This is a genomic window from Mycobacterium sp. NGS67, assembly GCF_059812185.1.
On record NZ_JCALCF010000008.1, the window covers coordinates 169,648 to 223,782 of the forward strand.

Annotated in this window: 61 protein-coding genes (2 of these 61 cut by a window edge); 28 read left to right on the forward strand and 33 right to left on the reverse strand. The window is 65.1% G+C overall.

Features of this window, described 5'->3' with window-relative positions:
* The 3 genes in view from AC5Y4D_RS09995 to AC5Y4D_RS10005 are tightly spaced (at most 12 nt apart) and all read left to right on the forward strand, a layout consistent with a single transcriptional unit that may run on beyond the window.
* A protein-coding gene (locus tag AC5Y4D_RS09995; protein ID WP_499946441.1) for a cytochrome P450 crosses the window boundary here: on the forward strand, nucleotides 1-992 show its 3' portion. 286 nt of this gene lie to the left of the window's left edge; only the last 992 of its 1,278 coding nucleotides appear in the window; the start codon falls outside the window, past its left edge; it ends in the stop codon at nucleotides 990-992.
* Nucleotides 989-1,177 carry a ferredoxin gene (locus AC5Y4D_RS10000; RefSeq protein WP_499946440.1) on the forward strand — a complete coding sequence of 63 codons (189 nt, stop codon included), beginning with the start codon at nucleotides 989-991 and terminating at the stop codon, nucleotides 1,175-1,177. The genes AC5Y4D_RS09995 and AC5Y4D_RS10000 overlap by 4 nt, the downstream gene beginning before the upstream one ends.
* Nucleotides 1,178-1,189: 12 nt before the next feature.
* Entirely contained in the window at nucleotides 1,190-1,483 is a 294-nt protein-coding gene (locus AC5Y4D_RS10005) for a DUF1330 domain-containing protein (protein WP_499946439.1), read from the forward strand.
* Between the two features lie 23 nt (nucleotides 1,484-1,506).
* Here AC5Y4D_RS10005 and AC5Y4D_RS10010 read toward each other — a convergent pair whose 3' ends face one another.
* From AC5Y4D_RS10010 to AC5Y4D_RS10030, 5 genes are all read right to left on the reverse strand, one after another.
* On the reverse strand, nucleotides 1,507-1,698 hold the full coding sequence (locus tag AC5Y4D_RS10010; protein ID WP_500037074.1) for a ferredoxin: 192 nt from the start codon (nucleotides 1,696-1,698) through the stop codon (nucleotides 1,507-1,509).
* Complete coding sequence (locus tag AC5Y4D_RS10015) at nucleotides 1,695-2,900, reverse strand: cytochrome P450 (protein WP_500037075.1); 1,206 nt, start codon at nucleotides 2,898-2,900, stop codon at nucleotides 1,695-1,697. The genes AC5Y4D_RS10010 and AC5Y4D_RS10015 overlap by 4 nt, the downstream gene beginning before the upstream one ends.
* Before the next feature lie 106 nt (nucleotides 2,901-3,006).
* Nucleotides 3,007-3,822: an NAD(P)-dependent oxidoreductase gene (locus AC5Y4D_RS10020; RefSeq protein ID WP_499946436.1), complete on the reverse strand. Its 816-nt coding sequence runs from the start codon at nucleotides 3,820-3,822 to the stop codon at nucleotides 3,007-3,009.
* Entirely contained in the window at nucleotides 3,822-4,691 is an 870-nt protein-coding gene (locus AC5Y4D_RS10025; protein ID WP_499946435.1) for an alpha/beta hydrolase, read from the reverse strand. Before AC5Y4D_RS10025 ends, AC5Y4D_RS10020 begins: the two co-directional genes overlap by 1 nt.
* A 7-nt stretch (nucleotides 4,692-4,698) precedes the next feature.
* Nucleotides 4,699-6,354, reverse strand: a complete 1,656-nt coding sequence (locus tag AC5Y4D_RS10030) for a thiolase C-terminal domain-containing protein (RefSeq protein WP_499946434.1) — start codon at nucleotides 6,352-6,354, stop codon at nucleotides 4,699-4,701.
* A gap of 83 nt (nucleotides 6,355-6,437) precedes the next feature.
* On the opposite strand from AC5Y4D_RS10030, the gene AC5Y4D_RS10035 reads away from it, so the two are divergent.
* Both AC5Y4D_RS10035 and AC5Y4D_RS10040 read left to right on the forward strand, forming a co-directional pair.
* Nucleotides 6,438-7,214, forward strand: a complete 777-nt coding sequence (locus AC5Y4D_RS10035; protein ID WP_500037076.1) for an enoyl-CoA hydratase/isomerase family protein — start codon at nucleotides 6,438-6,440, stop codon at nucleotides 7,212-7,214.
* Nucleotides 7,215-7,306: 92 nt separating this feature from the next.
* Nucleotides 7,307-8,611 (forward strand): acyl-CoA dehydrogenase family protein, encoded by a 1,305-nt coding sequence (locus AC5Y4D_RS10040; RefSeq protein ID WP_500037077.1) that lies wholly within the window; start codon nucleotides 7,307-7,309, stop codon nucleotides 8,609-8,611.
* A gap of 50 nt (nucleotides 8,612-8,661) precedes the next feature.
* Here the strand turns inward: AC5Y4D_RS10040 and AC5Y4D_RS10045 are convergent, their stop codons facing one another.
* Genes AC5Y4D_RS10045 through AC5Y4D_RS10060 form a run of 4 tightly spaced genes read right to left on the reverse strand, consistent with a single transcriptional unit; the run spans nucleotide 8,662 to nucleotide 11,959 of the window.
* Nucleotides 8,662-9,609: a phosphotransferase family protein gene (locus AC5Y4D_RS10045; RefSeq protein WP_500037078.1), complete on the reverse strand. Its 948-nt coding sequence runs from the start codon at nucleotides 9,607-9,609 to the stop codon at nucleotides 8,662-8,664.
* Nucleotides 9,597-10,379 (reverse strand): SDR family NAD(P)-dependent oxidoreductase, encoded by a 783-nt coding sequence (locus tag AC5Y4D_RS10050; protein ID WP_500037116.1) that lies wholly within the window; start codon nucleotides 10,377-10,379, stop codon nucleotides 9,597-9,599. Before AC5Y4D_RS10050 ends, AC5Y4D_RS10045 begins: the two co-directional genes overlap by 13 nt.
* Nucleotides 10,376-10,672: a ferredoxin gene (locus AC5Y4D_RS10055; RefSeq protein ID WP_499946429.1), complete on the reverse strand. Its 297-nt coding sequence runs from the start codon at nucleotides 10,670-10,672 to the stop codon at nucleotides 10,376-10,378. Before AC5Y4D_RS10055 ends, AC5Y4D_RS10050 begins: the two co-directional genes overlap by 4 nt.
* A 3-nt stretch (nucleotides 10,673-10,675) precedes the next feature.
* Entirely contained in the window at nucleotides 10,676-11,959 is a 1,284-nt protein-coding gene (locus AC5Y4D_RS10060; protein ID WP_500037079.1) for an NADH-ubiquinone oxidoreductase-F iron-sulfur binding region domain-containing protein, read from the reverse strand.
* 37 nt (nucleotides 11,960-11,996) lie between these two features.
* Between AC5Y4D_RS10060 and AC5Y4D_RS10065 the strand changes: the two genes are divergently transcribed.
* Nucleotides 11,997-12,470 carry a hypothetical protein gene (locus AC5Y4D_RS10065; protein WP_500037080.1) on the forward strand — a complete coding sequence of 158 codons (474 nt, stop codon included), beginning with the start codon at nucleotides 11,997-11,999 and terminating at the stop codon, nucleotides 12,468-12,470.
* A 2-nt stretch (nucleotides 12,471-12,472) separates the two neighbouring features.
* Here the strand turns inward: AC5Y4D_RS10065 and AC5Y4D_RS10070 are convergent, their stop codons facing one another.
* The 8 genes from AC5Y4D_RS10070 to AC5Y4D_RS10105 form a co-directional block, all read right to left on the reverse strand.
* Entirely contained in the window at nucleotides 12,473-13,360 is an 888-nt protein-coding gene (locus tag AC5Y4D_RS10070) for an alpha/beta fold hydrolase (RefSeq protein ID WP_500037081.1), read from the reverse strand.
* Nucleotides 13,360-13,770: a Rieske (2Fe-2S) protein gene (locus tag AC5Y4D_RS10075; protein WP_500037082.1), complete on the reverse strand. Its 411-nt coding sequence runs from the start codon at nucleotides 13,768-13,770 to the stop codon at nucleotides 13,360-13,362. Before AC5Y4D_RS10075 ends, AC5Y4D_RS10070 begins: the two co-directional genes overlap by 1 nt.
* A gap of 1 nt (nucleotide 13,771) precedes the next feature.
* On the reverse strand, nucleotides 13,772-14,926 hold the full coding sequence (locus AC5Y4D_RS10080; RefSeq protein ID WP_500037083.1) for an amidohydrolase family protein: 1,155 nt from the start codon (nucleotides 14,924-14,926) through the stop codon (nucleotides 13,772-13,774).
* 29 nt (nucleotides 14,927-14,955) lie between these two features.
* On the reverse strand, nucleotides 14,956-16,053 hold the full coding sequence (locus AC5Y4D_RS10085) for an amidohydrolase family protein (RefSeq protein WP_500037084.1): 1,098 nt from the start codon (nucleotides 16,051-16,053) through the stop codon (nucleotides 14,956-14,958).
* A gap of 202 nt (nucleotides 16,054-16,255) precedes the next feature.
* Nucleotides 16,256-17,155, reverse strand: a complete 900-nt coding sequence (locus AC5Y4D_RS10090) for an NAD(P)-dependent oxidoreductase (protein WP_500037085.1) — start codon at nucleotides 17,153-17,155, stop codon at nucleotides 16,256-16,258.
* Nucleotides 17,156-17,159: 4 nt separating this feature from the next.
* The gene (locus AC5Y4D_RS10095) at nucleotides 17,160-17,540 is read right to left on the reverse strand and encodes a carboxymuconolactone decarboxylase family protein (RefSeq protein ID WP_500037086.1); all 381 of its coding nucleotides are present in this window, start codon (nucleotides 17,538-17,540) and stop codon (nucleotides 17,160-17,162) included.
* A gap of 110 nt (nucleotides 17,541-17,650) precedes the next feature.
* On the reverse strand, nucleotides 17,651-18,058 hold the full coding sequence (locus AC5Y4D_RS10100; RefSeq protein ID WP_500037087.1) for a DUF4189 domain-containing protein: 408 nt from the start codon (nucleotides 18,056-18,058) through the stop codon (nucleotides 17,651-17,653).
* A 139-nt stretch (nucleotides 18,059-18,197) separates the two neighbouring features.
* Nucleotides 18,198-19,334, reverse strand: a complete 1,137-nt coding sequence (locus tag AC5Y4D_RS10105) for a phosphotransferase (protein ID WP_500037088.1) — start codon at nucleotides 19,332-19,334, stop codon at nucleotides 18,198-18,200.
* A 135-nt stretch (nucleotides 19,335-19,469) separates the two neighbouring features.
* On the opposite strand from AC5Y4D_RS10105, the gene AC5Y4D_RS10110 reads away from it, so the two are divergent.
* Genes AC5Y4D_RS10110 through AC5Y4D_RS10120 form a run of 3 tightly spaced genes read left to right on the forward strand, consistent with a single transcriptional unit; the run spans nucleotide 19,470 to nucleotide 22,250 of the window.
* On the forward strand, nucleotides 19,470-20,315 hold the full coding sequence (locus tag AC5Y4D_RS10110) for an SDR family oxidoreductase (RefSeq protein WP_500037089.1): 846 nt from the start codon (nucleotides 19,470-19,472) through the stop codon (nucleotides 20,313-20,315).
* Nucleotides 20,316-20,352: 37 nt separating this feature from the next.
* Complete coding sequence (locus AC5Y4D_RS10115; RefSeq protein WP_500037117.1) at nucleotides 20,353-20,964, forward strand: nitroreductase family protein; 612 nt, start codon at nucleotides 20,353-20,355, stop codon at nucleotides 20,962-20,964.
* Nucleotides 20,965-20,981: 17 nt separating this feature from the next.
* On the forward strand, nucleotides 20,982-22,250 hold the full coding sequence (locus tag AC5Y4D_RS10120; protein ID WP_500037090.1) for an amidohydrolase family protein: 1,269 nt from the start codon (nucleotides 20,982-20,984) through the stop codon (nucleotides 22,248-22,250).
* Here AC5Y4D_RS10120 and AC5Y4D_RS10125 read toward each other — a convergent pair.
* The 3 genes from AC5Y4D_RS10125 to AC5Y4D_RS10135 are packed head-to-tail and all read right to left on the reverse strand — an operon-like array spanning nucleotide 22,214 to nucleotide 24,818.
* Nucleotides 22,214-23,233 (reverse strand): NAD-dependent epimerase/dehydratase family protein, encoded by a 1,020-nt coding sequence (locus tag AC5Y4D_RS10125; protein WP_500037091.1) that lies wholly within the window; start codon nucleotides 23,231-23,233, stop codon nucleotides 22,214-22,216. The two genes, AC5Y4D_RS10120 and AC5Y4D_RS10125, sit on opposite strands and share 37 nt — an antisense overlap.
* Complete coding sequence (locus tag AC5Y4D_RS10130) at nucleotides 23,230-24,327, reverse strand: NAD-dependent epimerase/dehydratase family protein (RefSeq protein ID WP_500037092.1); 1,098 nt, start codon at nucleotides 24,325-24,327, stop codon at nucleotides 23,230-23,232. Before AC5Y4D_RS10130 ends, AC5Y4D_RS10125 begins: the two co-directional genes overlap by 4 nt.
* Nucleotides 24,324-24,818: a nuclear transport factor 2 family protein gene (locus tag AC5Y4D_RS10135; RefSeq protein ID WP_500037093.1), complete on the reverse strand. Its 495-nt coding sequence runs from the start codon at nucleotides 24,816-24,818 to the stop codon at nucleotides 24,324-24,326. The genes AC5Y4D_RS10130 and AC5Y4D_RS10135 overlap by 4 nt, the downstream gene beginning before the upstream one ends.
* 99 nt (nucleotides 24,819-24,917) lie before the next feature.
* Here AC5Y4D_RS10135 and AC5Y4D_RS10140 point away from each other — a divergent pair, with 99 nt between their 5' ends.
* Complete coding sequence (locus tag AC5Y4D_RS10140; protein ID WP_500037094.1) at nucleotides 24,918-25,928, forward strand: acyl-CoA dehydrogenase family protein; 1,011 nt, start codon at nucleotides 24,918-24,920, stop codon at nucleotides 25,926-25,928.
* Nucleotides 25,912-27,087, forward strand: coding sequence for an acyl-CoA dehydrogenase family protein (locus AC5Y4D_RS10145; protein ID WP_500037095.1), 1,176 nt, complete (start codon nucleotides 25,912-25,914; stop codon nucleotides 27,085-27,087). Before AC5Y4D_RS10140 ends, AC5Y4D_RS10145 begins: the two co-directional genes overlap by 17 nt.
* Before the next feature lie 120 nt (nucleotides 27,088-27,207).
* Here the strand turns inward: AC5Y4D_RS10145 and AC5Y4D_RS10150 are convergent, their stop codons facing one another.
* From AC5Y4D_RS10150 to AC5Y4D_RS10175, 6 genes are all read right to left on the reverse strand, one after another.
* Complete coding sequence (locus tag AC5Y4D_RS10150) at nucleotides 27,208-27,810, reverse strand: hypothetical protein (RefSeq protein ID WP_500037118.1); 603 nt, start codon at nucleotides 27,808-27,810, stop codon at nucleotides 27,208-27,210.
* Between the two features lie 23 nt (nucleotides 27,811-27,833).
* The gene (locus tag AC5Y4D_RS10155; protein WP_500037119.1) at nucleotides 27,834-28,553 is read right to left on the reverse strand and encodes an Rv1363c family protein; all 720 of its coding nucleotides are present in this window, start codon (nucleotides 28,551-28,553) and stop codon (nucleotides 27,834-27,836) included.
* A 323-nt stretch (nucleotides 28,554-28,876) separates the two neighbouring features.
* On the reverse strand, nucleotides 28,877-29,275 hold the full coding sequence (locus tag AC5Y4D_RS10160; protein ID WP_499946445.1) for a hypothetical protein: 399 nt from the start codon (nucleotides 29,273-29,275) through the stop codon (nucleotides 28,877-28,879).
* Between the two features lie 185 nt (nucleotides 29,276-29,460).
* Complete coding sequence (locus AC5Y4D_RS10165; RefSeq protein WP_499946409.1) at nucleotides 29,461-30,840, reverse strand: cytochrome P450; 1,380 nt, start codon at nucleotides 30,838-30,840, stop codon at nucleotides 29,461-29,463.
* Nucleotides 30,841-30,860: 20 nt separating this feature from the next.
* Nucleotides 30,861-31,055, reverse strand: coding sequence for a ferredoxin (locus tag AC5Y4D_RS10170; RefSeq protein WP_499946408.1), 195 nt, complete (start codon nucleotides 31,053-31,055; stop codon nucleotides 30,861-30,863).
* Nucleotides 31,056-31,071: 16 nt separating this feature from the next.
* Entirely contained in the window at nucleotides 31,072-31,773 is a 702-nt protein-coding gene (locus AC5Y4D_RS10175) for an SDR family NAD(P)-dependent oxidoreductase (protein WP_499946407.1), read from the reverse strand.
* Nucleotides 31,774-32,230: 457 nt separating this feature from the next.
* On the opposite strand from AC5Y4D_RS10175, the gene AC5Y4D_RS10180 reads away from it, so the two are divergent.
* The 9 genes from AC5Y4D_RS10180 to AC5Y4D_RS10220 all read left to right on the forward strand — a co-directional run bounded on the left by AC5Y4D_RS10180 (nucleotide 32,231) and on the right by AC5Y4D_RS10220 (nucleotide 43,373).
* Entirely contained in the window at nucleotides 32,231-33,436 is a 1,206-nt protein-coding gene (locus tag AC5Y4D_RS10180; RefSeq protein ID WP_500037096.1) for a CaiB/BaiF CoA transferase family protein, read from the forward strand.
* Nucleotides 33,437-33,767: 331 nt separating this feature from the next.
* Nucleotides 33,768-34,577, forward strand: a complete 810-nt coding sequence (locus tag AC5Y4D_RS10185; protein ID WP_499946405.1) for an MlaE family ABC transporter permease — start codon at nucleotides 33,768-33,770, stop codon at nucleotides 34,575-34,577.
* A 12-nt stretch (nucleotides 34,578-34,589) separates the two neighbouring features.
* A complete protein-coding gene (locus AC5Y4D_RS10190) occupies nucleotides 34,590-35,435 on the forward strand; it encodes an ABC transporter permease (RefSeq protein WP_499946404.1) in 846 nt (281 codons plus the stop codon).
* A 22-nt stretch (nucleotides 35,436-35,457) separates the two neighbouring features.
* Complete coding sequence (locus AC5Y4D_RS10195; RefSeq protein WP_499946403.1) at nucleotides 35,458-36,717, forward strand: MCE family protein; 1,260 nt, start codon at nucleotides 35,458-35,460, stop codon at nucleotides 36,715-36,717.
* Complete coding sequence (locus tag AC5Y4D_RS10200; protein WP_500037097.1) at nucleotides 36,714-37,736, forward strand: MCE family protein; 1,023 nt, start codon at nucleotides 36,714-36,716, stop codon at nucleotides 37,734-37,736. The genes AC5Y4D_RS10195 and AC5Y4D_RS10200 overlap by 4 nt, the downstream gene beginning before the upstream one ends.
* Nucleotides 37,736-38,854 carry an MCE family protein gene (locus AC5Y4D_RS10205; protein WP_500037098.1) on the forward strand — a complete coding sequence of 373 codons (1,119 nt, stop codon included), beginning with the start codon at nucleotides 37,736-37,738 and terminating at the stop codon, nucleotides 38,852-38,854. The genes AC5Y4D_RS10200 and AC5Y4D_RS10205 overlap by 1 nt, the downstream gene beginning before the upstream one ends.
* An 8-nt stretch (nucleotides 38,855-38,862) precedes the next feature.
* Nucleotides 38,863-40,278, forward strand: a complete 1,416-nt coding sequence (locus tag AC5Y4D_RS10210; protein ID WP_500037120.1) for an MCE family protein — start codon at nucleotides 38,863-38,865, stop codon at nucleotides 40,276-40,278.
* Complete coding sequence (locus AC5Y4D_RS10215) at nucleotides 40,275-41,588, forward strand: MCE family protein (RefSeq protein ID WP_500037099.1); 1,314 nt, start codon at nucleotides 40,275-40,277, stop codon at nucleotides 41,586-41,588. Before AC5Y4D_RS10210 ends, AC5Y4D_RS10215 begins: the two co-directional genes overlap by 4 nt.
* Nucleotides 41,589-43,373: an MCE family protein gene (locus AC5Y4D_RS10220; RefSeq protein WP_500037100.1), complete on the forward strand. Its 1,785-nt coding sequence runs from the start codon at nucleotides 41,589-41,591 to the stop codon at nucleotides 43,371-43,373.
* Nucleotides 43,374-43,478: 105 nt separating this feature from the next.
* On the opposite strand, the gene AC5Y4D_RS10225 is transcribed toward AC5Y4D_RS10220, so the two are convergent.
* The 3 genes from AC5Y4D_RS10225 to AC5Y4D_RS10235 form a co-directional block, all read right to left on the reverse strand.
* Nucleotides 43,479-44,000: an Rv2253/PknI dimerization domain-containing protein gene (locus tag AC5Y4D_RS10225; RefSeq protein WP_500037101.1), complete on the reverse strand. Its 522-nt coding sequence runs from the start codon at nucleotides 43,998-44,000 to the stop codon at nucleotides 43,479-43,481.
* Nucleotides 44,001-44,122: 122 nt separating this feature from the next.
* A complete protein-coding gene (locus AC5Y4D_RS10230; protein ID WP_499946900.1) occupies nucleotides 44,123-44,761 on the reverse strand; it encodes an Rv1363c family protein in 639 nt (212 codons plus the stop codon).
* Entirely contained in the window at nucleotides 44,761-45,558 is a 798-nt protein-coding gene (locus tag AC5Y4D_RS10235; RefSeq protein ID WP_499946898.1) for an Rv1363c family protein, read from the reverse strand. The genes AC5Y4D_RS10230 and AC5Y4D_RS10235 overlap by 1 nt, the downstream gene beginning before the upstream one ends.
* Before the next feature lie 164 nt (nucleotides 45,559-45,722).
* On the opposite strand from AC5Y4D_RS10235, the gene AC5Y4D_RS10240 reads away from it, so the two are divergent.
* Nucleotides 45,723-46,118, forward strand: a complete 396-nt coding sequence (locus AC5Y4D_RS10240; RefSeq protein ID WP_499946897.1) for a hypothetical protein — start codon at nucleotides 45,723-45,725, stop codon at nucleotides 46,116-46,118.
* Nucleotides 46,119-46,122: 4 nt separating this feature from the next.
* Here AC5Y4D_RS10240 and AC5Y4D_RS10245 read toward each other — a convergent pair whose 3' ends face one another.
* Complete coding sequence (locus tag AC5Y4D_RS10245) at nucleotides 46,123-46,656, reverse strand: TetR/AcrR family transcriptional regulator (RefSeq protein WP_499946903.1); 534 nt, start codon at nucleotides 46,654-46,656, stop codon at nucleotides 46,123-46,125.
* A 175-nt stretch (nucleotides 46,657-46,831) separates the two neighbouring features.
* Here AC5Y4D_RS10245 and AC5Y4D_RS10250 point away from each other — a divergent pair, with 175 nt between their 5' ends.
* Genes AC5Y4D_RS10250 through AC5Y4D_RS10265 form a run of 4 tightly spaced genes read left to right on the forward strand, consistent with a single transcriptional unit; the run spans nucleotide 46,832 to nucleotide 49,289 of the window.
* Entirely contained in the window at nucleotides 46,832-47,593 is a 762-nt protein-coding gene (locus AC5Y4D_RS10250) for a hypothetical protein (protein WP_500037102.1), read from the forward strand.
* Between the two features lie 2 nt (nucleotides 47,594-47,595).
* Nucleotides 47,596-48,429 carry a hypothetical protein gene (locus AC5Y4D_RS10255; RefSeq protein WP_500037121.1) on the forward strand — a complete coding sequence of 278 codons (834 nt, stop codon included), beginning with the start codon at nucleotides 47,596-47,598 and terminating at the stop codon, nucleotides 48,427-48,429.
* Nucleotides 48,426-49,013 (forward strand): cytochrome c oxidase subunit 3 family protein, encoded by a 588-nt coding sequence (locus tag AC5Y4D_RS10260; RefSeq protein WP_499946895.1) that lies wholly within the window; start codon nucleotides 48,426-48,428, stop codon nucleotides 49,011-49,013. The genes AC5Y4D_RS10255 and AC5Y4D_RS10260 overlap by 4 nt, the downstream gene beginning before the upstream one ends.
* Before the next feature lie 3 nt (nucleotides 49,014-49,016).
* Entirely contained in the window at nucleotides 49,017-49,289 is a 273-nt protein-coding gene (locus AC5Y4D_RS10265; RefSeq protein ID WP_500037103.1) for a cytochrome C oxidase subunit IV family protein, read from the forward strand.
* On the opposite strand, the gene AC5Y4D_RS10270 is transcribed toward AC5Y4D_RS10265, so the two are convergent.
* Complete coding sequence (locus tag AC5Y4D_RS10270) at nucleotides 49,282-50,583, reverse strand: cytochrome P450 (protein ID WP_500037104.1); 1,302 nt, start codon at nucleotides 50,581-50,583, stop codon at nucleotides 49,282-49,284. The two genes, AC5Y4D_RS10265 and AC5Y4D_RS10270, sit on opposite strands and share 8 nt — an antisense overlap.
* Nucleotides 50,584-50,779: 196 nt before the next feature.
* Between AC5Y4D_RS10270 and AC5Y4D_RS10275 the strand changes: the two genes are divergently transcribed.
* On the forward strand, nucleotides 50,780-51,481 hold the full coding sequence (locus AC5Y4D_RS10275) for a TetR/AcrR family transcriptional regulator (protein WP_499946892.1): 702 nt from the start codon (nucleotides 50,780-50,782) through the stop codon (nucleotides 51,479-51,481).
* On the opposite strand, the gene AC5Y4D_RS10280 is transcribed toward AC5Y4D_RS10275, so the two are convergent.
* Both AC5Y4D_RS10280 and AC5Y4D_RS10285 read right to left on the reverse strand, forming a co-directional pair.
* Nucleotides 51,397-51,813 (reverse strand): Rv2576c family protein, encoded by a 417-nt coding sequence (locus AC5Y4D_RS10280; RefSeq protein ID WP_500037105.1) that lies wholly within the window; start codon nucleotides 51,811-51,813, stop codon nucleotides 51,397-51,399. The two genes, AC5Y4D_RS10275 and AC5Y4D_RS10280, sit on opposite strands and share 85 nt — an antisense overlap.
* Nucleotides 51,813-52,568: an enoyl-CoA hydratase/isomerase family protein gene (locus tag AC5Y4D_RS10285; RefSeq protein ID WP_499946889.1), complete on the reverse strand. Its 756-nt coding sequence runs from the start codon at nucleotides 52,566-52,568 to the stop codon at nucleotides 51,813-51,815. The genes AC5Y4D_RS10280 and AC5Y4D_RS10285 overlap by 1 nt, the downstream gene beginning before the upstream one ends.
* Nucleotides 52,569-52,679: 111 nt before the next feature.
* On the opposite strand from AC5Y4D_RS10285, the gene AC5Y4D_RS10290 reads away from it, so the two are divergent.
* Nucleotides 52,680-53,102 carry a lipoprotein LpqH gene (locus AC5Y4D_RS10290; protein WP_499990204.1) on the forward strand — a complete coding sequence of 141 codons (423 nt, stop codon included), beginning with the start codon at nucleotides 52,680-52,682 and terminating at the stop codon, nucleotides 53,100-53,102.
* Between the two features lie 87 nt (nucleotides 53,103-53,189).
* On the forward strand, nucleotides 53,190-54,135 hold the 5' portion of the coding sequence (locus tag AC5Y4D_RS10295; RefSeq protein WP_499946887.1) for an amidohydrolase family protein. 245 nt of this gene lie beyond the right edge of the window; the window shows 946 of its 1,191 coding nt (coding positions 1-946); it begins with the start codon at nucleotides 53,190-53,192; its stop codon lies off the right edge, out of view.

The following is a 54,135-nucleotide window of genomic DNA, read 5'->3' on the forward strand; positions in this document are numbered from 1 at the left end:
TCAGTGACCAGTTGCCGACCCTGGACCCGCCCACGCACACCAACCACCGCTCGTTGCTGATGCGGCTGATCACGCCCAAGCGCCTCAAGGAGAACGAGGACGCGATGTGGTTACTCGCCGACCAGGTGCTCGACGACTTCCTGGCCCCCGGCGAAGGGGAGTGGATCAAGGGTTTCGCCGGGCCGTTCACCCTGCTGGTCATCGCCGACCTGCTGGGCGTGCCCATGGAGGACCGCGACAAGTTCATCAAGGGCATCCGGCAGCATTCGGGCGGCGGCATCGGCGGCACCGGCAAGGAAGCGCTGGCGCACAGTCCGCTGGAATTCCTCTACGGCCTGTTCTCCGACTATGTACGCGACCGCCGCCGCGAGCCCCGCGACGACGTGCTGACCGGCCTGGCCACCGCCACCTACCCCGACGGCTCGACTCCCGACGTCGAAGACGTGGCTCGCGTCGCCAGCAACGTGTTCTCGGCGGGCCAGGAGACCACCGTGCGGCTGCTGGGCGCGTCGTTGCAGACGTTGGCCGAGCGTCCCGACATCCAGGCGCAACTGCGCAAGGACCGCAGCCTGATCCCCAATTTCATCGAGGAGTCGCTGCGCCACGAGAGCCCGGTCAAGGGTGACTTCCGGATGAACCGGGTGCCGGTCAACGTCGGTGGCGTCGACCTGCCGGCCGGCACCACGGTGATGGTGGTGCAGGCCGCCGCCAACCGCGATCCGCGTCGCTTCGACGAACCGGCGACGTTCGATCCGGCCCGCAAGAACGCCCGCCAGCACATCTCGTTCGGCCGCGGGATCCACAGCTGCCCCGGCGCTCCGCTGGCGCGCGCCGAGACCCGGGTGGCCATCGAACGGCTGCTCGACCGCACGTCGGACATCAGGATCGACGAGCGGGTGCACGGCCCGGCCGGCGACCGTCGCTACCAGTACGTGCCGACCTACATCCTGCGCGGTCTGACCGAGCTGCACCTGGAGTTCACGCCGGCATGAAGGTCTGGGTCGACGACGGGTCCTGCCGCGGGCACGGCATGTGTCTGACGCTGTGCCCGGAGGTCTTCACCTTGACCGACGACGGGTACGCCGAAGCGATAACCTCCGACGTACCAGCGGAATTCGAGGCGGCGACGCGCGAGGCCATCGAATGTTGTCCCGAGCAGGCGATCAAAGAGCGCTGAGGAGATTCACCAATGTCCAACGGACCCAAAGGGTATGTGATCCTCACCGAGGCCATCAAAGACCCGGAAGGCATGAAGGCCTACGGCAAGGCCGCGGGCGCGGCGATGGGTGGCGTCAAAGTCCTCGCCGTGGACACCGCACCCACGGTCCTCGAAGGGGACTGGCACGGGCACCAGACCGTGGTGCTGGAGTTCGAATCCGTGGATGCCGCCCGCGCCTGGTATGACTCCGAGGCTTATCAGAACGCCGCGAAGCTGCGCCAGGCGGCGGCCGACTGCAACGCCGTCATCCTCGCCGGTTTGTAGGTTTCAGCGAGAAGCCGAGCCCGCTACTCCTCGAGGGAAATCGCCTGCCGAGGGCAGTGCCGCACGGCTTCGCGCACCTGCTCCTCGATGTCCGGGGTGACCTCCGTCCGGTGCACCGTGAGCATGTCGTCGTCCCCGAGTTCGAACACCTCGGGGATGATGCCCATGCACACGCCGTTGCTCTCGCACAGATCCCAGTCGACTTCGATTCTCATGACACGACTTTCACGGGTACGTTCTTCCAGCCCGCGACGTTCTGCATGTGTACGCGGTTGCAGTTCTGCCAATCCACCTCGTAGCGGGGCATGAAGTCGAGCAACTTCTCCAGTGCGATCACGCTCTCCATCCGGGCCAGCGCCGCACCCAAACAGCTGTGGATCCCGTAGCCGAAACTCAGGTTCAGTGCCTCGTGCCGATCGCGGTCGATGTTGAAAGTGTCGGGATCGGTCCACGCGTCGGGATCGCGGTTGGCGGCACCGTTGATCAGGAACACCGGTTTCATGGCCGGGATCGTGACGCCGTGCAGCTCAACGTCTTTCGTCGAGCAACGCACCTGATACTGCGACGGCGCCTCGTAGCGCAACAGCTCCTCCACCGCGGCGGGGATCTTGCTGCGGTCGTCGAGCAGCTTCTGCCACTCGCCGGGGAACCGGGCGAAGACCACCGGCGCGTTGCCGATCAGCTTGGTCACCGTCTCAGCCCCCGCACCACCCAATAGCGTTGCGAATCCAGCTATTTCGATGTCATCCAGACTGGTGGTCTGACCGTCTTCACGCGCGATCTCGGCGTTGATCAGCTTGGTGAACAGGTCCTCCTGCGGCTCGATGCGACGTTGCTGCAAGATCTCGTAGTACAGCATCCCGGTTTCGATGTTGGCCTGCATGCCGCGCTCGCCGACCTCAACCTGCCCCGGTTCGCGGTGCAGTCCCTCGTCGATCAGATGGCGGATCCGCTGGGCATGTTCTTCGGGCACCCCGAGCATGGTGGTGATCACCTCGACCGGGAACGGCCCGGAGAAGTCTTGGACCACATCGAAGTGTTCGCCATCAACCCTGCTCAGATACTTGTCGATCTTCTCGCGGACCATCGGCTGCTGGGCCTGGATGGCCCGTGGCGTGAAAACCTTGTTGAGCAGGCTGCGCATGTGCCGGTGGTCGGGCGGGTCCATGAAGATGATCGACTTCTGCGCCGGTGGCTTGCCGGTGCGCACCATCGACAGGTCGATGCCGAACGCCGAGGAGTACGTCTCGAAATTCTTCAAACCGGCGGCCACGTCCTCGTGGCGGGTCAGCGCGTAGAAGTCGTACTCCTCGCTGTAATAGACGGGCGCCTCTTCCTGCATTCGTCGGTAGGTGTCCCAGGCGCCGTTGAAGAAGTCTTCCGAGAACGGATCGAAGACGACCTTCGAAGTGGTCATAGAACGCTCCTCGATGCTGAGCAGGGGACTGGCATCATTACAGCTGAAAGCTCGACTGTAACGTCAACGGTAGCGGTTTGCCCGCGTGGCGAAAAGGACTTGACGCTCATCGGGAGTGGCCCATCAAGGCCAGCGCGGCGTCGGCGGCGTCGAGCACCGCGCCGGTAGAAGCCGACGCCCGCTCGGCGAGGTCCACCAGCAGTCGTACGTCCTTCTGCAACAGGGCGCCGGCCAGACCGGACAGGCGGTCCAAGCTTCCGACGCTGCCAATGGAATTGAGCGCGAAGCTGTTCCCGCTGCTGCGGGAGACAACCTCGGACAGGCGGGCGGGCGCGACCCCCAGATCCTGGGCCAGCGCGAGGGCGGCGGCCGCCGTGCCCAGGTTGGCGGTGTAGAGCAGGTTGTTGAGCAGTTTGGTGGTCTGACCCGATCCCAAGTCGCCCAGATGCACGATGGCGTCGGAGTAGGTTTCGAAGACCGGACGGCAGCGCTCGACCACGTCGGCATCACCCCCGACCATGACCAGCAGCCGCCCGCTGGCCGCGGCGGGTTCGCCGCCGCTGACGGGGGCATCGACAACCGAAATGCCCTGCAGCTCAGCTCTTTCCGCCAGCGCCCGGCAGGTCTGCGGGTGCACGGTGCTGTGCACGACGATCACGCCGCCGGGCGCCAGCCCGGTCAGTATCCCGTCGTCCCCCGAGGTGAGTTCCTCGACGTCGGCGTCCCCGACCACGCACAGGCAGACCAGATCGCTTCCGGCGGCGAGCTCGGCCGGCGACCCGGCCACCTTCGCCGGGGTGTCCGCGAACGGTTCCAGGCTGGCCGCCCGGCGCGCCCACAATGTCGTCGGGAAGCCGCCGTCGACGATGCGGCGTGCCATGGGCGCACCCTGGTTGCCCAACCCGATGAACCCGACGCGCATCAACCGGTCTCCGAGCCCGAGCGCGCGGCTACGCAGTCGTCGACGAACGCGAACACCTTGCGGTGGTAGTCGGCGGCGTTGTGCCCCAGGCTGAGGTTGTGCCCGGCATCGCCTTGCGTGTTGCTGACGAAAAGTGGTGCTCGCGTGAACATCTCGCGGATCTCGGCAAGGCTGCTGTCGTCACCCCGGTACACCCGGTCATGCTCGCCGAGGGTGAAGCGCACCGGCACCCGCACCGAGGGCGCCAGTTCCGGGAAGTAGCGGTGCGGCCAGTTCAGCGCCACATCCCGCTCGTAGGCCGGCGATGTCGACGAGTTCGTGACGCCGCGCAGGATGTCCTCGGGATACAGCCGCGTCGGCTCCCATAGCAATTCGCGGGTGCCGGGCGGACGTTCCTTGACCTCGGCGGCCTTCATGATCTGCTTGGCCGCGTCGTGATAGCGCCTGCCGGTGCCGCCGAGTTCGAGTCCCAGCAGTGCGGCGCCGCGCCCGTCGGCGGCCATCCGCGTGGCGAGTTCGCAGCCCCCCGAATGGCCCAGCACGAACAGGCCCGCACCACGCGGGCGCTCTCCCAGGATGCGTTCCACCGCGCCGTAGGCGAGGTCGACGCGCTGCTGCGGAGTCTGCACCGCCTCGGGGTAGGCCGCCGAACTGCCGTGGCCGGGCCTGTCCAGCGCGATCACGGTGAACCCCAGCGTCGGACCCAGTCGCAGCAGTGACAACTCGGGATGCCCGGGGCAGTCGAAGTAGACCGCGGTGGTGCCGCCGCCGTGGATGGCCAGGATCACCGCCTGGGGATTGTCCGCCTCGGCGATGACCCCGGACATGGGTACGCCGTCGACGATGACCACCCGCGGGCGGGGAGTCATGCGCTGCTCATTCGCCGGCCCGCAGCAGGATCGCGCCGCTGGGCGTCAGCCCGCCGCTGCTGACCACACCGACCCGGGCGCCGGCGACCTGGCGCGCCCCGGCCTCGCCGCGCAACTGGGTGACGGCCTCGTGCAGCAGGCCCATGCCGTGGGTGCGGCCGTGTGAGAGTTGCCCGCCGTGGGTGTTGAGCGGGATCAGGCCGTCGCGGGCGATGTTCTTGCCGCCGTCCAGGAATTCGCGCGCCTCGCCGATACCGCAGAAGCCGAGCGCCTCGATCCACGACAGGCAGTTCATGGTGAAGCCGTCGTAGAGTTCGGCGACGTCGACGTCGGAGGGCTTCAGCGACGTCCGGGTCCACATGTGCGCGGCTTGACCGAGCACCTGCGGTTCATGGGTCAGGGTGCTCTGGTCCCAGTCGATGCGCTCGACGATCTGCGTCCCGACCGCCTCCACCAGTACGGGCGGCTTGGCCAGGTTCCGGGCGGCGTCGACGGCGGAGACGATGACCGCGACGGCGCCATCGCACGGCACGTCGCAGTCGTACAGACCGAACGGGGTGGTGATGGGCCGGGCGTCCAGGTAGTCGTCCATGGTCATCGGGGAGCGGTAGACGGCGGTCGGGTTGAGTTCGGCGTTGGCGCGCTGGTTCAGCGCGATCCAGCCCAGCGTCTCCTTCGTGGTGCCGTACCGGTGGAAGTGCCGCTGGGCGGTCATCGCCAGGGTGTGCGCGGCGGAGGTGGCGCCGAACGGCCACTGCCAGCTTGCGGTCCGGCCGCCGGAGGGGACGATCTTGCCCTGCTTCATGTGCTCGTTGAAGGTGGCTTCCCACAGCGTCCGGAAACACAGCACGTGCCGGGCCAGTCCGCCGGCGACCGCCAGCATGGCCGCGATCACCGACCCGCCCGGACCGAACGTCTCGATGCCGCCGTTGTGCCAGGTCGGCCGGATGCCCAGGGCCGCTTCCAGCGCCGTCACCCCGCCCTCGCCGAAGCCGCCCACGTTGCCGCCGCCGGGATAGGTCGAGAGCCCGTCGATGTCGTCGAAAGTCAGTCCGGCGTCGGCGACGGCGGCTTCACACGCCTGCACCGTGAGCGACAGCGCCGGCACCATCAGCCGCCGCCCGATCGGCGACATGCCGATTCCGGTGAGCGCGACCTTGTCCTCGAACTTCTCGGCGCTCAGCATCGGCCGGACATATTCGCCGAAGCGTTCCGGTGCGATCTCGTCCTCCGGCAGCGCGCCGGGTTCGGCTTCGGCGACCGGACGGAACAACGGCAGCCACACGTCGTCGATCTGCTCGAACACGACTTCCACCGGTTGTCCGAGCTCGAGCTGCCCGGGATCTGCGTCCACGATGTTGGTGGTGAGGCGGACCCGCGGGTCCTCGGCGATCGCCACCTCCGCGACGACGTACGGCGCCGGCATGCCGGGCAGGCTGAAGCGGTGGTTGACGGTGAAGCCGGCCAGTGTCGCCCGACCCGAAACGTCACGCACGCCCATGTCGCGGGAGCGACAGTAACGGCAGACCGGTGCGGGCGGATGGATCAGCGCCGCGCAGGCCCGGCACTCCTGGATCCGCAACGTTCCGTCGGCACCGGCGGTCCAGAAGAATTCGTTCTGATCGGTGAGTTGGGGGAGCGGGCGTCCCGGGGCTGTTGACACGTCACCTCCGCAATTCGAATTGCCAACGCACACTACGGTAGGCGCGTTATGCGAATCGGAGAATTACGTTATCATCTCCGGGTGTGACGGAGACGCTGGTTCGGGAGACGCCGCGCTCCGGTGTGGTGGTACTCCGGCTGAACCGCCCGTCCCGGTTGAACGCGATCAACTCAGAGATGTTGGCGGAGTTCACCGCGGCGTTGGGCCGGTTGGCTGCCGAGGGTGCCGTGCGCTCCGTCGTCATCACCGGCGCCGGCCGCGGGTTCTGCTCGGGCATCGACGTGCGCGGCTTCGGAGCGGGGATCCCCGAAGCCGACGATCCGGCCATCGACCGGCTCCGATTCCAGGAGTCGATGGCCGCGATACCGCAGGCGATCCGCGACCTTCCGCAGCCGGTGATCGCGGCGGTCAACGGTCCGTGTGTGGGTGCCGGGCTGGCCATCAGCCTGGCCGCCGACATCCGGATCTGTTCGACGACAGCGACATTCGGCAACGCGGCGATTCTGCTGGGGCTGTCGGGAGCCGAGATGGGCATGAGCTACCACCTGCCGCGCATCGTCGGTTCCAGTGTCGCCGCGGACTGGATGTTGACCGGGCGCACGGTCTCCGCGCAGGAGGCGGATCGTCGGGGTCTGGTGAGCCAAATGGTCGAGCCCGAGCGGCTGTTCGACCATGCGGTGGCGTTGGCGGGTGACATCGCGGAACTCCCGGCTCTGGCCACGCAGCTGACCAAGCGCACACTGCACGTGAATGCGGACGCCTCGGGTCTGGGTCCGGCGCTCGAGCTGGAGAATCGCAACCAGGTGATGACGCACGCCACCAGCGAGGCGGCCGCGCTTCGCCAGAAGTGGTCGCGATGATAAAGCCCGCATTGATTCTGCGCTCAGAGCGCGATTTTGGCTGATATCGCGTCCTAGGCGCAGACTCAACGTCGATAGAAGGGAATCAGCCCATGGCGTGGGACTTTTCGACTGACCCGCAATGGGCGGCCCAGCTGGCCTGGGTGGAGGACTTCGTGCGCTCCGAGTGCGAACCGGTGGACCTGCTGGTCAAGGAATCTCACGACCTGAACGACCCGGTTCGCCAGGCCCTGATCCCGCCGCTGCAGAACATCGTCAAGGAGCGCGGCCTGTGGGCGACCCATCTGGGTCCGCATCTCGGTGGACCGGGGTACGGTCAGTTGAAATTGGCTCTGCTCAACGAGATTCTCGGCCGCTCCGAATGCGCGCCGATCGTATTCGGTTCTCAGGCACCCGATTCCGGCAACAGTGAGATCCTGGCCCACTACGGCACCCCGGAGCTCAAGCAGCGTTATCTGGAGCCGTTGCTGGACAACCGGATTGTCTCGTGCTTCTCGATGACCGAGCCGCACGGCGGCGCCGACCCGAAGGTGTTCACCACGTCGGCGGTCCAGGACGGCGACCACTGGATCATCAACGGCGAGAAGTGGTTCTCCTCCTTCGCGTCGATGGCGTCCTTCCTGATCGTCATGGCGGTGACGGACCCCGAAGCGCCGCCCTACCAACGGCATTCGATGTTTGTGGTACCGGGCGAGACGCCGGGTATCAACGTCCTACGCGACGTGGGACTGGGTTATCAGCCCCTCGGCGGCGGGGGCCGTGAAGGCTACGTGCGCTACGAGAACGTGCGGGTGCCCGCCGATCACATGCTCGGTCCGCGCGGCGGAGCGTTCGTGGTGGCGCAGACCCGGCTGGGCGGCGGGCGTATCCACCACGCCATGCGCACCGTCGGCCTGGTCCGCCGCATCTTCGACATGCTCTGCGAGCGGGCGGTTTCCCGGTACACCCAAGGGGACATGCTGGGCAACAAGCAGCTGGTGCAGGAGATGATCGCGGACTCGTGGATGGAGATCGAGGCGTTCCGGCTGTTGACATTGCAGACCGCGTGGAAGATCGACCAGCACAACGACTACAAGGCGGTCCGTGCCGACATCTCGGCCGTCAAGGCGATGATGCAGAAGGTCCTGCACGACGTGTCGGCCCGGGCGCTGCAGGTGCACGGTTCGCTGGGCACCACGCACGAAATGCCGTTCGTGCAGCATCTGGTGGAGTCGTTCGTGCTCGGATTGGCCGACGGGCCAACCGAAGTGCACAAGACCGTGCTGGCGCGACAGCTGCTCAAGGACTACCAGCCGGCACCGGACCTGTTTCCCTCCGAACACCTGCTGCGGCTGCGTGAGGCCGCCGAGCGCAAGTTCGCCACGCAACTGGCAGGTATCCGACCCACCCGAGCGTGACTTTCACGACGGCCCGTCGGCGCGTCGCGTCGTGAGATTCCCACTCGGCGTCATAGGTGGGCCAGGACGCGGGACAGCAAGTGCGGCAACGCGTCTGACATTGCTTCCAGGCCGGCATCCGGTCGCTCCCGCCGCCGGTTGTGTTTGACGATCAACGACCAGGTGGCCACGGACTTGAAACAGGCCAAGGCCTGGAACCAGCCCAGGTCGGGTACCGGATATCCCAGCTCGGCTTGGTAGATCGCGGCCAACTCGGTAACCGGGGGGGTGCGGCCTACGTACGGCGTGGTGCGCCGGTACGTTGCCGGGTCGCTGTTGATCAGGAACCATCCGGCGTCGATGCGCGGGTCGCCTACCGACCAGATCTCCCAATCGATCACAGCGGTGACGCGGCCTTCGACGGCCAGCAGGTTGCCGAGCCGGAAATCACCGTGCACCACAGCGGGAGGTATCGGCGAGGGCGCCGAATCCCGCACTGCGGCAACCACGTCCCGCCAGCCGGGTGCCAACGCGGGATCCACGGTCTCCAATGCCGCGCACCAGCGCGCGATTTCGGCCTCAATCCCCACGATCGGTTCGTCTTGCAAGCCGATGGTCGCCGGTTGGATCCGGTGCAACGCGGCCATGGTTGCCGCCGCGTCTCGGTACCGCGCGGCCACCACGGTTTCGTTCTCGGGGGCGTCGCCGAGATCGTAGAGGGGTTCCAGTGAACTGCCCTCCGCCCACGACATGACGAACAGCGGGGGCTCGCCGGGGTCCTCCCACAGCACCTCGGGGACGGGTACCGGCGTCGGCTCCAGCGCCCTGATGATGCGGCACTGGCGGAGCACATCGCGATGCCCGACGGGTGCCATGCCGGTCGGAGCCACCTTGATCACCACGCGACGGCCGGCCCGGCTTCCGGAGTACGTCAGGCTGGAGGCCCCGCCGGTCAGCGGGCGCAGATCCGCGACGTCGGGCAGCCGCCCGCGCAGCGCATCGAGAGTCAGTCCAGCCATCCGATTTCGCGCAGGAAGGTCTGGGTGTGAGCGATTCGTCCGGTCGTCGACGCGGGGTCGCACGTGACCAACTCGAGCGCGGTCTGGGTGATCAGGCCGATGTCTTCGGTGTCGGTCTTGGCCAGATCCAGGGTGCCGGCACCCGGCGTCGCGACCGGTTTGGACGGCGCGGCCGCGTTGACCGCTATGCCGTCGTCATACAGTTCTGCGGCGAGGCTTTTGGTGAGCCTGTTCAGCGCGGCCTTGACCGTGCCGTAGATCCCGAATCCGGCGCCGCGGTCGAATTCGTCGAAGGGCGGACCCGACGGCAGGTCGCCACCGACCGAGGTCACGTTGAGCACCCAGCCGCGGCGGCGCTCCCGCATCGCCGGGATGGCCAGCTGGGTGAGGTGCAACGGCGCGAGGACGTGCATCTCCATCATCAGGCGCACCCGCTTCTCCGGGAACGTGTCCAGCGGCCGCAGGAACGTCACCGCCGCGTTGTTGACCAGGATGTCGGGCGCGCCGATGCGGTCGACGACTTCGGCGAACAGCCGCTCGCGTTCCTCGGTTTTGGACAGGTCCGCCTGGACCGCGATCGCCGAGCCGCCCTCGGCGGTGATCTCGGCGAGCGTCTCTCGCAGCGACCCTTGATATTTCGGATCCGGCTCGTAGGTCCGTCCGGTGATGGTTACGGTGGCACCCTCGGCCGCCAGCCGCGCCGCGATCGCCTTGCCCAGGCCCCGGCTGCTGCCGGTCACCAAGGCAGTCAGTCCGGCGCACCTGTTCAACGGATGAATCCCCACTCGGCCTCGTTGGCTTCGGTTTTGACGCGCGAGGCGGGATCGTCCTCGTCATGCAACTCCGGGCGCGGGGTGCTCGGCCGGGGCTCGCCGACCTCGGTGATGGCGTGCACCGGGCAGTCCAGCAGCGCCCGCAGCACCGCGTCGCGGTCCTGCTGCGGTACGTCGCCGTCGCCCACCAGGCACGCATATCCCCAGTCGTCGAGCGAAAAGTAGTCAGGGGCGTGCTTGGCGCACAATCCGAAGCCGTCGCAGATGGTGCGGTCCAGACGGATCTTCATAATTCAACCATCCGTTTCCATTGCCAGGTACGGACGTTCGGCGCGATACGCGTCGTCCCGGCAGTCCGGGCAGGCGCCCTCGAGGTGACGGGCCACTTCGTCGGGGAACTCCTCGAGCAGGGATGCCGCGGCGTTGCAGGCGGCATCCAGGGTCCCGCAAGCGCCGCGCCCGCGTAACACCACCGACCAGCGACGCAACCGGTCCACGTCCTCGGCGGTCGCCACCCCGTCGCGCAGCGCACCGGCGGCGGCCGCCATCGCCGCGGTGCCGTTGAAGCAGGAACCGCACTGGCCGGCGTTCTCCCGGTCGAAATACGCCAGCACCGCGGCGGCGACCGCGACCGGGCACTCGCCGACGATGAGCGAGATTGCGCCACTGCCCAATCCGCTGTTGAGCTCTCTGATCGCCTCGTGGTCCAGCGTGGTCTGCAGTACGCGGCGATTGAGCAGCCCGGCAAAGTAACCGCCCATCAGGACACCGCGTAGCTCGTCGGGTGAAACACCGTGGAGCGCAAGGAGATCGGCGAACGGGAGACCGTGGGGCAGTTCGTAGAGCACGGTCGGACGGCCGGCTCCGGTGACGGTGGCCAGGAACGTGCCGGGTGACTGGGCCGTGCCCTGGGCACGGAACTCCGCGGCACCGTGGGCCTGCAGGTAAACCAGATTGGCCAGTGTCTCGACATTGCTCACCAGGGTGGGTCGGCCGCCGACGCCGACTTCGAACGGCCGCGGTGGCTTGTCCGTGGGCTTGGTAGGGCCGCCGTTGATCGCGTTGACCGCGGCGGTCTCCTCGCCGGCGACGTAGCCGGGCTGCACCGAGCGCACCTCGATGCTCAACGTGGCCGAGTCGAGTTCGCTGATGGCGGTTTCGACGCTGCGTGCCGACTCCGGGTCCGACACGTAGACGTAGGCGCCTTCGGCGGCCACGACGGCCGCGGCCAACCGCAGACCGTCCAGAATAAGGTGTGGCCGGTGGCGAAGGAGCCACCGGTCCTTGACCGAAGCCGGTTCTCCCTCTTCACCATTGGCGATTACGATCGCGCCTCCGCTGATGCGGCCGTTGTTGCGCACCGTGTGCAACTTGACCGCGAGTGGGAAACCCGCGCCGCCGCGGCCCCGCAGTCCGCTGCTCTCGACTTCGGCCAGCAACTCCTCGACGTCGACGAGTGGCCGGTAGCCGCCGCGTTCGCGATATGCCGTCAGGTCCTCGACGGCGGACTCTGTGGTCAGCAGCCGCGGCGGGCAACCGGGCCAGGCTGCGGTCACGACGGTGGACTTGGTCTGCATCGGCTAACCCGTCTTGGTTGCGGTTAGGCTTGCCCGCATGCGGACTGCGGTGGTGCGCGTCAACGTCGACCCGACCGGTGTCCTGACACCGTCGCAGCTAGCTGAGGGCATGGCAACGCTCCTCGATCTGACCCGTCAGCGCGGTGCCGACGTGGTGGAAATCGATCTGCCCAGCAGACCACCGGCCCGGCGTGAGGTCGAGATGCTGATTGCCGGCGAGGACGTCGATGCCACTATGAATCTGGCAATCGACTTGTGCCGCAAAGCTTTCGACACCGATCCGGCGGCCGGCGTGGTCACCTTCGTCAGTCGTGGTACCGACGACGACGCCCACGGCGTGTTGTCTGGGTTCGGCCTGCGCGGCGAAGTCGTGCGCGAGCCCGGCGGGGACGGCTACGACATCGTCTACGTCACGTTGCGCGAAGAAGACCTCGACCGGATTCCCGAGAGCCGCATCCACACCGCACTCGAGGCATCGCTGAACTGCGAGGTCCACATCCGCACCCGCTGACCTCATGTGCTGCCCAGGAATTCGAGGATCGGCGGCGCGGCCAGCACCCAGGTGTCGAACATGTTGAAGTGCGTGACCCGGCCGGCCGCGCGATCTTCCGATGCCCGCTCCCAGGCGTCCTCGGGCCACGGTGGATCGATCAGCGTGGATCCCTTGATCAAACAGCTGACTTCCAGCGACGTGCGCTTCGGGTGGTCGAGGTCGTTCTCGCCGCCGCGGATGATCAGCGTGGGAACCTTGATGCGGTCGAACATCTCGTCTTCGACGCCCGGGATGGTCTGTCCCGGCTTGGACACGAACGCGTTGAGCCAGCGCATCATCACCTTGAGGAACTCGGCGTTGTCGAAGTCGAGGAACCGCTGTTTGTTGGCCGGGTTCTCCTCGATTCGCTCACGCCACTCGGCCACCTTCGTCACGCCGTCCATGCCGGTGCCGCGGACCGCGAGGATGCTGGGAACCACGTAGTAGGAACCCAGCACGAAGGTGCCGTAGACGCCGCCGACGATGTTCCACACCACCAGCTTCTTGACCAGTTCGGGGTAGAGCATGGTGGTGAGCATCGAATCTCGTGCTCCGCCAGAGCCTCCCGCCAGAATGCACTGTTCGACGCCCAGCGCCCGCAGCAGACCGTGCAGCGTCTCGGCGCGCATGTGCGACTCGCTCTGCCCGTAGAACTGCACGTCGGAGGCGCCGCAATTGGGACGGTCCCACAGCAGCGCGCGGTACCCTCCGGCGACCAGCGCCTCGGCCAACGGGCGCAGTCCCGGCACGTCCTTGCTGAATCGGCCGCCCGGCGTCATTACGATGAGATCGCCTGAGTCGCCGAGGATTTCGTAGACTACGTTGCCGCCGTTGACCTCGACCGTGGACACCCGATTCTCCTGCGCCATCACGCCATCACCAACACTTCATTACCGATCACGCGGACCGGATAGGTGCGGATGCTCCACTCCGGCTTTACCGCGGTGGTACCCGTCGCCAGCTCGAAACCCCACTGGTGCCAGGGGCAGTAGATGAACTCCAGATCGCGCACCATCACGGCGTCGCCGGGAGCCGACTCGTCGACCACGGTGCGACCGCGGGCCCGCCCCGAGCACAGCGGGCCGCCTTGATGGGGACAGTAATTCGCGATCGCGTAGAAGGTGCCGTTGACGTTGTAGACGCCGACGCCGTGACGTCCGATCGGCACGAGTTTGTGTGTGCCGGGCGGGATTTCGTCGACGGTTGCCACCACATGCTCGCGGCCCTGGGCGAGGCGGGGCTGGGGGCTTCGCACCGCCCCGTTGTCTTCAGCTGTCAACTCAGAGCACCCGAACTTGTCCCTCGAGCACCGGCACGGTCTCGGGGAGGTGGTATGTCGCGATGCCGTTCTTGTACATCACCGCGTCGCGGGCCGCTTTGGGCAGGTGCTTGACCAGCCAGCGCGGGTCGTCGAACGTCCAGTGCGGGTAGTCCGAGGAGAACAGCAGGATCTTCTCGCACTCCATCCACTCCAGCGCACGGGTCAGCTCGGTCTTGTCTTCGGGGTAATCGAGCGGCTGGGTGGTGAATTTGATGTGGTCCTTGACGTATTCGGACGGTTTGCGCTTGATGTCGACCCACGACTTGCGTGCCTCGTAGATGGCGTCCATCCGCCACATCAGCGGCAGGATCCAGGTGAACGCGTGCTCGACGAAAACGATCCGCAGGGTGGGGAACCGGTCGAACACGCCGTCGAAGATCAGGCTCATCACCTGGTTGGCGGCCAACAACGAGTAGGTGACCATGAAGTCGTGGTTGTAGCTGGGGAAACCTACCGGGGGTGTCGGTAGCTCCTCGTAGTGGCTGCGGGACAGGTGGCAGCTCACCGTGATGTCGTGTTTGGTGGCGGCCGCCCAGATCGGGTCGTATTTGGGGTGACCCCAGGACGGCCGCGGCTCGGCCTTGATCAGGATCTGCGCCATGTACGGGTGCCCCGCCCAGCGTTCGATCTCGCGCACCGCTGCTTCCGGGTCCTCAATCGCGGCGCAGATCGACCCGCGCCAGCGCTGGTGCCAGTTGTTGTGGCTATCCAGCCAGTGATTGGCCTGCCAGTCGTTCAGCGCCACCGACATGGCGTGCTGCGCCTCGTGGATGCGAGCCGGATAAGCCGCCGGTTCCAGGATCGCGATGTCCGAGCCGGCCTCCATGATCAGCTGGCGGAAAGCGAGGTCCGGGTCGCTGCAGGGGAACTCGCCGTTGGGCGGGAACGAGTCCACCCGCATCGCATAGCTGTGCGCGTAATCCGGGGCGTCGTAGTAAATCTGCTCACCGACGGTGCGGGTCAGAAAGTACTTGCTGCGCCACGGTTCCGGGATGTAGGGGAGGAGTTCGCCGCGCTTGGGCGCCGGGTGGACATCGGAGTCGACGCATCGGACGGCTATGCGCTCGGCGGGCGGAACCCGCTCCTGCGAATGCGTGGAAGACGTCACGGTCATCTCAATCTCCTCGGTCTGGCCCGTCTTTTCTACTGTGCGCCCACCCCGGCGGGGATGTCTATGCCGTAGAGCTGCGCCGCGTTGCGCCAACACACCTTCTCGCGCTGTTCGTCCGAAAGCGCCTTGGGCAGCTTGCGGATATCACCGCACTGCCAGTGCGGATAGCTGGAGCCGAACATCACCATGTCGTCCTTGCCGGTGAAGCCGAACCATTCGCCGGCGAACTCGACGTCGCCGGGTCCGTCCAGCGCACCCTGCACGAAATAGACGTGGCCGGGCAGGTAGTCACTCGGTATCCGCGGGGCCCAGGGCGTCTGTTCCAGGTGCGGCCGGCCGAACGTGTCCATCCGCCACATGAACGGCGTCACGAAGTCGGCGGCGCCGTCGGCCCAGACGAATTTCAGGCCGGGGAAGCGTTCGAATACGCCCTCGGCGATCATGTTCATCAGGTGATAGAGGTAGTTCAGCGCCATGAAGCTGACGTATTGCTCGTAGGTGCGGGTATTGCCGGACGGCGTCGGGGCGAAGCCGATGCCCGACCCGGACTCGATGTGCACCGCGATCGGCAGGCCGGCGTCGACGGCAGCTTCGAACAACGGCCAGAACTGCGGCTTGCCGTAGACCTCGCGGGATTGCAGCGGAAGACCGAGCTGAACCACCCGCGGGTGGTCCCGGTACTTCCCGATCTCGCGCAGCGCGCCGGCGACGTCGTCGGGATTGACCCGGATGGTGCCCCGGAACCGTTCGCCGAACTCGTCGTGCTCCAGCCAGCGCGAGACCATCATCTCGTTGTGCGCCGCGTGCAGCGCGCTGCCCAGATGCCGGTCCGGCATGATCCCGCGACCCATCGGGTGCAGGATCGCCACATCCACCCCGCGCTTGGAAAACAGTTCGCGGGCAACGAATTCGGGATCCGAACCCGGATAGCTGCGGCCGCGTTCCGGCCCTTTGGTGTTGGGTGCGTACTCGCCGCCCGGCGCGCCGTACCAGTCGTTTTCGTAGTCGGGGAAACCACGGCTCTTGAACGGCTCGCGCAGGAAGCTGCGCAGGTCTTTGTTGGACGGAAAGAAGATGTGCACGCTGGCGTCGATGACCGGCGTGCGGACTCCGTCAGCATCTTCGATCACGATTGCCACCCTCCGGCACCGGCGGGACCAGGCTCGGCCAGGTCATATGATAGACAACCTAACATTCGGCCTCGCCATCCCTCAACGGATTTCCGGTAAGCATTTCGGTTACTCATCTGTCCAGGTAGCAGCACATTTTATGGCTCGCCTGCAAGTGTAGTTCTTCTCAGCGGATAATAACATTCTCGGCGTCGGATGTAACTTATTGCGGGGGCTCCGCCGCCTCGACGGTGATGCCTGCCGCTTGTTCGAACGGCTTGATGACCGCGGTGAAGTCGGAGTCGAATCCCTGGTGGCGGGCGGCGGCCTCCCACAGCTGTCCGACGGCGTCGGCCAGGTCGGTCGGCACCCCCAGCGCGCGTGCTTCCTCCAGGTAGAGCCGGACGTCCTTGACCATCAGCCCGGTGGCGAACCCGTAATCGAAGGTGCGCGGCAGGATCGCCCGGGGGAACTTGTCCCGGCTGGCGCTGGTGCCGCCCGAACCGGCGTTGAGCACCTCGATCATCACCGCCGGGTCCAGGCCCGCCTTGACCCCCATCACCACCACTTCTGCCGTGGCGACCAGCACATTGGCCGCCAGGATGTTGTTCGCCAGCTTCATGGTCTGCCCGGCGCCGGGTTTGGCGCCGATGTAGAAGGAACGGCCGAGCGTCTCGAGCACGCCGGCGACGGCGTCGAAGGCTTCCCGTGGGCCCGACACCATCAGCGCCAGCGTGCCGCGCTCGGCGCCGCCGACGCCACCGCTGACCGGGCTGTCGATGACGACGATGTCGCGACGGGCAAGAAGCTCGTGGATCCGCAGCGCGGTGTGGCTGCCGGTGGTGGACAGGTCGACATAGTGTCTGACTCGCGAGCCCTCGATGACCCCGGCCGGGCCGGTGGCCACGGCGAGCGATGCGGCCGGCGTCGGCAGACTGGCCAGCACAGTCTCCGCTCTGTCGGCGACGTCCCGCGCGCAGGAGGCCGTCTGGGCGCCGAGGGCCGCGACCCGCTCGAGAGCGATGGCGCTGGTGTCGAAGGCGACTATCTGGTGACCCGCTTCGGCGAGCCGACGCGCCATCGGAAATCCCATCTGGCCCAACCCGATAAAGCCGATGTCCACGGTTTCAGCTCTCGCCGAGCTCGTCGAAGATCTCCCCGGCAGCGCGGAAGCTGTCGACCGCCGCCGGAACTCCGGCGTAGATGGCGACCTGCAGGAAGATCTCGCGGATCTCCTCGCGCGTGACTCCGTTGGTCAAGGCGGCCCTGATGTGGGTGCGCAGCTCGTGCGGCCGGTTCAGCACCGAGGTCATGGCCAGGTTCAGCATGCTGCGGGTCTTGCGGCTCAGTCCGTCGCGTCCCCACACCGCGCCCCAGCAGTATTCGGTGACGAGATCCTGCAGCGGCCCGGTGAAGTCGTCTGCTTCGGCCAGTGCCTTGTCGACATAGGCCTTCCCCAGGACTTCCGAGCGGATCTGCCGTCCCCGCTGGTATGTCTCGCTGTCCAATGCCGGACTCCTTTGCGACTAGTGCGGACAGTCAGGAGTGTAGGGCCGGCGTGGCGGGTGCCCGATCCGCTTGTCGGGAAGCGGAATTCAGCGGTGCCGGGCGGACGCGGTCAGTTGCATGCCCAGTCGACCGGCCATCCGCGGCCGAGGCTACTGATGGCATGGTGCTCGGCGGCTTGGCGCGTCAGACCGATCCCGCCGTGATAGATCGTCCCGTCATGGGCAACGGCGCCGCAGCGGGTGAAGGTGCTCACCACCGTGCACGCGGCGGAGCCGCAGCGTTCCAGCGCCGCCTGCTCCGCGCCCAACTTGCTGAGATGACGTCGCGCTTTGCCGGAGGCACCGTCCGGGGAGTAGGCGATGGCGCCGTAATGGGTGAGCAATGGCGGAAGGTTGTCCGGCGGCGCGACGTGGTGCACGTGGGCGCGGGCGGGATGAATGAGCGTGACCGCGAGCGCGGCGGCCGCTACCAGGCTGGCGAGTACCAGAGCGACGCGACCCCGTTGTCGAGCCGTCATTTGTTACTCCTTCTCTTGCGATGACGGGCCGTGTGAGCGCATGTTTACCTGCACGAAACAACTGGTGCCTATCATAACCGGGCCCGGCCCAGGTTTCGAGGGTCTTCGAGGGGTCAACGTGGCAGCGGGCGGTCGCCGCTTACAGCGAAACTTTGAGCAGTGCAACGGTTTCGAGGTCGTCCAATGCGGCCACGCTGCGCCGCAGGCCCTCCAGTGCGATGTCCTCGACCTGCATCCCGCCCATCCCGGCGGTGATCAGCGCGGCCACGTATGCGTACAGCGCACCCTGGCGGAAACGCAGCCACAGCTCGTCGCGGTCCATATCGGGTCCGCCGGCCGCGGCCAGTGCACGCCGGTAGTGATCGAGCAGGTCGCGTTGCGCGGCGATGCGGTCCTGCGGCGTCAGGCTGGTCACCAGCGTGTAAGCGAGCTCGCGCGACGGGTGGCCCCGGCGCACCGCCTGCCAGTCGAGCAGCCCGGCTTTGCCGTCGCGGAAGTACACATTGCCCGGGTGTGCGTCGCCGTGCATGACGGTGTGTGGCGGCCTGTCGAGGATCGCGGCGACGGCAGGGTAGTTCTCGGCGATGAAACGTCCGTTCTCCACGGCAATGTCGGTGCGTTCGGTGAGCCGCTTGATCGAGGTGCTCATCAGCGAGCCGGTCAGCAGGGACGTGACGTCGCCAGAGGGCGTGTACAGCCAGCCCAACGGTCCGCGACCGTTGCCGGGTAGCCGCTCCCAGAACGTCGCATGCAGCTCGGCCAGCAGTTCGACGATCAGCCCGGCCTGGTCGACCGACAGCGGATGCAGGGTGTCAGGAAACTCGCACTCGTCGGCGGGCAGGTCCTCCAGGACCAGCAGATAACGGCCGGTCCACCGGTCGAAGGCGGTCCCGTATGCCGTCGGGACTCCGGTGAGCTGCGGGGCGAGCTGACTGTAGAAACGCACCTCGGTGTGGCCGAGTCGGCCCAGTTCACCCATCAACCGGGTGGCGACAGTTTGCGCCGTCAGCTTCACGAACACCGACTCCGGCACCCCGTCACCGGTCAGCGCCAGCCGCGCCCGCGACGACGTCCCCGCGTGGTTGCCCAGGACGGTGACCGTGTCGACATGGGCACCCATCACGTCGGAGAGGACAGCAGGTTCGAGCTGATCGACGTCGCGCGGCAGTCCGGCGCGACGACCGACCAGGGCGTCCGTAGCGACGCGGCCGACGCCGCGACCTAGGTGCGCGGCCAACCCGGCGGCGGAGAGTGCTTGCCGTAGCGGGTTTTTCATAGCTGTCCGTTCTTGGCTCAGGTTGGGGTGGCCGGACCCTGACTTTACAGATTTTCCCTAAACTGTCACGCTGTAGCGACCTGGTCCGACTCGTGGGACACAACTGAGGCACGTGCCAAGGAGGGGGCGGAAGCAATGAGCGGCGAATCCAGCGGGCCGCTGACCGGTCACACGGCGATCATTTCGGGTGCAAGCCGTGGCATCGGACTGGCCATCGGCCTCGGGCTCGGCCGGCTCGGGGCCAACGTGGCGCTGCTCGCCAAGACCGCCGAACCGCATCCCAAACTGCCGGGCACCGTATACACCGCGGCGCGCGAGATAGAGGAAGCCGGCGGCCGGGCGCTCGCGGTGGTGGGGGACGTCCGCAACGAAGAGGATGTCCAGCGCGCCGTCGACAACGCGGTCGGGGAGTTCGGCGGCATCGACATCTGCGTCAACAACGCCAGCGCCATCGCCACCGAAGGCACCGAATCGCTGTCGGCCAAGAAGTTCGACCTGATGCAGGACATCAATATCCGTGGCACCTTCTTGCTGACCAAAGCCAGCCTCCCGCACCTGCGACGATCACAGAATCCGCATGTCCTGACGATCGCGCCGCCGTTGAACCTGAGCCCGCACTGGCTCGGGGCGCATCCCTCCTACACCCTGTCCAAATACGGCATGACCCTGTTGTCGCTGGGCTGGGCAGCCGAATATGCCGACGCCGGAATAGCTTTCAACTGCCTGTGGCCCGAGACCTACATCGCCACCGCCGCCGTCGCCAATTCCCCGACCGCCGAGACGGAACTCGCCAGATCGCGCGACCCGGCGATCATGGCGGATGCGGCGGTCGAGATCGTGACCCGGCCCGCCCGGTCCAGCACTGGCGAGTGCCTGATCGATGCCGACGTATTGCGCCAAGCGGGCAAGTCCGACCTGAGCCGGTACGGCGGTGGAACCGACCCGATCCTGGATCTGTTCCTGGACCCGAGGAAGCCGTGACGCAGTGACGCAGTCAAGCGATGACATCTGGGAGGTGATGTCGACCGCTCGCACCATCCGGCGTTTCACCGACCAGCCCGTCGACGACGCCACGCTGACCCGGTGTCTCGACGCGGCCAGGTGGGCGCCATCGGGTGCCAACGCGCAGGGGTGGCGGTTTGTCGTGTTGCGTTCACCCGAACAGCGTGCCGTGGTGGCCAAGGCGGCGGCACAGGCGCTGCAGGTGATCGAACCCGTCTACGGCATGAGCCGGCCGAATCCCGACGATCACAGCCGCCGCGCCCGAACCAACCGCGCGACCTACGAATTGCACGACCGGGCAGGCGAATTCACGTCCGTGCTGTTCGCGCAGATCCACTACCCGACGGCGTCGGAGCTGCTGCTCGGCGGTTCGATCTTCCCGGCCATGCAGAACTTCCTGCTGGCCGCCCGCGCCCAGGGTCTGGGCGCCTGCATGACCAGTTGGGCGTCTTACGGCGGGGAGCAACTGCTGCGCGACGCGGTGGGGGTACCTGACAACTGGATGCTGGCCGGGCACATCGTGATCGGCTGGCCGGCAGGCAGACACGGGCCGGTACGGCGCCGCCCGCTCGCCGAGGCCGTCGACCTGGACCACTGGGACGGTCCGGCCGATCAACTACTGGCCTGATAGAGGAGAGTGTTTACATGCATGTCGACGACATGATTCTGGTGAGCATCGACGACCACGTCGTCGAACCCCCCGACATGTTCCTGCGCCACGTCCCGGCCAAGTACAAGCCCGAGGCGCCGATCGTGGTGACCGACGACAAGGGCGTCGATCAATGGATGTACCAGGGCAGGCCGCAGGGCGTCAGCGGACTGAACGCCGTGGTGTCCTGGCCCGCCGAGGAGTGGGGCCGCGACCCGGCGGGCTTCGCCGAGATGCGCCCGGGCGTGTACGACGTGCACGAGCGGGTGCGCGACATGAACCGCAACGGAATCCTCGCGTCGATGTGCTTCCCGACGTTCACCGGGTTCTCCGCACGCCATCTCAACATGCACCGCGAGGAGGTCACGTTGGTGATGGTGTCCGCCTACAACGACTGGCACATCGACGAATGGGCCGGTTCCTATCCGGACCGCTTCATCCCCATCGCCATCCTGCCGACCTGGAACGTCGACGCGATGTGCGCGGAGATCCGCCGAGTGGCCGCCAAGGGTTGTCGCGCGGTCACGATGCCGGAACTGCCGCACCTGGAAGGTCTGCCGAGCTACCACGACGAGGAGTACTGGGGTCCGGTTTTCCGGACGCTGTCGGAACACAACGTGGTGATGTGCCTGCATATCGGCACCGGCTTCGGAGCAATCAGCATGGCGCCCAACGCCCCCATCGACAACCTGATCATCCTGGCCACCCAGATCTCGGCAATGTGTGCCCAGGATCTGCTGTGGGGACCGGCGATGCGCAACTATCCCGACCTGAAGTTCGCCTTCTCCGAAGGCGGAATCGGTTGGATCCCTTTCTATCTGGACCGCAGTGATCGGCACTACACCAACCAGAAGTGGCTGCGTCGCGACTTCGGTGACAAGCTGCCCAGCGACGTGTTCCGCGAGCACTCGTTGGCCTGCTACGTCACCGACAAGACGTCGTTGAAGTTGCGCCACGAGATCGGCATCGACATCATCGCCTGGGAATGCGACTACCCGCACTCGGACTGCTTCTGGCCCGACGCCCCGGAGCAGGTACTGGCCGAACTCGACGCCGTCGGTGCCGACGACGTCGACATCGACAAGATCACCTGGCAGAACTCCTGCCGCTTCTTCGGCTGGGATCCATTCGCCCGCAAGCCCAAAGCCGAAGCCACTGTGGGCGCGCTGCGGGCCGGCGCCGCCGACGTCGACGTGTCGATCCGGCCGCGGGCCGAATGGGCGCGACGCTACGAGGAGAAGCTGGCAGGGTCCGCCATTGAGTGACGCGCTGATTGCGCCGCGAAGAATCGCGCGGCCTTGACGATCGAGTCCTCGACCGGCTCGGGCTGCCAACCCAATTCGCGCTCGGCCTTGCTGTGGTCCAGCGGAGACATCAGCTCCGCCATGCGGGTTCCGACGTAGGCGAACGGGAGGTCGCGGTCCAGCAGCCGGGCGGCGACGTCGTTGATGCGTGACATGACACGCAGCATCGGCATCGGGATCGGGATCCGCGGTGGACGCCGGCCGACGGCGCGGGCGGCGATCGCGTGCAATTCCTTGGTGCTGATGTAGCGGTCGGAGATGATGTAACGCTCCCCATTTCGGCCCTTGTCGGCCGCGAGAAGCATTGCCCGCGCGGCATCTTCGATGCCGACCACCTCCAGCGAGAAGCCCATGTAGAACGGCAACTTGCCGGTGGCCACCCGGGCGATGGCTCCGCCGTGTGGCGTCGGCGCGTGGTCGCGCGGTCCGTAGGTGGTGGAGATGCACATCGCGACGGCCGGCAGACCGCGTTCGCGGGCGTATCCCAGGACCAGGTTCTCGGCGGCCACCCGGGATTCGATGTAGGCGCCGCCGTCGTCCCAGTTGTGCGGATCGGCTTCGGTGACCACGCGGTGGTCGTTGATCGCCAATGTTCCGGTACTGCTGGTGAATACGAATTTGCGCAGATCCGCGGCCAACGCCGCGTCCAGCACGTGCCGCAGGCCCTCGACGTTGGTGCGGAACAACGGCGCGGGGTCGCGCAGCCACATGCGCGCGTCGACGACGCAGTAATAGACGACGTCGCATCCTTCCATGGCCGCCTGCAGTGCCTCATCGTCGAAAACATCGCCGTAGCAACGCTCTACGGTCAGATCGTCGATGCCTTTGGTGGAACTGGTCTTCCGCAACATGACCCGCACGTCTTCGCCGGCTTCGACGAGTTGGCGGGTGACGTGCGAGCCCAGAAAGCCACTGGCTCCGATGACCAGTTTCTTCGGTTTCATGACGGATTGGCCAGCGCGCCTTGGCCGTACTTGGCGGCGATCATCTGCCACGGGTCGGCGTAGGGTCCGCGGCGTTCCCTCCTGTCGAGCAGCTTGAAGTACCCGCGCAATCCCACCCGGATCACCGGCCCCAGCGCCTTGAGCAGCAAGCGGCGACGACCCATCGACTCGGCGACATAGGCGACGGTCTCGGGCCAGTCGTGTTCCTGAAACTGAAGCAGCGCTTGGGATTCGGTGGTGTCGAACCAGCCGGTGAAACCCCAGCCGCGGTCGTCGTCCGGATTGCCGGGGAAACCGATCGACGGGCCCAGTCGGCCGAGGCCGACGGCGGCCATCAAGTCGTCCTGCATCTGGCTCATCGTGAGGACACAGGTTTCGTCACCGGCGATAATCAGCACCTTGCCGTCGACCGCATCCCGACGGTCGACCGCATTGGCGAAGGCCAGCGCGACGTCTCGGGCGTCGGTCGCATGCATCCGGTTGTCGACGGGTGTGGAGCGCACCAGCACCAGGTAGTCGCCGTCGAAGCTGGCGGCGCCATCGGGTGAGACGATCGCTGCCAAGCGCAAGATCGCGTGCGGCAGCGAGCTTTCGGTGATGACCTGCTCGGCCAGAACTTTGTCCTCGCCGTACTGGTCGATCGGGTTGATCGGGGTGTCGGCGGTGATCCGTTCGGGGTGGCGGTGCGGGTTGCGGGAGCCGTAAACCGCTGCGCTGGAGGCGAATACGAACAGCGACGGCTCGTTCAGTGCCTGCGCGGCGGTCACCAGATTCCGGGTGCCGCCGACGTTGATCTTGCGGGCCAGTCCGGGGTTGCGGTACGAGGGCGGTGCGACCAGAGCCGCGAGGTGCACGATCGCGTCGGGTTGATGGCGGCCGACTACGGCGGCGACGGCGGCGGCATCGGTGAGATCGGTGTGTTCGGTGATCAGCGTGCCCGGATGTCCGGCCTCGGTGAGTGCGGCGGCGGTGGCGGTTGCGTTGTCGCCGGGCAGATCCATTGCGATCACCGTCCGGCCGCGGCGCAGCAGGATTTCGCAGGTTCTCCTGCCGACCTGCCCGAAAGCGCCGGTGACGACGACTGTTTCACTCATTTCTCGAACCTCCGGGCCAGTGCGGCTCCGGCGTCGCGTAGCCGCGGTGAAATGCGCACGGAGAACAGTGGATTGAACACGTCCTCACGCAACCGGGTCAGGGTCGAGGACTTGATCAGCCATCCGGCGTCGGTCTTCTCGTAGGTTTCGTGATAGTGCCCGTAGCCCTCGAGGTTGATGCCCGGGCGCAGCCGGACCACGTCCTGCAACGCCCAGATCCCGGTCGCGGACGTCGCGGTCGTCAGCTCGATTTCCGGTGCGTGCACCTGGTGCACGGTGGGGTTGTCGCCCAACATGCCGCGGACGTAGGACACGAACTCGTCGGCTCCGGTAATCAGCTTTCCGCCCGACGGGGAGGTATCGCTGACGAAGTCGTCGGTGAAGAGCCGCCGCCAGTCGTCCCAGCGTTTGGTGTCCAGATAGCGGCAGTAGCGGGCCTTGAGCTGCTTTATCGCCTCGATCTGCACCAGCACGGCGGCGGTGTCCAGCATCTGGCCCCCTCGCGTAAGTCGTAACCGGTTTTGAGATTACTACTTCCCTCAAAGAGAATGTTATTCTCGCGAGACAATCCGGACGGGAGGCGCCCCGCGATGCTCTTGGAGTTCGATGCTGATCAGCGGCTGTGGCAGGACACGGTGCGCGATGTCGTCACCAAGCAATGTCCGCCGTCGCTGGTGCGCAGCGTGGCGGAAGAGGATGCCGACACCGAGCCCATCTGGGGACCGTTGTGGAAGCTGTACCGGGAACTCGGCTGGACCGAGCTGAACGAGCAGGACAGCGCGGTCGAGCTGGCCATCGTGGTCGAAGAGCTCGGCCACGCCACCGACCCGACCCCGTTCCTGGCGACCATGAGTCAGTTCGCGCCGCTGGCGGGGGACCGCTTCGACCCGAATGAATCCGGAACGGCGGTGTACAGCGGGGTTTCCGTGCGCCGCGATGCCGACGGCTGGGTGCTGGACGGCACCGCACGGCACGTGCTGGACGGCGACCGGGTCGACCGGGTTGCGGTGGTGACCGAGGCAGGGGTGTTCCTCACCGATGCCAATCAGCTTGTGGCGCGGCGCGAGTCGGTGTTCGATCCCGTCCTGCATGTGGCGGACCTGTCCTTCCACGAGGTCCAGGTCCCCGACAGCGACCGTCTGGCCGTCGACGCCGAGCGCGCGCGTCACGTCGCGCTGACCGGAATGGCCATCACGATGGTCGGTGCCTGCCAACGCATCCTGGACATGGTGCTCGAGCATGTCCGCAGCCGCCATCAGTTCGGAGTTCCCATCGGCTCGTTCCAGGCCGTGCAGCACAAGGCGGCCGACATGCACGTCGCGGTGCAGCGGGCCCGGGCACTGTCCTACTTCGCCGCGCTGACCATCTCCGCCGACGACCCGCGGCGGCGGTTGGCCGCAGCGATGGCCAAGGCGTCGGCCGGTGAGTGCCAGTCGCTGGTGTTCCGGCACGGCTTACAACTGCACGGCGCAATGGGTTTCACCTGGGAGAACGACGTGCAGTTCGCGCTCAAGCGGGCCAAGGCGGGAGAACTGATGCTCGGTGGCGCGGCGGAGCATCGGGCCCAGATCGCCGAGGAGTACCGTGCAGCTGACTTTTGATTCCGACGTCGAGCAGTTCCGCGCGGAGTTCTCGGCGTTCCTGGACGAAAACCTGCCGGACGCAAGCGAAACCGTGGAGCGGCCGCGCTCGGTGTCACACATGCCGGGCTGGGCGCGGCGGTGGCAACGGCTGCTGTTCGACAACGGTTGGCTGCTGCCCACCCAACCTCCGGAGTTCGGTGGACGCAATGCGAGCGTGCTGCAGCAGTACGTGTACCTCGAGGAGTTGTGCCGGCGCCGCATCTACCACAGTCTGAACCCCCAGGGCGTGAATATCGTTGCGGCATCGCTGATTTCGTTCGGCAACGAGGAACAGAAGCAGCGCTGGGCGGTGCCGATCCTGCGCGCGGAGATCACCGCGTCACTGGGCATGAGCGAGCCGAGCGCGGGTTCGGACCTGGCATCGCTGCGCACCCGCGCGGTGCGCGACGGTGACCACTTCGTGGTCAACGGGCAAAAGGTGTGGACGTCCGGCGCGCACGACGCCGACGTCCTGCTGACATTCGTCCGCACCGACCCCGACGCGCCAAAACACAAGGGCATCAGCGCCTTGGTGATCCCCACCGACACCGAGGGCGTGGTGTGCCGGCCTTTCCCGTCGGTCTGCGCCGCCGACGACCTGGACTTCAACGAGGTGTTCTTCACCGACGCGCACGTGCCCGCGGAAAACCTGGTCGGGGAGCTCAACCAGGGCTGGCGGGTGGCCAACGGTTCGCTCGGGCACGAACGCACGATGATGTGGCTGGGTTTCGCCGACCGGATGGACAACATGCTCACCGACTTCCGGCCCACGTCGGCACTGGACCGCGACCAGTACGCGTCCACGATCATGGACAAGCAGGCGCTGCGGTTGCTGGGCTCGGTCGCGCTGGCCCGCGCGTCGCGCGGTGAGGACGACACGTCGGCGATCTCGGTGCTGAAACTCCTTGGCTCCGAAGCCGAATTGCGGATCTCCGAGTATGCGTTGGCGGCCGCGGGCGGCGACGGGCTCGTTCATCCTGGGTTGACCGGGCCGTACGCGCCGATGAACCTCGACCACTATTTCGCGAGTTGGTTCGAGCGCTACGCGCGCAGCTTCTCCGGCACCATCGCCGGGGGCACCTCGGAGATTCAGCGCAACATAATCGCCCAGCGGGTGCTCGGCCTCCCAAGAGGTTAGGAGCTCCCGCGAGCAGGGGCACCTCCCGCGAGCAGGGGCACCTCCCGCGAGCAGACGCAAAAGCCCCTCATTTCGGCACGAAATGGGGGCTTTTGCGTCTGCTCGCGGGTGATCGCGAGGCTAGACCGGGTCGAACTTGGTGATCAGCCAGCTGCCATTGACCCGGATCAAGCTCACCAACACGCTGCTGGCCGTCATCGACGGATCGGGCCTGTCCTTGCTCGTGGTGCTCTGGTCGACGTACACCAGGACCACCGCTGAATCCGGGTGCAACTCCGACACGGCGGCCCGGACCACATGGGCGGTAGTTTTCAGCGACTTTTCTTTCGCCGCCGGAGCCACGATCTGCTCGGTGAATTGGTTGTAGTAAGACAGGAAATCCCCGGAGAGGTGCAACTTGGCATTGGCAAAGTCTTTGTCCAGCGACTCGGGTGAGTAGGAGAGCAGCGCAACTGTTCCCTCTGATGCCGCGGTCACGACGGTCTGGGCGACGCTACGGTCGGTCTGTCGGTTCGGCTGATAGCGCGCGAAATACAACCATGTCGCCACGCCGGCGGATGTCAGCAGAAGCAAAACCACGGCCACGGTGACGACGTTGACCTTGCGCAGCCTCGGCGCCCGGTCACGTTGTTCGCGCTTTTTTGATTCGACGGCGACCTCATCTTCGGTTGCCTCCGCATCGCCGTCGACAACCTCTGCGGTGTCGGTGCTTTCGGGGGTCAGACGACTTTCGCGGTCTTCACTGGTCACGCGACGAACTCCAACTTCGACATTTTGAACTGTCCGCCTTCTTCGGTCACGGTCACCCGGAGCCGCCACACGCGTGGTTCGTCCTTGGCGCCCGCGGCGTTGGTGATTCGCGATGTCGCCGCGACCAATACCGATGCGGAATGCTCTTCCATGGATTCGACGGCCGTTGCGTTTATGGTGCCCTGGGTGACCACTTTGGACTGCTCGACCACCGACACGAAATCCTTTGCACGCTGCTGAAAGTCGTCTTTGAACTCGCCGGTGGAGCTGTCGAGCAAGCGCTGGACGTCTTCTTTGGCGTGATTGAAGTCCAAGGAGGTCATGTTGACGACGCCCTGCTTCGCTCCGGCGACGAAGTTCGCCGCCCGCTGCTGTCGCGTGGCGGCGTCATGTTCGTACCAAAGGATGTAACCGCTGGCGCCGACGAATGCGCAGCTGAGGATGATCGCGATCACTCTGAAAACCGTTGACAGCGAAGGCAACCGGCGTGCCAGCCGAGCCCGCCGCGATGCCGGCTCCGCAGCTTCGAGCGCCTCGTCGCCCTCCGGATCGGACTCTTCTCCATCTTTCGCGTCCCGGTCGGCTTCGATGGCCTCGGCTTCCAACTCGGCGTCGGTAGTCTCGACCTCGGCGTCGGTAGTCTCGACCTCGGCTTCGGCGGTGCCGGCCTCGGCTTGGGTGGTTTCGGCTTCGGCCGTCTCGTCGCTCGCCAGCATTTCGCGCCGTAGCCGGGCGGCGCGGGCACGCGCACGAGCGGCGGCGGCTAACGCTTCGGCTTCGGCGGCCTCTGCCTCGGCTTCCTCGAGCAACGCCATCGCATCGGCCTTCGATGTGGCCGAATCTTCCGGGGGTGGCTTCGCTTCACCCTCGAGCTTCCCGAGCTTCACCTTCGGCATCGACTGAACTCCGGTATCACTGTTATTGGCATTTCTGCACATTCGCGGTCGAAAGAGCGCCCATCGAGAGGCGATCGGGCTGGCATGTGCGTCTACCCGGCTTCAGCACGGGAATCGGTTCCCGCAGGGTATGGCGTTCGCGGCTACCCCCATCGCACCAGCGTGAACGGATAAGTGTCTGTGCCCCCCGGGCTGCCCCCGCAGCCGGTGTCGTAGGTGGTGACCAGCTCACCGCTCAAGGTAGCTTCATCCCACGAATAGACATCATGCGACGGAAGGAACTGGACCACGCAGCGCACACCATCCGGCACATCGACCGCCATGGTGTAGCGGCCGTTGGACAGGTGAGCATCTGCCTGGTACCACGCCGCTTGCCCGTTGGGTTGTGGTATTCCGCCGATGGTCAGGCATCCCGGTGCGCGACTGATGCACGGCCGGACCGCCCAAAGCCAGTTGTGGCCGCGATCCCGGTCCGTGTTCGCCATGTAGGTGCCGACCAGCATGTCCGCGTGAGCGGTCGGCGTAAGAGTCACTGCGGCCATGGCGATCAGCAGGGCAAGCGCGTGGGTTACTGCGAAAGTCTTCACCGATGCGTCTCCGATCCGTAGTGCACGCGCTCGGACTGAATATAGAGCGCGGTCACGCTGCCCACGCCTACTCCGAAAAATCGCGCTCGTCAACGGACCCGCTTCCAGGTGGACAGCGAGATGTCGGAGGGTGAGGCAGCTCAAACGATGACCGCGGCTTCTTTGCGCTCGGTGACCGGGCGGGCCAATTCCTGCTCTTCGCAAATACGTTGCAGCTTATCCAGTGTCTCCTCCAGGCCGGCGCCGACCTTGCGGCCAGGGGTGAAGGTGGCCGGCAGGTGGCGCATGCCTTGGATGACCCCGATGCTTTCGTAGTGGACTGCCCCGTCGGGATCACAGCGGTAGTCCGGCATCCGGTGTAAGACCGCGGTCAGCATCGACTTGAAGACGGTACGCGCCACGTTGGATCCGACGCAGCGGTGCACCCCGATACCGAAGCTGAAGTGTCGGTTGCCTTTACGGTCCAGTACGACCGTGTCCGGTTCGGCGAAGACCGACGGGTCGCGATTGGCCATGGCCCACGAGATCCACAGTCGCTCGCCTTCTTTGAACTCGTGCCCGTTGACTTCGACATCGTCGGAAAATGTCCGGCCGTCGCCGGGGGCGGGGGTGAAAAAGCGCAGGAACTCCTCGGTCGCTGGGTCGAGCAGAGTATCGAGGTTGTCGTGCAGGCGTTTTCGCTCGTCAGGGTGCTCCGAAAGCCATTCCAGCGAGTGGGCGGTCAACGCCGTCGTGGTGTCGAAGCCGCCGCCGATAACCAGGCCCAGGTTGCCGAGGATCTCCAGATCCGGTGCCGGCTCGTCGTCGATCCGCATCTGCAGCAGTCCGTTGACGATGCCGGGGCGCGGATTCTCGCGGATCTCGAGCATGTTGTTGACCATGTCGAGCCCCATCTCCCGATGCATCGCGGTGACGCGTTCGATGTCGGGGGAGTGCTCCGGGGTGTAGACGGCGGCGTGCACCGGCTCGCTGTACATCTTCCACTTCTCGAGCGGGATTCCCAGCATCGCCAGTGTCAGGACCGCGGGCACGATGTTGGCCAGATCGTCGACGAAATCGATGTGGCCGGACTCGATCTTCTCATCCAGGCAGGCGCGGGTGACGTCGTCGACGAAGGGTACCCAGCGCTTGACCGCTGCCGGGGACAGATATGGGTTCAATACGGTCCGGTAAGTGCGGTGTTCGGGGTCGTCCATTTCCAGGATGCCGCCCCGGACAGCGCTCACGCGACTGGCGGTCGGAATAGAAATGCCCTTGTAGCCACGCCGTTCGCCATGGATGTCGTGGTCGTTGGAGACCGCCGGGCAGCGGGCGAGTTCGAATACCTCGTTGCTGCCGGCGGCGACCCAGTGCCCGCCGTAGGTGTCGGTCCATGCCATGGGGCACTTGGCGTGCATTTCCTCGGTGATCGACTTGAATTGCGACCGGTATTCCGGCGAGTGCCGATCGAAGTGATATCGGTTCTTCTTGCGGGCACCGTCGGTGGTAACTAACTCATCAACATTGTCATCCACACTCAAAGCGCTGTCTCCCTTAGCCTTTAGTCGGTCAGGATGATGGCCTGCTCCGGGCAGGACTGGGCGGCTTCTCGTACCTGGTCCAGCTGATCCTCGGGTACCTCTTCGCTGACTGCCGACGCGCTGCCGTCGAGGTCGCTGAGTTCAAACGAGTCCGGCGCGATCATCGAGCACAACGTGTGACCCTGGCAGCGTTCGGAATCGACCCGAACTTTCATCGCTTCTCCTCCTTGCTCAGGTGTTCCGACCGCCGTTGACTCCCAGGATCTGGCCAGTGATGTAACCGGCCTCCTCGGAGATCAGAAAGGCACATGCCGAGGCGATGTCTTCCGGCTTGCCGATACGGCGTACTGGCGTCCTGGCGATGTTCTGCTCGATGTCGCCCAGGAACCCGTTCGCCTCGGCGCTGCGCAGCATCGGCGTGTCGATGAAGCCCGGTGGCACCGCGTTGACTGTGATGCCGCTCGGGCCGTACTCGAGTGCCAATGACTTGGTGAGGCCGTTGACGGCGGACTTCGCCGCCACGTAGTGCGACATATAGGGAGTGCCCGAATGGGTGCTCGACGACGAGATGTTGACGATGCGTCCCCATCCGGCTTCCACCATGTCCGGCAATACCGCCTGGATGGTGTGGAACACGCCATGGAGGTTGACGTTGATCACCTTCTGCCAATCCTCGAAGGTGATATTGGTAAAGCGCTTGAATCCGTCCAGGCCGGCGGCGTTGACCAGGATCGTCACCGGGCCGAGTCGGTCGCGGATCGCCGACAGCGCCTCGTCCACCTGCGAGCGGTCGGTGACGTCGGCGGTAAAGCCCAAGTCATCCTCGGACGGTTTGAGATCGATTGCCGCGACGTTCAGGCCGTCGGCGCGCAGGCGTTTGACGACGGCCAATCCGATACCGGACCCGCCGCCCGTCACCACCGCGGTCTTCACCGGGCATCCTCGCGCAGCAACTTCAGAAGCCCTTGGCGCGCTGCCGTCTCAGTCACAAAGAATCTCCCTTGCAATTATGAGAATCGTACTCTCGGGTCAACGGCGCCTGCAAGTGGATCGGAATACCCTAGCCAACCAGCGACTAGACAGGTGTCGAGAGTACCTTTGGGCGACCGCTCAGCTGTTCTGCAGGTCAATCGCGTCTCGATTCTTTCTTGAGTTCTGGCACACCGAATGTAAGATTCGCCGGGGATGAGAATGAAATTATCGTGACCGGCACCACGTCGGAAGCGGCGAGGTCGACACCCGAGGGGCTCACCATGTCAGCGCGGTCCACGGCGAAGGGCACCAGGGCGGGGAGGTTGACCGGCGGTCTACTCCTTGCGGGCGGGTCGGCGTTTCTGGCTGCAGACCCCGGCTTCGGTCCCGCGATGCCTTCCCTGGAAGCAGCGGCGGCATGAGACCGCTCGAAGGCATGCGGGTGCTCGAAGTAGCCATGTACGGCTTCGTGCCATCGGCCGGCGCGGTGCTCGCCGAGTGGGGCGCCGAAGTGGTCAAAGTCGAGCACGCGATCACCGGGGATCCGCAGCGCGGCCTGCGCCAGACCGGAATGCTGCGGGTCGAGGGCGACCCCAACCCCAACATCGAGCACGCGAATCGCGGTAAGCGCAGCATCGGGCTGGATATGTCGGTGCCCGAAGGCAGGGAAGTGCTCTATGAGCTCGCCCGCCGCTCCGACGTGTTTCTGACCAGCTTCCTGCCCGAGCACCGGCAGAAGTTCGGCATCGACGTGGAGGACATTCGCGCGGTCAACCCGACCATCGTCTATGCCCGCGGTAGTGCGCTCGGCCCGCGCGGCGCGGAGGCCGTCAAGGGCGGCTATGACATGACCGCTTTCTGGTGCCGGGCCGGGACCGCCGCGACGATCACCCCGATGGGCTACGACGGCATGATCAATCCGCCCGGGCCCGCCTACGGCGACACCATCTCGGGCACCAACCTCGCCGGTGGCATCGCCGCGGCACTGCTGAAACGCGAGCGCACCGGCGAACCGTCCGTCGTCGATGTATCGCTGCTGGGCAGTGGGCTGTGGTCGCTGGGGCACACCGTGGCGTTGACGAATCATCTAGGGCAACTGATGATGTCGCCGCCGCCCGGCATCCACGGCTCGCCGGTCAATCCTCTGGTGGGGGTGTATCCGACCGCCGACAACCGCTATATCTCCCTGGTGATGATGCAGCCCGGCAAGTTCTGGGCCGACGTGTGCCAGCACATCGACCGCCCGGAACTGGCAGACGACCCGCGATTTGCTGATGCTGAAAAGATTGCTGCGAATACAGCAGAAGCCGTCGAGATCTTGACCAAAGTCATTGCAACACGCACCCTTGCCGAGTGGAGCGAACGCTTCGCGACGCTCGCGGGTCCCTGGGCGCCGGTGCAGGACACACTGCAAGCCGCCGAAGATGCGCAGATCCGGGCGAACGAATACATCGTGCGCGCAGGCGAACTCGAGCTCGTGGCCAACCCGGTGCAGTTCGACGTCACCGCACCGCAGACCGGTCCGGCACCTGGATTTGCCGAGCAGACCGATGAGATCTTGTTGGAACTCGGACTCGACTGGGATCGGATCATCGAACTCAAGACCGCTGGTGCGGTTACCTGAGAAGTAGATGCAAGTCGCGATGCCCGAGATGCTCAGTCCCTCTGCCGATTTCTTGCCTGACTTGCACCTGGTTTCGAGACCAACGTTCTCAAATAACGGTTCTTCGTTTTCCATTCCCACCGGGCGTGATATGAGTCATAATCGCCAAACGCTCCGAGACATTGAGGCCCGGGAGGCCAACGTGGCCGGAAGCGCCAACTCACGCGACAGAACGGAGGACTGGCGTGAGTAGGAATGCCAGCTGGAAGCTGAGATACCGCAATTCGCCAAGCATTTCGCTCAGGGGTTGCGAGATGTCTAGGACTCACGAAGCCGACGGGGGGTGACGCCGATGGCGAGTGGGGGCACCGATCGGTGGTCGCCTGGCGTGTCGTTGCCCAGCAGTCTGGCTGGGCCGATGCAGGCGGTCGGAGCGTTGTTCGCGATGACACGCGACGCGGTCAGGTTTCTGTTCCGTCGGCCCTTCCAGGGCCGCGAGTTCATCGAACAGTCTTGGTTCGTGGCCCGCGTATCGCTGCTTCCGACGTTGCTGGTGGCTATTCCGTTCACCGTCCTGGTCAGCTTCATCCTGAACATCCTGTTGCGCGAATTGGGGGCCGCGGACCTGTCCGGTGCCGGTGCGGCTTTCGGTGCCGTCACGCAAGTGGGGCCGATGGTCACGGTGCTGATCGTTGCCGGCGCGGGCGCCACGGCGATGTGCGCGGACCTGGGTTCTCGGACCATCCGCGAGGAAATAGACGCGATGGAGGTATTGGGCATCAACCCGGTGCAACGGTTGGTGACACCACGGATGCTGGCCTCAGGGCTGGTCGCGTTGCTGCTGAACAGTCTGGTGGTCATCATCGGCGTCGTCGGGGGTTACATCTTTTCGGTCTTCGTCCAAGACGTCAATCCCGGCGCTTTCGCCGCGGGCATCACGCTGTTGACCGGGGTACCCGAAGTCATCATTTCTTGCGTCAAGGCAGCGCTTTTCGGCCTGATCGCGGGTGCCGTGGCTTGTTATCGAGGGTTGTCGATAAGCGGCGGAGGCGCCAAGGCGGTCGGCAACGCCGTCAACGAAACCGTCGTATACGCGTTCATGTCCCTGTTCGTCGTGAACGTCGTCGTCACCGCCATAGGCATCAAGGTGTCAGGGAAGTAGGGGCACACCAGGGTGACGCTGAGGGCCGTATATCCGCGACTGTCAAAGCAACTGGACAAGCCGGTTGCGTTGATGGGGCGTCTCGGCGACCACACTGCGTTCTACGGCAAGGCGCTTGGTGCCATTCCCTTTGCGGCCACTCATTATCGAAGCGAAGTGATCCGTCTGATCGCCGAGATCAGTATGGGCGCAGGAACTCTGGCGATGATCGGCGGAACTGTCGTGATCGTCGGGTTCCTGACGCTGGCGACCGGTGGCACGCTGGCCGTCCAGGGGTACAGCTCGCTGGGCAACATCGGCATCGAGGCGCTGACCGGCTTTCTGTCCGCATTCATCAACGTGCGTATCGCTGCGCCGGTGGTCGCGGGAATCGGCCTGGCGGCAACGTTCGGCGCCGGGGTGACCGCCCAGCTGGGCGCCATGCGCATCAACGAAGAGGTCGATGCGTTGGAAGCCATGGCCATCCGACCCGTCGCGTACCTGGTGAGCACCAGAATCCTGGCCGGCATGATGGCGATCACGCCGCTGTATGCCATTGCGGTGGCGCTGTCATTTGTCGCCAGCCAGTTCACCACCGTGTTTCTGCTCGGCCAGTCAGCGGGCTTGTACAGCCATTACTTCGACACTTTCCTGAACCCGTACGACTTGTTGTGGTCGTTCTTACAGGCCACCCTGATGGCGCTGACCATCCTGTTGATCCACACCTACTACGGGTTTTTCGCATCGGGCGGACCATCCGGTGTGGGTACCGCAACCGGCAACGCGGTCCGCACCTCGCTGATCGTCGTGGTATCGGTGACGCTGCTGGTTTCACTGTCGGTCTACGGCTCCAACGGCAACTTCAATCTGTCTGGATAGCGAATGGTGGGGAGGTGAAGGAGTGACCACAAAGACGCCGTCGGGTCGCGGCGCGCCGAGCGCGCGCGGCAGGTCGCACAGTTCAGGCCGGCCGAAGCCGCGCAACTATGTCCGCCCGTTACTCGGCGTTGCCACCATCTTGTTGATTCTCGGGATAATCACCTTCGCTGTAACGCTGTTCCAGGGGGGACTCACCGAATCGGTACCCGTGACAGTGGTGTCGCAACGCGCCGGCCTGGTGATGAACCCGGACGCGCGGGTCACTTTGCGTGGCGTACCGGTAGGCAAAGTCGACTCGATAGAGGCGCTGCCAGACGGCAAGGCCGCGCTCCACTTGGCGATGTTCCCGTCATCGTTGAAATACATTCCCGCCAACGTGCTCGTCGACATCGCCTCGTCGACGGTGTTCGGCGCCAAGTCCGTCCAACTGATAGAACCCGCCGAGCCTTCGGCCCAGCGGCTACATGCCGGCCAGAGGCTGACGGGCCAGCACGTCATGGTCGAGATCAACACCGTATTCCAGCAACTGGTTTCGGTGCTGGACCAGATCGACCCGGCAAAGCTCAACGAGTCCCTGGGCGCGCTGGCCAAAGCATTCAGTGGGCGGGGCGCACAACTCGGCCAATCGTTGGTGGACCTGGATTCGTTTCTGGCCAAGCTCGAGCCGAGCCTTCCCGCGTTGAATCATGACCTCGCGGTGCTGCCGGTGGTGTCCAACGCCTACGCCGATGCGGCGCCAGAGCTGGTGAGAACCGTGGCCAACACGAACCGGATCAGTCAGTCGATCGTCGAGGAGCAGCACAACCTGGATGCATTACTGATCAGCGCGATCGGCCTTGCCGACATCGGCAACGAAGTCTTGTCGACGAACCGTCAGCCGCTGACGAATGTGATGCACCTGTTGGTGCCGACGACCGATCTGACCAACGAGTACCACGAGGCGCTCACCTGCGGCCTCGGCGGGCTCATCCGGATTGCACACGGTCCGCCGTTGTCGGAGCCGAGCATCAACATCACGGCCAGCCTCACCTGGGGAGCCGAGCGTTATCGATACCCGGTGAACTTGCCCAAGGTCGCGGCGACCGGCGGTCCGCGGTGCCTGGGCCTACCGCAGCTGCCGTTCAATAGCCCACCGCCACAACTGATTACAGATATCGGTGCCAACCCGGTGGTGTACGGAAACCAGCAGCTGCTGATCAACTCCGATCTCCTCAAACAGCTGTTGTACGGGCCGATCGTGGGACCGCCGCGCAACTCCATTCAGATCGGACAGCCCGGATGAGAACGCGCGCCACATTGATCAAGTTCGCGATCTTCGGGGTCGTGATGGCGGTGTTGACCGCGTTCCTGTTCTTCATCTTCGGCCAGTACCAGACCGGCTCGACCACCAGCTATTCGGCGGTGTTCAACGACGTGTCGCGTCTCAAAGTGGGTCAGACGGTGCGGGTCGCCGGGATCCGGGTCGGCACCGTCAGCGACATCTCGCTGCGCTCGGACAAGAAAGTCGTGGTGAAATTCGACGCGGACCGCGACATCGTCCTCACCGAAGGCACCAGGGTGGCGGTCCGCTACCTCAATCTGGTCGGCGATCGCTACCTGGAGCTCATCGACGGCCCAGGCGCGCCCAAACGTCTGGCGGCCGATGCACAGATTCCGGTCGACCGCACCGCGCCGGCTCTGGACCTCGACCTGCTGCTCGGCGGATTGAGGCCCGTCATCCAGGGTCTGAATGCGCAGGACGTCAACACGCTGACTTCGGCGTTGCTGCAGGTCTTCCAGGGTCAGGGCGGAACCCTCGACTCGCTGTTCGCCAAGACGACATCGTTCTCGAACGCATTGGCCGACAACGACGACACCGTGCAGCAACTGATCGACAACCTGAACACCGTGGTCGCCACGATTTCCCGGGACGGCACCAAGTTCTCCGGCGCAATCGATCGCCTGGAGCGGCTTGTCAGCGGGCTGTCGAATGACCGTGAGACCCTCGGCGCCGCCATCGACGCCTTGGACAACGGAACCGCCTCCTTGGCCGATCTGCTGAGCAGTGCGCGACCATCGCTGTCCGGCACGATAGACCAGTTGAGTCGGCTGGCGCCGATACTCGACGACGACAAGGACCGCCTCGACACCGCAATCGCCAAGGCGCCGAAGAACTATCGCAAACTGGTCCGACTCGGAGTAGCCGGCGCCACCATCCCGTACTACCTCTGCCAGTTAGAACTCCGTGGCACGGATCTGCAGGGCAAGACGGTGATTTCCCCGATCTTCAGGTCAGACGCTGGAAGGTGCACGGAACCCTGATGCTCAAGTATCGCGGAGCTGAGCTCATCAAGGCCGGATTCATCGGCGCGATCCTGATCGTGCTGGTCATCCTCGTGGGCCTGTCGCCGGACCGGTTGACCTCGTGGGCGACGGCGGTCCGCTATAAGGCGTTGTTCTCAGAGGCCGGCGGCCTCGCGGCGGGCAACCCTGTGACGGTGTCCGGGCTCAAGGTCGGCACAGTGTCGGATGTGTCGTTGCGCAACGGCGACGCCCTGGTGACCTTCGCGATAAAGGGCAACATCCTGCTCGGGTCGGAGACCACCGCGCACATCCGCACCGACACGCTGCTGGGCGCGCGGATGCTGGCGTTGGAGTCCGCCGGCGGCGGCACGATGAATCCGAATGCTGTCATCCCCGCTTCGCGCACCTCCTCGCCTTACTCGTTGACCGAAGCGGTCAGCGAATTGACCACGAACACTAGCGAGACCAGTACCGCAACGCTGAACCAGTCTTTGGACACGCTGGCCGCGACGCTCGACCAGATTGCACCCAAATTAGGACCCGCCTTCGACTCGCTCACCCGGTTATCGCGGACCCTCAACGGCCGCAACAAGAACCTCAGTGAGCTGTTCAAGAGTGCCAGCGACGTCACCGGGGTCCTGTCCGAACGCAGCCAACAGGTCAACAAGCTCATACTCAATGCCGACGACCTGCTTCAAGTATTGGTGGCGCGCCGACAGGAGATCGTCGACCTGCTGGCCAACACGTCGGCGGTGGCGAAACAGCTCACGGCGTTGGTACACGAAAACGAGAGCAAATTGGCACCGACGCTGGAGAGGCTGAATTCGGTGACCGCCATGCTGGAAAAAAACCGCGACAACATCAGCAAAGCGCTCCCGGGTCTCGCCAAATTCCAGATCACCGTGGGTGAGGCTATCTCCAGCATGTACGCCTACTCGGCGTTCGTCCCGAACCTCCTTCAGCCACCACTGTTCCAACCGTTCCTTGACTACCTCTGGGGATTCCGCAACTTCGACACCAATCGCGGTCCCGGCTTCCCGTCGCAGGTTCCGCGGTCGCTGTTCCCCTGGCCGTACAACAGCATTCCGGAGTGCCCAGGCTGCACCCTCGGCGGCAGGATCGGGGGATCGCAGTGATGTCGAAGATGTCGCGCGTCCCGCGCCGGCGGCTGATGGTCGTGACTGCGGTCGTCCTGGTGGTCCTCATCGTTGCCGGTGCGGGCATGGTCATCCGCAACACGTTTTTCGGTCCGAAGACCATCACGGCATATTTCGTCACCGCCACGGCGATCTACCCCAGTGACGAGGTGCGGGTGTCGGGTGTCAAAGTCGGCACCATCAAGTCCATAGATCCGCAGGGATCACAGACCAGGATGACCCTCGAGATCGACCACGGCGTACCCGTTCCGGCGGACGCCAAAGCGGTCATCGTCGCCTCGAACCTGGTGGCCGCCCGGTATGTGCAACTCACCCCCGCCTACCGGAACAGTGGTCCGGTCATGCCGGACGGCGCAGTGATACCCGTCAACCGCACCGCGGTACCCGTCGAGTGGGACGAAGTCAAAATCCAGTTGATGCGGCTGGCAACGGATCTGGGACCCCGCAGCGGCGTATCAGGCACTTCGGTGGGCCGTTTCATCGACAGCGCCGCCAACGCACTCGAGGGCAACGGCGACAAGCTGCGGCAGGCGCTGGCCCAACTATCCGGAGTGGGCCGGATACTCGCCAACGGCAGCGGCAACATCGTCGACATCATCAAAAATCTGCAGACCTTCGTCACCGCGCTGCGCGACAGCAACACCCAGATCATGCGATTCAACGACCGCCTGGCCACGCTGACCAGCGTCGTCAACGACAGCAAGTCCGAACTGGACGCGGCCCTGACCGACCTGTCGACGGCGGTCGGCGAGGTGCAGCGGTTCATCGCCGGCTCCCGCAACCAGACCAGCGAGCAGGTCGCCCGGTTGGCCAACGTCACGCAGACCTTGGTGGATCAGCACATGGCTTTGGAGAACATTCTGCACGGTGCGCCGAACGCGCTGGGCAACTTCTTCAACGACTACAACGCCGACACCGGAACCATCGTGGGCGGGTTCGGGATCATGAACTTCGCGAATCCCACGTTTTCGGGTTTGTTGCTGCCGTTGCCGATTCCGGGCTGCTCACAAATCGGCTCCATCGAGAACGTCACCTCTACCGAATCGGGCAAGCTGTGCTCGCTGTTTCTCGGTCCCGGGTTGCGGCTGCTCAACTTCAACAGTTTGCCCATCCCCATCAACATCTTCATTCAGAAGTCGGTGGACCCCTCGAAGATCCTCTACACCGAACCGCGGCTGGCTCCCGGCGGCGCGGGACCGAAGCCCACAGCACCGGAGATCCCTCCCGCGGTGTCGGCCTACACCGGCCTGCCGGGTGATCCCGTAGGCGGGCCGGGGGCCGAGCCGCCGCCGCGGATACCGGGTTTGGCGATGCCGATGCCGCCCCCGCCGTCGACACCGATGCAAGCACCGCCGCCGGCCGTGTCGGGAATGCTGCTGCCTGCCGAAGGGCCGCAACCGTGATCGCCCGGGTCCGCGTTCGGCGGGTGCTCGCCGTGGGCGGCTGTGTTGCGTTGACGGCGACCGGATGCGCATTCCACGGACTGAATTCACTACCGCTGCCCGGCGCGGTCGGACGTGGCCCCGGGGCCAACATCTACCACGTCGAACTTCCCAATGTCGGGACAATGGAGTCGAATTCGCCGGTGATGATCAACGACGTCGTAGTCGGCAGCGTCGGGGCGATGAAGGTGAAAGGCTGGCATGCCGACGTCGAGATCTCAGTGCAGCGCGATGTCGTCGTCCCGGCCAATGTGGTAGCCAGCGTCGGTCAGACCAGCCTGTTGGGGTCGATGCATCTGGCGCTCAATACACCGCTCGGCGAATCGGGGACCGGACGGCTGCAGCCCGGAGCCACCATCCCGTTGACCCGCTCGTCGGTCTACCCCTCGACAGAGCAGACGCTGTCGTCACTGGGGGCCGTCGTCAACGGCGGGGGGCTGGGACAGATCGGGGAGGTCATCCACAATTTCTCGGTCGCCATGTCCGGGCGACAAGGCGCCTTACGCGATCTGCTCACCCGCCTCGACACGTTCGTCGGAACACTCGACCAACAGCGGAACAACATCGTGGACTCCATCCAGGCGCTGAACCGGATGACTGCCACATTCGCCGGGCAACGCGACGTTCTCAGTGAAGCGCTGCGCAAGATTCCGCCCGCGCTCGACGTGCTGATCAGGGAGCGGCCCCGCCTGACGACCGCGCTGGACAAGCTTCGCGTCTTCAGCAACACCGCTACCCGGCTGATCAACGACACCCAGGCCGACCTGGTCAAGAATCTCCAGAACCTGGAGCCGACCATCCGTGCGCTCGCCGACGTCGGGCCGGAACTCGGCACGGCGATCTCAGCGGGCTTCGTGTTCCCGTTCACTCAGAACTTCGTCGACCGTGCAGTCCGGGGCGATTACTTCAATCTGCATGTCCAGTTGGATCTCTCGATTCCACGGCTCAAGCGGGGACTGATGTTGGGGACCCGCTTCGGACAGGTGGACCAGCCGCTGGTACCGGCGCCCGGGGAGCCGTACTACTTGAATTACACACTGGATCCGTTGCACAACCCGATCAGGCCGCCGTGGATCGATCCGGGGGCACTGCCGCTTCCTGCGCTGCCGGGACCGGCGCCATATTCCCCATCGTTGCCTGGACCACTGCCCGGTGGGGCGCAGTTGCCCGGACCTCCGCCAGCTGCGGCGCCGCTGCCCGGGCCTCCGCCGTCCGCGGCACCGGTGCCCAATCCGGGTCCCGGTCCAGCGCCGGGAGAAGGTGGCGGATAGATGCTGACGCGCTTCGTTCGGATCCAGCTGGCGATCTTCACCATCGTCGGGACCATTGGCGTGATCGCGATGGTCCTCTTCTACATCCAGGCGCCCATGCTGCTGGGCATCGGGCGGATCACGGTGACGCTGGAGCTGCCCGCGGCCGGCGGCCTGTATCGCTTCGCCAATGTGACCTACCGTGGGGTCCAACTCGGCAAGGTCACCTCGGTGGAGTTGACGCCGACCGGTGCGAAAGCGACGCTCTCGCTTGGCACGTCACCCAAGGTCCCGGCGGACATGACAGCTTGTCCAGAGCGTCCCGGTCCTCCGGACCAGTGCGGCGCGCATGTGCTCAGTGTCTCCGCGGTGGGCGAACAGTACGTGGACTTGCGACCCAAAACCGATTCGCCGCCCTACCTGCACGACGGGTCGGTGATCCGCGTGCGCGACACGACGATTCCGCAGCCGGTGGGGCCGATGCTCGAGCAGGTCAATGCTCTGGTCACCAGCATCCCGAAGACCAAACTCGGCCAATTGCTCGACGAGACCTTCCGGGGCTTCAATGGATCCGGTTACGATCTCGGGTCGCTGTTCGACTCCACAACGATCCTGTCGCGCGACGCCAACGGCGTCGTCGACCGCACCCGCACTCTCACCGAAGACAGTGGGCCGCTGTTGGATTCGCAAGCCCGCACCACCGATTCGATCAGGAAGTGGTCGCGCAGTCTCGCCGGGATTTCCGACGTGTTGGCCAACGACGATGCAAGCATCCGCAGACTATTGCGCGATGGTTCTGGCGCGGCCAACGAGGCGTCCCGGCTCCTTGATCAAATCAAGCCGACGCTGCCGGTGCTGCTGGCCAACCTGACCACTATCGGGCAGATCGGCGTCACCTACCACCCCTCGCTGGAGCAGTTGCTGGTGTTGCTGCCATCGGCTGTGGCTATCGAGCAAGCTTCTGGACCCACCGCCCATCCGGAAGGTTCGGCGCAAGGCGACTTCGCGCTGACGATCGACGACCCGCCGATTTGCACGGTCGGTTTCATGCCACCAAGCCAGTGGCGTTCCCCGGACGATCTCACCGATGTGGACACACCGGACGGGTTGTATTGCAAACTGCCGCAGGATTCCCCGCTCTCGGTCCGCGGCGCCCGCAATTATCCGTGCATGGGTCATCCGGGCAAGCGAGCGCCCACCGTGGAAATCTGCAACAGCGACAAGCCGTTCATGCCGCTGGCGATGCGCCAGCACGTTCTCGGTCCCTCCCCGCTGGATCCAAACCTGCTGGCACAGGGCATCCCGGTCGATGACCGGGTCAACCCCAACGCCAGGATTTTCGGTCCGGTCGAGGGAACTCCGCTGCCACCGGGGGCGGTGCCGCGGGGCACACCGCCGGGGCCGCGAGGGGAAACTGCACCACCGGGCACGCTGGGCGCGGCTGTTCCACCGGTGCCGTCCACGCCACCCCGACTGGCACTGACGTCGCCGATGTCAGCTGACATTTCGCCCATAGCGCCCCTTGACATCCCTTCGCCGGGAGAACTCCCCGTACCCGCCGCCGCGCCCGCGTTGCCCGCTCCCGAACCCGCCGCACCGCCTCCCGCGGCCAACGGTTCGGGGCCGTCGGCGGCGCCGAGTTCGTTCGGTCCTGGGACCGGCGAGCACGTGCCGGCGATCGTGTTTGCCCATTACGACCCACATACGGGCCGTTATGTCGGTCCGGACGGAAAGCTGTACGAGCAGTCGGACCTTGCGGCGGTGAAAGCGCCCAAGACGTGGAAGGACATGCTCCCCACCACCTGATTGGCGATCGTGGACGCGCTGATTGGCGACCGTGGACGCGGCGCTCGCAGGGCTGGGCCACGTGGCGGGACGGCTCGCCGCCGCGAACCCGCTACAAACGCCTGATCAAGCTAGCCTGTCCAGGCGCAACGGCATCGCGATATCGAGCCATTGATTCTGGCCGCAGGCGCCGCTCGGGCCGACCGTTTTGTCTTTTCCGGCCATCACCGGCGATCCCAGCTTAAATTCACCATTGGTATCGACCGGATAGAAGTAGAAGGTCTGCTGTCCGGTGTACGCGCTACCGTCCTCGCACCGCTCCCAGTTCGGCACATCGCGTTTGAGCTTCCACATGATCCCGTCGACCATGTAAAGCGGCGCGCTCCATCCTTGGTCGCTTGTCACCGTGCCATGGCATTCCTGAAACGTCTCGCATGACGAGCTGATCGTCCAGGTCTGGATGATCGTCGGCTCGCCGTAATACTGGTCGTTGGTTCTGGCATAGTCGCCGATCGAGGTGGCGCGGAAGGTCCCGTTGATGGCAACGTCTTCCATGGTTGTCGCTTCAGCCGTGGCCGCCGGGCCCAACACGCCGCATACGACGGCACCGATCAGGGTTGCGGCGGAAAATGTTCCGACTGAACGCATCACGTGCTCCTCGACGCGCAATATATGACCGACATTGTCAGGCCGATTCCGGCTTTCGTGAAATGAGATTAACACCGCTTCGGTCCCGAAAAAATGCCGATCGGAACCGAAAGGTGTCGCGGTCAGTCAACCGGGTCGAACTTCGCGATCAGCCACGAACCGTCGATATTCGTCAGCGTGACCAGGATGCTGCTGTGGGCTTCGACGGGTTCCGGCTTTCGCTTGCTTGTCGTGGTCTGGTTGACGAACACCAACACGACGGCCGAATCGCGATGTATATCCGAGATGGCGGCACGAATCACCTTGGCCGTGGACGTCAATTGCCCCTGCAGGGCCAAGGCCGCGGTCTGTTCGGAGAACTTGCTGTAATAGGCCAGAAAATTGCCGGTGAGACGCGACTTCGCCGCGGCGAAATCGCGGTTGAGGCTGTCGAAGGAGTAGGAAAGTAGCGCCACGGCGCCGTCCGAAGCCGCCTGGAGTGCTCGGTCCGACGCGGCGTCGCTCATCGTCTGGTCCGGACGGTACTGAACGAAGAACAAGCCCGCGGCGGTGCCGACAGTGGCAGCGACCAACGCCGTCGCAAGTATCGAACGCCAGTTGGCCAAACGTCGGCGAGTCCACCGACCAAGAGCCCGGAATGCGTTGGCGCGTGCCGGCTTCCGTCGCGCCTGGGATGCGTCCGTCTCCGGAGGAGCCGGGGTTTCTGTGCTTTCGTCTTGCGCGGCCACGGTGTCGACCGACGAGTCCTGGCCTACATCCATTACAGGAATTCGACTTTCGACAACTTGAACTGACTGCCGTCGCGGACGATCTCGATGGTGAGCCGCCACAGCTGCGGCGGCCGATTTTTGTTATCAGCATCGGTCACATCGGATTTCGCCACCACAAGCGCGACCGCGGAACTGTCGGTCGCAGACGAGACGGCGACCGCCTCCACGTTTACCTTGGTCGTGGTCTTCGATTCTTCCGTCTGCTTGAGCATAAGGCTCGACATCACCGAGATCTGGTCCTTGAGCGGGCCCGTGGTGGCGTCGATGATTCGCTGGATGTCGTCCTTGGCGTGGTTGGCATCGATCGACATGAGCGTGGTGACTGCCTGCCTGGCCGCAGCGGCATAGTCCTGGGAGAGCTGCCGTTTGTGTATGAGGGTGTGGTGCTGGTGCAGCATGTAACCGATCGCGCCGAGGGAGGGCGCGACGAGCGCGACGCCCACTCCGATTGCCACCGCTTTGCGCCCCGGGCGGCGGAGCCGCCTTGATCGCCGCAGCCCCGGTAGCCGTGCCCGCCTCGACTTTGTGCGGCTCCGCTCATCCTCTCGAGAGAGCGAGGTCGCGTCGTCGTCCGCATCCTGGGCGCCTGCTGCCTTGCGCAGCTTGGCGACGCGTACCCGCGCTGCCTCGACCCGCGCTTCAGCCTTCGCCACTTCGTCTTCTGCGTCCGCCGGGACGGGAGCCTCACCGGCAGAGTCTTGCCCTGAGTACGACTGCGATTCGTCGGGATCGACCGCGCACTCCGGGTGGTCACCAGGTTCGTCGCCAGGGCTCTCCGGATCGTGCACGGAGAATCAGCTTACCACCCTGTCATGGGCTCAATGCCCTGATCGGACAGCTGCTTTCGAGGTCCTCGAGGCGAAATCTCGTCCCGCGCCGCGGTTGGTTCGCGACGTTGTCCGAGCCGGACGATTTGCTTTTCAGATCCAGCTAGCTGTGGCAAAGTTATGGCGTGCGATCCGTCGTGGCTTTGTTTGCTGCGTTACTGGGTGGCGGTGTACTGGCTGCACCGCCGTCCGTCGCCGGACCGACTGTGTGCGACTACCCCGAGTGCACCCCGGGAATAATGGGGCATCAGGTGCTGGGCACGCCGTGTGACAACACCACCTACTACGCCTTCGGGACCGACAGCATGCCCACCTCTCCGGAATCTGGGCGACTGATGTTCTGCGGCTCGCCGCGAAGGTACGAGCCACGATGGTTCCGGTCACCTCCGATGGCGGGCGTCAAGGAAGAGGGCGCCGAGTGTCGCCAGTACTTGAACTACGTCGCGCAGGCGCCCGACGGCCTGTTCCTGGTCTGCATAGCCCATGACGGTGTGACGACCTGGGTGCGCGCCGATACGTAATCTCCTATTTGGCGCCATCATCCGCCTCGGAGGCACCGATCAGACGGTGGGTGGCGCGCAGCAGCTGCGAACGCAGCGTCTCGTCGTCGACGTCCGCGACCAGCGGGTGCATGACGCCGACCGCGATAGCCCCCGACAGCACCGCCGCCGACACCCGCGCGTCCTCGGAAGTGTCGTCGACCAGCACGCCGTAGAGCCGCGCGATGAATTGCTGAAATGGGTCGTGCTCGGCCAGCAGTCGCACGATGACCGGATCGAACTGCAGGGTGCTGGCTGCGCCGCGACGCTTGATGGCCATGTCGATGACCCCACCCAGAAGCATCTCTCGTGCCCGCGGAAAATCGTCATGGGCCTCGGCGGCCTCCAGCGCCTCCTCCAGGCCGCCCAATTCGCGTTCGGTGAGGGCAACGACGATCTGTTCCTTGGTCTTGAACTGGTGGTAGACGGCCGCCTTCGTGACTCCGATCGCGTCCGCGATCATCTGCAGTGACGTTCCGCCCACCCCATGTTCAGCGATCAATTTCAGCGCCGCGTCCAGGACCCGCGTCTGCGCGGCGCTACGTGCGATGAAACGGAACGCACTGCGGGACTGATTCCCGGCCTGCACTGACGCCACACCGAGAGCCTAGCCGATCGGCTATTGACCGGCCCCTAGCCGATCGGCTACTTTCGGTCACTGGGCCAAGCGATTACACCGCGGGAGGGAGTCAGTGATGTCCGAGTCCGCCGTGGTGCGCGATTCATCGAGGAAACTCGACGGTGAACTGCTCCTGCTGTGGACATTGCCTGTGACGGTGATCATCTGGATCGCTGCATTCTTCTTGTTCCCGGGGTTCTACCCGCCCATGTCGCCGACCATGCCCGCGGACGAGGTTGCCGCGTTCTATCGCGATCCGGCGAATAACCCCCAAATCCGGTACAGCATGGTCATTTTCAACTGGTTCGGCGTATGCCTGGTCCCGATCCTGACGCTGATCGTGATGCAGATCCGGAGGATGGCGCACCGCACCCCGATCTTCTCCTACGCGATGCTGGGTTGCGTCGCGGGCGGCCCCACCCTGTTCCTGATCGCCAACGTCTGCTGGCTGCTGGCCGCATTCCGCCCGGAACGAAGTCCTGAGCTGACGCAGTTGCTCAACGACTTCGCCTGGATCACCTTCACGGTCGTGGTTCCCTTTCTGATCGGGCAAAGCGTGATCCTCGCCGCGGCAATCTATTTCGACGACCAGCCCCGTCCTGTATTCGGTCGCTGGGTGGCCCACTTCAACCTGCTGGTTGCCGCAGCGCTCGTGCCGGCGGCGTTCGTCGGCGTGTCGTTGACCGGTCCGCTGGCGTGGGACGGCCTGTTGTCTTTCTGGTTGAAAAACATCGCCATCGGTGTCTGGGTCGTCGTCATGGGCGTCGTGCTGGGGCGGGCGGTGTATCGGGAGCGCGGTGAGATCCAGAGTGCCACAGCAGAACTGGAATCCGCATGAACATGCTGACGACGTCACCGGACGCTGGGGCCCCACCGGATTCGGGGCCAGTTTCAGGGCCGCCCGCGGGTGGATTGCATCGCCGGATCGCCTGGCACCTGCGGCACAACCCCAAGCGTGAGTTGTGGGTGGCCTGGTGGACGCTCGTCGTCTTCTACAACCTGTTCTTCCCGATGGTCTTCGTGGTGGCACGAGCCCAGCCCCCGCCGCAACCGACCTCGGACCTCGCGGGGCAGGTGCACTGGTTCTCCGAACGCCAGCTCGGGATACCGATCGGCTTGGGCGTCGTATTCGCCATCACCGGCATGACCGCGGTGAACAATGCGCTGATCGCGTATTCGATGCGTCGCATGTCGGTCAGCCGCATCTTCGGGTATTCGTATCTGCTCATCTACTCGTTCAGTGCGGTACCGGGCTTGCTGTTGCTCTGCATCGCGCTGGTCGTCGGGACGATGCGACCCGAGCGGGATCCCGAGGCGATCGGTTGGCTCTACGACTTCGCCTTCCTGTCTTTCGACGGGACTATGGGTGTGTTCCTGATCGGCTCGCTGCTCTGGATGGTCGCGATTCTGATCGACAAGAATCGGGTCTTTCCGAAGTGGTTCGGCTATCTCAACCTGTGCAATGCGCTCACCGAGGTGGTCGTGGCGCCCTGTTGGATCTTCCAGCGTGGTGTACTGGCCTGGAATGGCCAGATCGCGTGGTGGCTGGACATGGTCGTATTCGGCATTTATCAGGTCACATTCGTCGTCATGCTGTTCAAGATGATCCGGCGCGAAGACTTCGGTACCGGGGTACTGCCTGACTCGCCGTCGAAACGGACGAGTGTGTCATGACCGAGATCACCGACAAGGACGAGCGCACGCCGTTCGTGCCGGGTCAGCCGGACATGTGGGCGTTCGTATTGTTCGAAACCTTGGTCTTCACCGGGTATTTCGGCTTCTATTTGTTCTACCGCACCCGCAGCCCCGAGCTGTTTCTGCACTCGCAGGCGCACCTGGACCTCCGCATCGGTGTCTTCAACACCCTTGTTTTGCTGCTGAGTTCCTGGTCGGTGGCGCGGTGCGTTCAGTCTTCCCGCGCCGGTTGCTATCGCGAGGCCCTGCGGGACGTCTTCGTCACAGCCGCCTTCGCCGCGCTCTTCCTCGGCGGCAAGGTGTTTGAGTGGGCGCGATTGGTGAGTGCGGGACACGGCCCGGACAGCGACGACTTCTTCACGTATTTCTTCTTCCTCACCGGCATCCATTTCATCCACCTGCTGATCGGGTTCGTCGCTCTCGGTGTCATCGTCTACCGACTCCGGGGTGCGCGGCGTGGATCCCAGGAATCTCAGATTCTGGTGGAAACCTGCGCGACCTATTGGCACACAGTCGATTTCCTCTGGGTGCTCATCTTCGCGATGCTGTACGTGGTGAGGTGACCGGTGAAATTCGACAAGAGGTTGCTGATCGTCTGGGTGGTGCTGGCCGCCCTTACGCTGGGCTACCTACTGGTCGATCACTCAGCGACCGGCGCAAGTGCGGTCGTGACGTCCAGCGTCATCGTCATCGCACTTGTCAAGGTGCGCATCATCTTTCGCGAGTTCATGGAGGTCAGGCACGCGCCACCGCTGCTGTGCCGGCTGACCGACGCTTGGGTGCTGCTGGTCGCGGCCGGACTGTTCGGCAGCTACTTCGTCGGCCTGGCGGTCAACTGACCGGGCGCCCGGGCGGGGGGTCCTGCGGCGTGAACGTCAGGTGCAGGTTGTTGAGTCCGCGCAGGATGTAGGTGGGCTCGTACAACCAGCGGCGTGCCCCGGCAGGGCCGTGTTCGGTCTCGTCGGCGCGGATGTCGGCCATCCGGTCCAGGATGCGTTCGATGGAGACCCGACCTTCCACCCGGGCGAGCGGCCCACCGGGGCAGGAGTGCACGCCGCGCGCGAAAGCCATGTGTTCGCGGACGTTCTTGCGGTCCAGCCGGAACTCGTGCGGGTTCTCGAACCGGCGCGGATCACGATTGGCCGCACCCGGAAGCACCATCACCACCGTCCCGGCCGGAATGTCCACACCGCCGATTCGAGTGGACCGGCGGGCCAGTCGCGAGTCGCTCTTGACGGGGCTTTCCATCCGCAGCGATTCCTCGATGAATCCGGGAATGAGGCTGCGGTCGTCGCGGAGTTGCTGCTGGATGTCGGGGCGGTCGCCGATCACCTGCAGCGCGGCGCTCAGCAGCTTGGCCGTCGTCTCCTGGCCGGCGGCGAACAGGAACGTGGCCGACCGGACCACCTCGATGACCTCGGGCGTGGACCCGTCGGGGTACTTGGCCGTCGCCAGCGCGGTCAGCACGTCCTCGCGGGGGTTGGCGCGCCGGTCCTCGATGTAGGAGCAGAACTTGTCGTCCAGCCATTCCAGCGGGTTCACGCCCACTGGCTCGTGGTCCAAGGCTCCGACCCGGCCCGGGCGATCAGCGCCCAGCACGACCCGGAACTCCTTGTGGTCCTCCTCGGGAACACCGAGCAGGTCGGCGATCACCAACGTGGCGAACGGCTTGGAGTACTCGCCGATGAATTCGCACTTGCCGTTGACCAGGAACTCGTCGAGCTGCCGGTCGGCGAGGCGCCACATGAACTCCTCGTTCTGCTTGAGCCGGCTCGGGGTCAGCAGCCTGCTCAAGATCGATCGCGCCCGGCTGTGCTCGGGCGGATCCATAGTGACCATGTGCTCGAACATCGGAAAACTCGTCCGGTGCTCGTCGATCTGGTGATTGATGTCGTCGCCGTCGGGCTGAAACGGCAGCGGCGGGAATGGCCCACCGAGCGCCACGCAGTTCGAGAAGGAATCGGTGTCCTTGTAGACCGCCGTCGCCTCCTCGTAACCGGTGACGGCGACCACCCCGTAGTGCGGAAGACGCAGGACCGGGTTCTGGTCGCGCAGGTAGTCGAAGTACGCGTACGGGTCGGGGACCAGCGACGGGTCGGTGAAGAAGTCGATGGTGTCGTACGTGCTCGTCATGCGTTCCTCCCGGGGCCGGCCTCGCAACCGCGTCACCAAATGGTCAGTCGGCGACGAGAGCTGGCGCCGCCCAATTCAGCAAGTATGCTGAGCACCTGCTTAGCATGGCGGTATTGTCGCGGTCAAGGTTCACACGCCCGGTCCGGGCGGCCCGCTCGCTACGATCAGCTCGACGCACGGAAGACGGGGTAACGGCATGACATCGGCCCGCAGGATCGGGGCGCCGGACGCGAAGAATCGCGGCTTGCTGCTCGACGCGGCCGAACAGTTGATGATCGAAGAGGGCTACGCCGCGGTGACGTCGCGACGGCTGGCTCACAAGGCCGGACTCAAGCCACAACTGGTGCACTACTACTTCCGCAAGATGGACGACCTGTTCCTGGCCGTCTTTCGGCGGCGCGCCGAGGAGGGGCTGCAAGCGCAGGCGCAGCTGCTGCGGTTGCCGCAGCCGTTGTGGGCGCTGTGGCGATTCGGCACCGATCCCGCCTTCACCCGCATCTCGATGGAGTTCATGGCGCTGGCTAATCACCGCAAGGAGATGCGAGCCGAAATCGCGTACTACGCCGATCGTTTCCGCGAGGAACAACGTCAGGTGGTGGCGGCTGCCCTGCGACGTTACGAGGTGGACACCGACTTCGTTCCGCCGGTGGTGTTCACCGTGCTGATGACCAGCTTGTCCCGTTTCCTGGTGCTCGAGCAGGCGATGGGTATGTCGGGCGGACACCTCGAGACGCTCGAATTCGTCGAGGATCACCTACGGCGGTTGGAAGGGGAACCTCAGCCGATTGCGGAGATTTCTCCGACGTGGGTGGTTCACCAGCTCCGGATCGAGCAGAGCACACCTCTGGGTCCGTCCTTGGACACGACGACCGACCCGTCCACCGACAGCTCGCAGTGAAACTCCGGCGTGCTGGGCTCGGTGCCGGTGTTGACGACGACCATCGCCCAGTACTCGGGCTTGGCGAGATTCAGTTCGAAGCTCCACGGTTTGCCCGGAGCGATGTCGACCTGGACATTCGGCGTGAAGCGGTAGGGATCGTGGCTGTAATCGGCGAAAGTCGGCGGTTCTTGGTCGATGTAATAGATGTTGGCGTAGATCGGATTCTTCGCGTTGATGGTGTATTTGACGTGATGCATGATCGGGTCGTCGGCGAGTGCCCGTCCGGTGCTCACCGACAAGCCCGCAATCCCGACCAAGATCGCCGAGCCCACGCACACCAACCGGTACATCATGTCGCTCCTCGAGCCTCGGGGCGCGGACTGGCCGTGCGATTCGTTACCTGCTCCGCGGCCCGCCAGTGTGCGTCGGCAACCCAAAGCCGCGCAAAGGATGCTATCGCCTCGTCGGGTGAAACTCCGCTGATTACGCGCTTTATTTCGGTCGCCGGTTGCCGGGCCAACGACTGCGCGATCGATCGCCAGCCCTCATCGAACGACGCGCGGGGCAGCACTCGATCCACTAGGCCGATCCGCTCGGCCTCGACGGCGTCGAGGGCAGCCCCGCCGCCCGCCAGCAGCAGCGCCCGGCCCTTTCCCACGAGCGCGGCCAGTCGTTCGGCGCCGCCCCAGGCCGGCATGATTTCCAGCGCCACCTGGTTGAAGGCGATCTTGATGTCGTCGGCGGCCACCCGGATGTCGGCGGCGACGGCCACTTCGGCACCGCCTCCGAAGGCGTGGCCGTTCAGCGCGGCGATGACCGGGGCAGGGAAGCTCGCGATCTGATCGCAGATCGACCGCATCCGTTTGGCCATCGCCGAAGCGTCCTCCTCGGTCCGCAGCGCGCTGAGCTCCTTCAGGTCGCCGCCCGACACGAATGCCCGGTCACCGGCGCCTTTGATGACCAGGGCGCGAGCCCCCGCGGCCGCATCGAGCGCTGTTTCCAACTGCTGCATGGTGTCCAACGCGATGGCGTTGCGCGCGTGCGGGCGATCGATAGTGATGACCGCAACGCCGGTGCCGGATTCGTCGACCTCCAGGTCCACCATGCCGAAAGCTCCTTGGCCCAAGACGACTGATATTGGCATTCTCTATTTGGGAGAATAACATCATCGCTGCAGGCCGAAGATCTTTCCGCAGCGGAGGATGGAGGTGATTGGATGCGTCGCCCAGTCGTGGCTGCTGCTGCCGCGCTCGCCGCGGGCGCGTTGAGCGCTTGCACTTCGTCGTCGCCGCAAACGCCGCTCGTCGGCCAGGCCTCCGTCACGGTTAACGGGGTCGAGGCGAAGTTCGACGTCGTCAAATGCACTCAGGTGCAGTGGTACCGGACGATACATATCGGCGGCAAACTCGCCGGGGCCACCGTCGTCGTGGATGGGCGTGCGGCGCGGGCAGTCGCGGAGTCCGTGCGCATCCAAGACGTGGGCGGCTTCACGGGCATGTATTCGCAAGGCACCGGCGACGCGGCAACGACTCGCTTCGACGGCAGTTCATACCTGATCACCGGCGTTGCGGCTGGCGCTCCCACCGCGCGACCCAACGAACCGACGACTGCGGACTTCAAGGTCAACGTGAAGTGCTGACCGCACCGCGTCCTGACGAGGTCGGGTGCTCGTTGCGGATGACGAGGTGAGAGAATATGATTCTCACTAATTGCGAAGGAGGATTTCATGGGTCAGTTGTCGCATCGAGTCGATGTCCCGTTTCCAATCTTTGACGCGGACAACCACCTCTACGAGCCGCCGGAGGCGCTGACCAAGTTCCTGCCCAAGGAATACAAGAACCACGTCCAGTACGTGCAGGTCAACGGGCGCACCAAGATCGCGATCCGCGGCCAGATCAGTAACTACATTCCCAACCCGACCTTCGAAGTGGTCGCCAAGCCAGGAGCCTGGGAGGAGTACTTCAAGTACGGCAACCCCGAAGGCAAGACGAAGCGCGAGTTGTTCGGCGAGCCGATGCGCGCCATCCCGGCCTTCTTCGAGCCGGCGCCGCGCCTGGAGGTGATGAACGAGCTGGGTCTGGACAAGACCCTGATGTTCCCGACGCTGGCCAGCCTGCTCGAGGAGCGGCTGTCGGACGACCCTGTTGCCATCCACGTCCTGGTCCATGCGCTCAATGAGTGGCTCGACGAAGTCTGGGGCTTCAACTACCAGAACCGCATCTTCACCACCCCGGTGATCACCCTGCCGATCGTGGAGAAGGCGATCGAGGAGCTGGAGTGGGCGGTCAAGCGCGGTGCCCGCTGCATCCTGGTTCGCCCGGCGCCGGTCCCCGGCTTCCGCGGGCCCCGGTCGTTCGCGTTGCCCGAGTTCGACCCGTTCTGGGAGCGAGTCGTCGAGTACGACGTGCTGGTCGGTATGCACTCGAGCGACAGTGGCTACTCCCGGTACACCTCCGAATGGGACGGTGCCAGCGCCGAGATGCTGCCGTTCCAGACCAACGCGATGGGCATCCTCAACGAATGGCGGCCGATCCAGGATTCGGTGGGATCGTGGGTGATCCACGGTGCGCTCTATCGCCACCCGAAGCTGAAGGTCGCGATCGTCGAGGCAGGGTCGAAGTGGATGACGCCGTTGTTGGACGGTCTGGCCGAGGTCTTCCGAAAGGCGCCGG

Coding starts and splice junctions, on each gene's coding strand:
- AC5Y4D_RS10000 (WP_499946440.1), top strand. CDS start 989: ATGAAGGTCTGGGTCGACGACGGGTCCTGCCGCGGGCACGGCATGTGT.
- AC5Y4D_RS10005 (WP_499946439.1), top strand. CDS start 1,190: ATGTCCAACGGACCCAAAGGGTATGTGATCCTCACCGAGGCCATCAAA.
- AC5Y4D_RS10010 (WP_500037074.1), bottom strand. CDS start 1,698: ATGAGAATCGAAGTCGACTGGGATCTGTGCGAGAGCAACGGCGTGTGC.
- AC5Y4D_RS10015 (WP_500037075.1), bottom strand. CDS start 2,900: ATGACCACTTCGAAGGTCGTCTTCGATCCGTTCTCGGAAGACTTCTTC.
- AC5Y4D_RS10020 (WP_499946436.1), bottom strand. CDS start 3,822: ATGCGCGTCGGGTTCATCGGGTTGGGCAACCAGGGTGCGCCCATGGCA.
- AC5Y4D_RS10025 (WP_499946435.1), bottom strand. CDS start 4,691: ATGACTCCCCGCCCGCGGGTGGTCATCGTCGACGGCGTACCCATGTCC.
- AC5Y4D_RS10040 (WP_500037077.1), top strand. CDS start 7,307: ATGGCGTGGGACTTTTCGACTGACCCGCAATGGGCGGCCCAGCTGGCC.
- AC5Y4D_RS10045 (WP_500037078.1), bottom strand. CDS start 9,609: ATGGCTGGACTGACTCTCGATGCGCTGCGCGGGCGGCTGCCCGACGTC.
- AC5Y4D_RS10055 (WP_499946429.1), bottom strand. CDS start 10,672: ATGAAGATCCGTCTGGACCGCACCATCTGCGACGGCTTCGGATTGTGC.
- AC5Y4D_RS10060 (WP_500037079.1), bottom strand. CDS start 11,959: ATGCAGACCAAGTCCACCGTCGTGACCGCAGCCTGGCCCGGTTGCCCG.
- AC5Y4D_RS10065 (WP_500037080.1), top strand. CDS start 11,997: ATGCGGACTGCGGTGGTGCGCGTCAACGTCGACCCGACCGGTGTCCTG.
- AC5Y4D_RS10070 (WP_500037081.1), bottom strand. CDS start 13,360: ATGGCGCAGGAGAATCGGGTGTCCACGGTCGAGGTCAACGGCGGCAAC.
- AC5Y4D_RS10080 (WP_500037083.1), bottom strand. CDS start 14,926: ATGACCGTGACGTCTTCCACGCATTCGCAGGAGCGGGTTCCGCCCGCC.
- AC5Y4D_RS10100 (WP_500037087.1), bottom strand. CDS start 18,058: ATGACGGCTCGACAACGGGGTCGCGTCGCTCTGGTACTCGCCAGCCTG.
- AC5Y4D_RS10105 (WP_500037088.1), bottom strand. CDS start 19,334: ATGAAAAACCCGCTACGGCAAGCACTCTCCGCCGCCGGGTTGGCCGCG.
- AC5Y4D_RS10110 (WP_500037089.1), top strand. CDS start 19,470: ATGAGCGGCGAATCCAGCGGGCCGCTGACCGGTCACACGGCGATCATT.
- AC5Y4D_RS10115 (WP_500037117.1), top strand. CDS start 20,353: ATGTCGACCGCTCGCACCATCCGGCGTTTCACCGACCAGCCCGTCGAC.
- AC5Y4D_RS10120 (WP_500037090.1), top strand. CDS start 20,982: ATGCATGTCGACGACATGATTCTGGTGAGCATCGACGACCACGTCGTC.
- AC5Y4D_RS10125 (WP_500037091.1), bottom strand. CDS start 23,233: ATGAAACCGAAGAAACTGGTCATCGGAGCCAGTGGCTTTCTGGGCTCG.
- AC5Y4D_RS10130 (WP_500037092.1), bottom strand. CDS start 24,327: ATGAGTGAAACAGTCGTCGTCACCGGCGCTTTCGGGCAGGTCGGCAGG.
- AC5Y4D_RS10135 (WP_500037093.1), bottom strand. CDS start 24,818: ATGCTGGACACCGCCGCCGTGCTGGTGCAGATCGAGGCGATAAAGCAG.
- AC5Y4D_RS10140 (WP_500037094.1), top strand. CDS start 24,918: ATGCTCTTGGAGTTCGATGCTGATCAGCGGCTGTGGCAGGACACGGTG.
- AC5Y4D_RS10155 (WP_500037119.1), bottom strand. CDS start 28,553: ATGCTGGCGAGCGACGAGACGGCCGAAGCCGAAACCACCCAAGCCGAG.
- AC5Y4D_RS10160 (WP_499946445.1), bottom strand. CDS start 29,275: ATGGCCGCAGTGACTCTTACGCCGACCGCTCACGCGGACATGCTGGTC.
- AC5Y4D_RS10170 (WP_499946408.1), bottom strand. CDS start 31,055: ATGAAAGTTCGGGTCGATTCCGAACGCTGCCAGGGTCACACGTTGTGC.
- AC5Y4D_RS10180 (WP_500037096.1), top strand. CDS start 32,231: ATGAGACCGCTCGAAGGCATGCGGGTGCTCGAAGTAGCCATGTACGGC.
- AC5Y4D_RS10185 (WP_499946405.1), top strand. CDS start 33,768: ATGGCGAGTGGGGGCACCGATCGGTGGTCGCCTGGCGTGTCGTTGCCC.
- AC5Y4D_RS10200 (WP_500037097.1), top strand. CDS start 36,714: ATGAGAACGCGCGCCACATTGATCAAGTTCGCGATCTTCGGGGTCGTG.
- AC5Y4D_RS10205 (WP_500037098.1), top strand. CDS start 37,736: ATGCTCAAGTATCGCGGAGCTGAGCTCATCAAGGCCGGATTCATCGGC.
- AC5Y4D_RS10210 (WP_500037120.1), top strand. CDS start 38,863: ATGTCGCGCGTCCCGCGCCGGCGGCTGATGGTCGTGACTGCGGTCGTC.
- AC5Y4D_RS10220 (WP_500037100.1), top strand. CDS start 41,589: ATGCTGACGCGCTTCGTTCGGATCCAGCTGGCGATCTTCACCATCGTC.
- AC5Y4D_RS10225 (WP_500037101.1), bottom strand. CDS start 44,000: ATGCGTTCAGTCGGAACATTTTCCGCCGCAACCCTGATCGGTGCCGTC.
- AC5Y4D_RS10230 (WP_499946900.1), bottom strand. CDS start 44,761: ATGGATGTAGGCCAGGACTCGTCGGTCGACACCGTGGCCGCGCAAGAC.
- AC5Y4D_RS10250 (WP_500037102.1), top strand. CDS start 46,832: ATGTCCGAGTCCGCCGTGGTGCGCGATTCATCGAGGAAACTCGACGGT.
- AC5Y4D_RS10255 (WP_500037121.1), top strand. CDS start 47,596: ATGCTGACGACGTCACCGGACGCTGGGGCCCCACCGGATTCGGGGCCA.
- AC5Y4D_RS10260 (WP_499946895.1), top strand. CDS start 48,426: ATGACCGAGATCACCGACAAGGACGAGCGCACGCCGTTCGTGCCGGGT.
- AC5Y4D_RS10270 (WP_500037104.1), bottom strand. CDS start 50,583: ATGACGAGCACGTACGACACCATCGACTTCTTCACCGACCCGTCGCTG.
- AC5Y4D_RS10275 (WP_499946892.1), top strand. CDS start 50,780: ATGACATCGGCCCGCAGGATCGGGGCGCCGGACGCGAAGAATCGCGGC.
- AC5Y4D_RS10280 (WP_500037105.1), bottom strand. CDS start 51,813: ATGTACCGGTTGGTGTGCGTGGGCTCGGCGATCTTGGTCGGGATTGCG.
- AC5Y4D_RS10285 (WP_499946889.1), bottom strand. CDS start 52,568: ATGGTGGACCTGGAGGTCGACGAATCCGGCACCGGCGTTGCGGTCATC.
- AC5Y4D_RS10290 (WP_499990204.1), top strand. CDS start 52,680: ATGCGTCGCCCAGTCGTGGCTGCTGCTGCCGCGCTCGCCGCGGGCGCG.